This is a genomic window from Streptomyces sp. HUAS 15-9, from assembly GCF_025642155.1.
In the GTDB taxonomy this organism is placed as follows: Bacteria; Actinomycetota; Actinomycetes; order Streptomycetales; family Streptomycetaceae; genus Streptomyces.
This window is the reverse complement of sequence record NZ_CP106798.1, coordinates 5986842-6043040: the sequence shown is the minus strand read 5'-3', so window position 1 is coordinate 6043040 and position 56199 is coordinate 5986842. Positions and strand designations below refer to the sequence as shown.

54 protein-coding genes and 1 pseudogene (1 of these 55 cut by a window edge) are annotated in these 56199 nt (G+C 70.6%); 26 read left to right on the top strand and 29 right to left on the bottom strand.

Annotation, left to right across the window (positions count from 1 at the left end; all coding sequences use genetic code 11):
- Positions 1 to 1048, bottom strand: the 5' portion of a protein-coding gene (locus N8I87_RS28050) for an MFS transporter (RefSeq protein WP_263212838.1). 626 nt of this gene lie to the left of the window's left edge; 1048 of the gene's 1674 nt are visible here — the first part of the coding sequence; it begins with the start codon at positions 1046 to 1048; the stop codon falls past the left edge of the window.
- A 176-nt stretch (positions 1049 to 1224) separates the two neighbouring features.
- Here N8I87_RS28050 and N8I87_RS28045 point away from each other — a divergent pair, with 176 nt between their 5' ends.
- Entirely contained in the window at positions 1225 to 1863 is a 639-nt protein-coding gene (locus tag N8I87_RS28045; protein ID WP_263212836.1) for a TetR/AcrR family transcriptional regulator, read from the top strand.
- A gap of 186 nt (positions 1864 to 2049) precedes the next feature.
- Here the strand turns inward: N8I87_RS28045 and N8I87_RS28040 are convergent, their stop codons facing one another.
- The gene (locus N8I87_RS28040; RefSeq protein WP_317633499.1) at positions 2050 to 3441 is read right to left on the bottom strand and encodes a cation:dicarboxylate symporter family transporter; all 1392 of its coding nucleotides are present in this window, start codon (positions 3439 to 3441) and stop codon (positions 2050 to 2052) included.
- A 153-nt stretch (positions 3442 to 3594) separates the two neighbouring features.
- Here N8I87_RS28040 and N8I87_RS28035 point away from each other — a divergent pair, with 153 nt between their 5' ends.
- Both N8I87_RS28035 and N8I87_RS28030 read left to right on the top strand, forming a co-directional pair.
- Positions 3595 to 5259: a sensor histidine kinase gene (locus N8I87_RS28035; RefSeq protein ID WP_263212835.1), complete on the top strand. Its 1665-nt coding sequence runs from the start codon at positions 3595 to 3597 to the stop codon at positions 5257 to 5259.
- On the top strand, positions 5256 to 5942 hold the full coding sequence (locus N8I87_RS28030) for a response regulator (RefSeq protein ID WP_263212833.1): 687 nt from the start codon (positions 5256 to 5258) through the stop codon (positions 5940 to 5942). Before N8I87_RS28035 ends, N8I87_RS28030 begins: the two co-directional genes overlap by 4 nt.
- Positions 5943 to 5953: 11 nt before the next feature.
- Here the strand turns inward: N8I87_RS28030 and N8I87_RS28025 are convergent, their stop codons facing one another.
- Positions 5954 to 6520: a hypothetical protein gene (locus tag N8I87_RS28025; RefSeq protein ID WP_263212831.1), complete on the bottom strand. Its 567-nt coding sequence runs from the start codon at positions 6518 to 6520 to the stop codon at positions 5954 to 5956.
- A gap of 33 nt (positions 6521 to 6553) precedes the next feature.
- Between N8I87_RS28025 and N8I87_RS28020 the strand changes: the two genes are divergently transcribed.
- On the top strand, positions 6554 to 7402 hold the full coding sequence (locus N8I87_RS28020; protein WP_263212828.1) for a 5'-methylthioadenosine/S-adenosylhomocysteine nucleosidase family protein: 849 nt from the start codon (positions 6554 to 6556) through the stop codon (positions 7400 to 7402).
- A gap of 116 nt (positions 7403 to 7518) precedes the next feature.
- Positions 7519 to 8232 carry a helix-turn-helix domain-containing protein gene (locus N8I87_RS28015; protein WP_263212825.1) on the top strand — a complete coding sequence of 238 codons (714 nt, stop codon included), beginning with the start codon at positions 7519 to 7521 and terminating at the stop codon, positions 8230 to 8232.
- A gap of 22 nt (positions 8233 to 8254) precedes the next feature.
- Here the strand turns inward: N8I87_RS28015 and N8I87_RS28010 are convergent, their stop codons facing one another.
- On the bottom strand, positions 8255 to 9280 hold the full coding sequence (locus N8I87_RS28010; RefSeq protein ID WP_263212822.1) for an ATP-dependent 6-phosphofructokinase: 1026 nt from the start codon (positions 9278 to 9280) through the stop codon (positions 8255 to 8257).
- Between the two features lie 203 nt (positions 9281 to 9483).
- Between N8I87_RS28010 and pta the strand changes: the two genes are divergently transcribed.
- From pta to pyk, 3 genes are all read left to right on the top strand, one after another.
- Positions 9484 to 11574 carry a phosphate acetyltransferase gene (gene pta, locus N8I87_RS28005; protein ID WP_263212820.1) on the top strand — a complete coding sequence of 697 codons (2091 nt, stop codon included), beginning with the start codon at positions 9484 to 9486 and terminating at the stop codon, positions 11572 to 11574.
- Positions 11575 to 11627: 53 nt separating this feature from the next.
- Positions 11628 to 12833, top strand: a complete 1206-nt coding sequence (locus N8I87_RS28000) for an acetate kinase (RefSeq protein ID WP_263216709.1) — start codon at positions 11628 to 11630, stop codon at positions 12831 to 12833.
- A gap of 132 nt (positions 12834 to 12965) precedes the next feature.
- A complete protein-coding gene (pyk, locus tag N8I87_RS27995) occupies positions 12966 to 14393 on the top strand; it encodes a pyruvate kinase (RefSeq protein WP_263212818.1) in 1428 nt (475 codons plus the stop codon).
- 329 nt (positions 14394 to 14722) lie between these two features.
- On the opposite strand, the gene N8I87_RS27990 is transcribed toward pyk, so the two are convergent.
- The 4 genes from N8I87_RS27990 to N8I87_RS27975 all read right to left on the bottom strand — a co-directional run bounded on the left by N8I87_RS27990 (position 14723) and on the right by N8I87_RS27975 (position 19025).
- Positions 14723 to 16045 (bottom strand): hypothetical protein, encoded by a 1323-nt coding sequence (locus tag N8I87_RS27990; RefSeq protein WP_263212816.1) that lies wholly within the window; start codon positions 16043 to 16045, stop codon positions 14723 to 14725.
- Entirely contained in the window at positions 16035 to 16622 is a 588-nt protein-coding gene (locus tag N8I87_RS27985) for a DUF6114 domain-containing protein (RefSeq protein ID WP_263212814.1), read from the bottom strand. The genes N8I87_RS27990 and N8I87_RS27985 overlap by 11 nt, the downstream gene beginning before the upstream one ends.
- 118 nt (positions 16623 to 16740) lie before the next feature.
- On the bottom strand, positions 16741 to 17394 hold the full coding sequence (locus N8I87_RS27980) for a DUF6230 family protein (protein WP_263212812.1): 654 nt from the start codon (positions 17392 to 17394) through the stop codon (positions 16741 to 16743).
- A 659-nt stretch (positions 17395 to 18053) separates the two neighbouring features.
- Positions 18054 to 19025: a tetratricopeptide repeat protein gene (locus tag N8I87_RS27975; RefSeq protein WP_263212810.1), complete on the bottom strand. Its 972-nt coding sequence runs from the start codon at positions 19023 to 19025 to the stop codon at positions 18054 to 18056.
- 221 nt (positions 19026 to 19246) lie between these two features.
- Between N8I87_RS27975 and N8I87_RS27970 the strand changes: the two genes are divergently transcribed.
- Complete coding sequence (locus N8I87_RS27970; RefSeq protein ID WP_263212807.1) at positions 19247 to 19873, top strand: TetR/AcrR family transcriptional regulator; 627 nt, start codon at positions 19247 to 19249, stop codon at positions 19871 to 19873.
- A 122-nt stretch (positions 19874 to 19995) separates the two neighbouring features.
- Here the strand turns inward: N8I87_RS27970 and icmA are convergent, their stop codons facing one another.
- The 5 genes from icmA to N8I87_RS27945 all read right to left on the bottom strand — a co-directional run bounded on the left by icmA (position 19996) and on the right by N8I87_RS27945 (position 24444).
- Complete coding sequence (gene icmA, locus N8I87_RS27965; protein WP_263212804.1) at positions 19996 to 21696, bottom strand: coenzyme B12-dependent isobutyryl-CoA mutase large subunit; 1701 nt, start codon at positions 21694 to 21696, stop codon at positions 19996 to 19998.
- Positions 21697 to 21771: 75 nt separating this feature from the next.
- A complete protein-coding gene (locus N8I87_RS27960; RefSeq protein ID WP_263212802.1) occupies positions 21772 to 22110 on the bottom strand; it encodes a DUF3817 domain-containing protein in 339 nt (112 codons plus the stop codon).
- Positions 22111 to 22179: 69 nt separating this feature from the next.
- Positions 22180 to 22689 (bottom strand): MarR family winged helix-turn-helix transcriptional regulator, encoded by a 510-nt coding sequence (locus N8I87_RS27955; protein WP_263212800.1) that lies wholly within the window; start codon positions 22687 to 22689, stop codon positions 22180 to 22182.
- Between the two features lie 32 nt (positions 22690 to 22721).
- Positions 22722 to 23954, bottom strand: coding sequence for an MFS transporter (locus tag N8I87_RS27950; protein ID WP_263212798.1), 1233 nt, complete (start codon positions 23952 to 23954; stop codon positions 22722 to 22724).
- A gap of 67 nt (positions 23955 to 24021) precedes the next feature.
- Positions 24022 to 24444: a hypothetical protein gene (locus N8I87_RS27945; protein WP_263212795.1), complete on the bottom strand. Its 423-nt coding sequence runs from the start codon at positions 24442 to 24444 to the stop codon at positions 24022 to 24024.
- A 24-nt stretch (positions 24445 to 24468) separates the two neighbouring features.
- Here N8I87_RS27945 and N8I87_RS27940 point away from each other — a divergent pair, with 24 nt between their 5' ends.
- Positions 24469 to 25449 carry an ArsR/SmtB family transcription factor gene (locus N8I87_RS27940; RefSeq protein ID WP_263212793.1) on the top strand — a complete coding sequence of 327 codons (981 nt, stop codon included), beginning with the start codon at positions 24469 to 24471 and terminating at the stop codon, positions 25447 to 25449.
- A 19-nt stretch (positions 25450 to 25468) separates the two neighbouring features.
- Here the strand turns inward: N8I87_RS27940 and N8I87_RS27935 are convergent, their stop codons facing one another.
- The 5 genes from N8I87_RS27935 to N8I87_RS27915 all read right to left on the bottom strand — a co-directional run bounded on the left by N8I87_RS27935 (position 25469) and on the right by N8I87_RS27915 (position 28340).
- Positions 25469 to 26119, bottom strand: coding sequence for a TetR/AcrR family transcriptional regulator (locus N8I87_RS27935; RefSeq protein ID WP_263212791.1), 651 nt, complete (start codon positions 26117 to 26119; stop codon positions 25469 to 25471).
- Positions 26116 to 26796, bottom strand: coding sequence for a DUF4166 domain-containing protein (locus N8I87_RS27930; RefSeq protein ID WP_263212789.1), 681 nt, complete (start codon positions 26794 to 26796; stop codon positions 26116 to 26118). Before N8I87_RS27930 ends, N8I87_RS27935 begins: the two co-directional genes overlap by 4 nt.
- Positions 26793 to 27554 carry a hypothetical protein gene (locus N8I87_RS27925; protein WP_263212787.1) on the bottom strand — a complete coding sequence of 254 codons (762 nt, stop codon included), beginning with the start codon at positions 27552 to 27554 and terminating at the stop codon, positions 26793 to 26795. Before N8I87_RS27925 ends, N8I87_RS27930 begins: the two co-directional genes overlap by 4 nt.
- Before the next feature lie 151 nt (positions 27555 to 27705).
- On the bottom strand, positions 27706 to 27999 hold the full coding sequence (locus tag N8I87_RS27920) for an MTH1187 family thiamine-binding protein (RefSeq protein WP_263212784.1): 294 nt from the start codon (positions 27997 to 27999) through the stop codon (positions 27706 to 27708).
- The gene (locus N8I87_RS27915) at positions 27996 to 28340 is read right to left on the bottom strand and encodes a DUF3817 domain-containing protein (RefSeq protein WP_263212783.1); all 345 of its coding nucleotides are present in this window, start codon (positions 28338 to 28340) and stop codon (positions 27996 to 27998) included. Before N8I87_RS27915 ends, N8I87_RS27920 begins: the two co-directional genes overlap by 4 nt.
- Positions 28341 to 28507: 167 nt before the next feature.
- Between N8I87_RS27915 and N8I87_RS27910 the strand changes: the two genes are divergently transcribed.
- The 4 genes from N8I87_RS27910 to N8I87_RS27895 all read left to right on the top strand — a co-directional run bounded on the left by N8I87_RS27910 (position 28508) and on the right by N8I87_RS27895 (position 31164).
- Positions 28508 to 29140: an AIM24 family protein gene (locus N8I87_RS27910; RefSeq protein WP_263216708.1), complete on the top strand. Its 633-nt coding sequence runs from the start codon at positions 28508 to 28510 to the stop codon at positions 29138 to 29140.
- Position 29141: 1 nt separating this feature from the next.
- Positions 29142 to 29792 carry an AIM24 family protein gene (locus N8I87_RS27905; protein WP_263212781.1) on the top strand — a complete coding sequence of 217 codons (651 nt, stop codon included), beginning with the start codon at positions 29142 to 29144 and terminating at the stop codon, positions 29790 to 29792.
- 47 nt (positions 29793 to 29839) lie between these two features.
- A complete protein-coding gene (locus tag N8I87_RS27900; RefSeq protein WP_263212779.1) occupies positions 29840 to 30595 on the top strand; it encodes an AIM24 family protein in 756 nt (251 codons plus the stop codon).
- 92 nt (positions 30596 to 30687) lie between these two features.
- Positions 30688 to 31164 (top strand): MarR family winged helix-turn-helix transcriptional regulator, encoded by a 477-nt coding sequence (locus tag N8I87_RS27895; RefSeq protein WP_263212778.1) that lies wholly within the window; start codon positions 30688 to 30690, stop codon positions 31162 to 31164.
- Between the two features lie 40 nt (positions 31165 to 31204).
- Here the strand turns inward: N8I87_RS27895 and N8I87_RS27890 are convergent, their stop codons facing one another.
- The 4 genes and pseudogenes from N8I87_RS27890 to N8I87_RS27870 all read right to left on the bottom strand — a co-directional run bounded on the left by N8I87_RS27890 (position 31205) and on the right by N8I87_RS27870 (position 35506).
- Complete coding sequence (locus N8I87_RS27890) at positions 31205 to 32461, bottom strand: MFS transporter (protein ID WP_263212776.1); 1257 nt, start codon at positions 32459 to 32461, stop codon at positions 31205 to 31207.
- A 259-nt stretch (positions 32462 to 32720) separates the two neighbouring features.
- Positions 32721 to 33269 (bottom strand): annotated as a pseudogene (locus N8I87_RS27880) (hypothetical protein); the annotation flags it as partial.
- Positions 33270 to 33296: 27 nt separating this feature from the next.
- A complete protein-coding gene (gene meaB / locus N8I87_RS27875) occupies positions 33297 to 34253 on the bottom strand; it encodes a methylmalonyl Co-A mutase-associated GTPase MeaB (RefSeq protein WP_263212774.1) in 957 nt (318 codons plus the stop codon).
- Between the two features lie 50 nt (positions 34254 to 34303).
- Positions 34304 to 35506 carry an acetyl-CoA C-acetyltransferase gene (locus N8I87_RS27870; protein WP_263212772.1) on the bottom strand — a complete coding sequence of 401 codons (1203 nt, stop codon included), beginning with the start codon at positions 35504 to 35506 and terminating at the stop codon, positions 34304 to 34306.
- 149 nt (positions 35507 to 35655) lie between these two features.
- On the opposite strand from N8I87_RS27870, the gene mce reads away from it, so the two are divergent.
- The 7 genes from mce (at position 35656) to N8I87_RS27835 (ending at position 45312) form a co-directional block, all read left to right on the top strand.
- Complete coding sequence (gene mce, locus N8I87_RS27865; RefSeq protein ID WP_263212771.1) at positions 35656 to 36096, top strand: methylmalonyl-CoA epimerase; 441 nt, start codon at positions 35656 to 35658, stop codon at positions 36094 to 36096.
- Positions 36097 to 36307: 211 nt separating this feature from the next.
- Positions 36308 to 40156 carry a polarized growth protein Scy gene (gene scy / locus N8I87_RS27860; RefSeq protein WP_263212769.1) on the top strand — a complete coding sequence of 1283 codons (3849 nt, stop codon included), beginning with the start codon at positions 36308 to 36310 and terminating at the stop codon, positions 40154 to 40156.
- A 183-nt stretch (positions 40157 to 40339) separates the two neighbouring features.
- A complete protein-coding gene (locus N8I87_RS27855) occupies positions 40340 to 41275 on the top strand; it encodes a coiled-coil domain-containing protein (RefSeq protein ID WP_263212767.1) in 936 nt (311 codons plus the stop codon).
- Between the two features lie 83 nt (positions 41276 to 41358).
- Positions 41359 to 42312 (top strand): ABC transporter ATP-binding protein, encoded by a 954-nt coding sequence (locus tag N8I87_RS27850; RefSeq protein ID WP_263212765.1) that lies wholly within the window; start codon positions 41359 to 41361, stop codon positions 42310 to 42312.
- Positions 42313 to 42315: 3 nt separating this feature from the next.
- Positions 42316 to 43086 (top strand): ABC transporter permease, encoded by a 771-nt coding sequence (locus N8I87_RS27845; RefSeq protein ID WP_263212763.1) that lies wholly within the window; start codon positions 42316 to 42318, stop codon positions 43084 to 43086.
- Between the two features lie 103 nt (positions 43087 to 43189).
- Positions 43190 to 44437 (top strand): ABC transporter ATP-binding protein, encoded by a 1248-nt coding sequence (locus tag N8I87_RS27840; protein ID WP_263212761.1) that lies wholly within the window; start codon positions 43190 to 43192, stop codon positions 44435 to 44437.
- The gene (locus tag N8I87_RS27835; protein WP_263212760.1) at positions 44434 to 45312 is read left to right on the top strand and encodes an ABC transporter permease subunit; all 879 of its coding nucleotides are present in this window, start codon (positions 44434 to 44436) and stop codon (positions 45310 to 45312) included. The genes N8I87_RS27840 and N8I87_RS27835 overlap by 4 nt, the downstream gene beginning before the upstream one ends.
- A 32-nt stretch (positions 45313 to 45344) precedes the next feature.
- Here N8I87_RS27835 and N8I87_RS27830 read toward each other — a convergent pair whose 3' ends face one another.
- Complete coding sequence (locus N8I87_RS27830; RefSeq protein ID WP_263212758.1) at positions 45345 to 45677, bottom strand: Rv1322 family protein; 333 nt, start codon at positions 45675 to 45677, stop codon at positions 45345 to 45347.
- Between the two features lie 226 nt (positions 45678 to 45903).
- Here N8I87_RS27830 and N8I87_RS27825 point away from each other — a divergent pair, with 226 nt between their 5' ends.
- Positions 45904 to 46932 (top strand): LLM class flavin-dependent oxidoreductase, encoded by a 1029-nt coding sequence (locus N8I87_RS27825; RefSeq protein ID WP_263212757.1) that lies wholly within the window; start codon positions 45904 to 45906, stop codon positions 46930 to 46932.
- A gap of 130 nt (positions 46933 to 47062) precedes the next feature.
- Here N8I87_RS27825 and N8I87_RS27820 read toward each other — a convergent pair whose 3' ends face one another.
- Positions 47063 to 47455, bottom strand: coding sequence for an SCO5389 family protein (locus N8I87_RS27820; protein WP_263212756.1), 393 nt, complete (start codon positions 47453 to 47455; stop codon positions 47063 to 47065).
- 298 nt (positions 47456 to 47753) lie between these two features.
- Between N8I87_RS27820 and nucS the strand changes: the two genes are divergently transcribed.
- Complete coding sequence (nucS, locus tag N8I87_RS27815; protein WP_263212755.1) at positions 47754 to 48425, top strand: endonuclease NucS; 672 nt, start codon at positions 47754 to 47756, stop codon at positions 48423 to 48425.
- Between the two features lie 94 nt (positions 48426 to 48519).
- Here the strand turns inward: nucS and N8I87_RS27810 are convergent, their stop codons facing one another.
- From N8I87_RS27810 to N8I87_RS27795, 4 genes are all read right to left on the bottom strand, one after another.
- The gene (locus tag N8I87_RS27810; RefSeq protein ID WP_263212754.1) at positions 48520 to 51003 is read right to left on the bottom strand and encodes an ATP-binding protein; all 2484 of its coding nucleotides are present in this window, start codon (positions 51001 to 51003) and stop codon (positions 48520 to 48522) included.
- Between the two features lie 267 nt (positions 51004 to 51270).
- Positions 51271 to 51594 (bottom strand): STAS domain-containing protein, encoded by a 324-nt coding sequence (locus N8I87_RS27805; RefSeq protein WP_263212752.1) that lies wholly within the window; start codon positions 51592 to 51594, stop codon positions 51271 to 51273.
- 200 nt (positions 51595 to 51794) lie between these two features.
- Positions 51795 to 52643 carry a 3-hydroxyacyl-CoA dehydrogenase family protein gene (locus tag N8I87_RS27800; RefSeq protein ID WP_263212751.1) on the bottom strand — a complete coding sequence of 283 codons (849 nt, stop codon included), beginning with the start codon at positions 52641 to 52643 and terminating at the stop codon, positions 51795 to 51797.
- 124 nt (positions 52644 to 52767) lie between these two features.
- Entirely contained in the window at positions 52768 to 53409 is a 642-nt protein-coding gene (locus N8I87_RS27795) for a TetR/AcrR family transcriptional regulator (RefSeq protein ID WP_263212748.1), read from the bottom strand.
- Between the two features lie 92 nt (positions 53410 to 53501).
- Between N8I87_RS27795 and N8I87_RS27790 the strand changes: the two genes are divergently transcribed.
- Genes N8I87_RS27790 through N8I87_RS27780 form a run of 3 tightly spaced genes read left to right on the top strand, consistent with a single transcriptional unit; the run spans position 53502 to position 55633 of the window.
- On the top strand, positions 53502 to 54287 hold the full coding sequence (locus tag N8I87_RS27790) for an ABC transporter ATP-binding protein (RefSeq protein WP_263212745.1): 786 nt from the start codon (positions 53502 to 53504) through the stop codon (positions 54285 to 54287).
- A 10-nt stretch (positions 54288 to 54297) separates the two neighbouring features.
- Entirely contained in the window at positions 54298 to 55047 is a 750-nt protein-coding gene (locus N8I87_RS27785; protein WP_263212742.1) for an ABC transporter permease, read from the top strand.
- Positions 55048 to 55060: 13 nt separating this feature from the next.
- A complete protein-coding gene (locus tag N8I87_RS27780) occupies positions 55061 to 55633 on the top strand; it encodes a cob(I)yrinic acid a,c-diamide adenosyltransferase (RefSeq protein WP_263212740.1) in 573 nt (190 codons plus the stop codon).
- Here N8I87_RS27780 and N8I87_RS27775 read toward each other — a convergent pair.
- A complete protein-coding gene (locus N8I87_RS27775) occupies positions 55630 to 56175 on the bottom strand; it encodes a hypothetical protein (RefSeq protein ID WP_263212738.1) in 546 nt (181 codons plus the stop codon). The genes N8I87_RS27780 and N8I87_RS27775 overlap by 4 nt on opposite strands.
- Positions 56176 to 56199: the final 24 nt, after the last annotated feature.

The window sequence follows — 56199 nt, the reverse complement described above, 5'->3', positions numbered from 1 at the left end:
TCGTGCCGCCGACCATGCCCGCGGTGACCGTCCACTTCATGCCGACGCGCGGGGTGAGCCAGCCGGTCAGCGCCGAGCCGACGAAGACGGCGCCCGCGAGCGGGAGCATGCGCAGACCGGTGCCGAGCGCGTCGTAGCCGAGCACGAACTGGAGGTGCTGGGTGAGGTAGTAAAAGGCGCCGAAGACGGCCAGGAAGAAGAGGGCGACCGCGAGATTGGAGCCCGCGAACCGGCGATCGGCGAAGCGGCGCACGTCCAGCACCGGACGCGGGTGGCGCAGTTCCCACACGACGAAGGCCACCAGGCCGACACCCGCGGCGACCGCGGCGCTCACGGCCTTCACGCCCCAGCCGAAGTGCGGCCCCTCGATGATCATGTAGACCAGCGAGCCGACCCACAGCACCGACAGCAGCCCGCCGACGTAGTCGATCCGGTCGTGGTGACCGGCCTTGGACGGCGGCACGAGGACGAGGGCACCGACGATCGCGACCGCGGCGATGGGCACGTTGATCAGGAAGGTCGACGACCAGCCGTGGTCGCGCAGCAGTGCGCCCGCGACGACCGGACCGGCCGCGATGGCGAGTCCCGCGGTCGCCGTCCACAGGGTGATGGCCTTGGCCCGCTCGGCGCGCGGGAAGGTCGCGGCGAGCAGGGAGAGCGTGGCGGGCATGATCAGCGCGGCGCCGACGCCCATCACGGCACGGGCCGCGATGACGGCGGTGGAACTGTCGGCGAGGTAACCGGAGACGGCCCCGCCCCCGAAGACCACGAGCCCGAGGATCAGCGCGCCGCGCCGGCTGTACTTGTCGCCGATCGCGCCGAGCAGCAGCATCAGCGCGGCGTACGGGACCGTGTAGCCGTCGATCACCCACTGCAGGTCGGCGCTGGACAGACCGAGGTCCTCGGTCATGTCGGGGGCCGCGACCGTGAGGGCGGTGTTGGCCATCACGATGATCAGCAGGCTCAGGCAGAGCACCAGCAGGGCCCACCAGCGCCGGGTATAGGGGCGGTCCGTCCTTTCGACCGGTTCGTTCATGACGAGTCGCATGAGCAGGGGTCGCCTTCCTCACAGATCCACACGGGACAGATGCACACGACCGGACTTGCACAGTGGCGTGCAATTGCACAACGATGTGCAATGTACGGCTACTGCACAGCGTTGTGCAAATGGAGGAGGTGAAGCCCTTGCGGACGGACCGTGAGGCCCTCCGCGGGGCAGGCAGAATGGCAGCCATGACCACGGGTAACAGCTCTCGCGCCGACGCCAACCGGCGCCGCATCCTCGACGTCGCCCTCGCCGAGCTGCTGCGCGACCCCGACGCCTCCATGGACCAGATCGCGCGCGCCGCGGGGGTCGTACGGCGGACGGTGTACGGGCACTTCCCCAGCCGCGAGGCCTTGATCGGCACACTGGTCGACGGGGCGGTGGAGGCGCTGGCGGCCGCGCACGCGGCGGGACGCGAGGGGGTCGACGACCCGGCGGAGGCCGTGGCCCGGTCGGTGCTCGCGGTCTGGGAGATCGCCGACCGCTACCGGCTGCTGGTCGCGCTGGCCCAGCGTACGGTCACCGTGCAGGGCATCCGCGAGCGCCTCACGCCGGTCCGCGAAGCCTGTGCCGAGGTGCTGCGGCAGGGCCTGGAGCAGGGGACGTTCAGCTCGCCGCTGCCGGCTCCGGCGCTGGCGTACGTGCATGAACAGATGCTGTTCGCGGTGATGGAGGCGGTGAACGACGACCTGCTGGCGGCACAGGAGGCGGGCCGCTCCGCCGCGGTCGCCGTACTGGCCGCGTCGGGCGTGCCCGCCTCCCTGGCCACCGCGCTGGTGGCGAAGCTGAGCGAGCAGACGCCGGGGTGGGTGAGTTGACGCCGTAGTGGGCGAGTTGACGCCGGAAACAGAAGCCGGGCGGCTGAGCTTCGGGGGGAGACTCAGCCGCCCGGGGCGGTGGACCGGGCGCCCGGCCCGGGTTCAGGCAGGGCCGGGCGCCCGGCGGTCGGAAGGGACGTCGGAAGGGACGTCGGGCATCGGAAGGGGCGTCGGAAGAGGGCCCGTTCAGGCCTTCGCGAGTTCCTTCTCGCCGTCCTCGGTCGGCTCGGTCGGCTCGGGGGCCGCGGTGGCCTCGTTCTCGTCCAGCAGGGTCGTCTCGTCGAACGGCAGCTCGCGGGCGAGCACCTGCTTGACGCGGTCCTTGTCGATCTCCTTGGTCCAGGTGCCGATCAGCACCGTCGCGACGGAGTTGCCCGCGAAGTTCGTCAGGGCCCGGGCCTCGCTCATGAAGCGGTCGATGCCGACGATCAGGCCGACGCCGTCGACGAGCGCGGGCTTGTGCGACTGCAGACCACCGGCAAGGGTCGCGAGCCCCGCGCCGCTGACGCCCGCCGCGCCCTTGGAGGCGAGGAGCAGGAAGAGCAGCAGCGGGATCTGCGTGCCGATCGACATCGGCGTACCGAGCGCGTCGGCGATGTAGAGCGACGCCATGGTCATGTAGATCATGGTGCCGTCGAGGTTGAAGGAGTAGCCGGTCGGCACGGTGATGCCGACGACGGCCTTGCTGACGCCCAGGTGCTCCATCTTCGCGATGAGCCGAGGCAGCGCGGACTCGGAGGAGGAGGTGGACAGGATCAGCAGGAACTCCCGGCCCAGGTACTTGAACAGCGAGAAGATGTTCAGCCCGGAGACGGCGCGCAGAAGCGCGGCGAGCACGATGAAGACGAACAGGAAGCAGGTCACGTAGAAGCCGAGCATCAGCACGGCGAGGCTCTTGAGCGCATCCAGGCCGGCGGAGCCGACCACGGCCGCGATGGCGCCGAAGGCACCGATCGGGGCGGCCCACATCACCATGGCGAGGATGCGGAACACGAGCCGCTGGATGTGCTCGATGCCACGCAGCACCGGCCGGCCGACCGGCCCCATGGCCTGCAGCGCGAACCCGGTGAGCAGCGCCACGAGCAGGGTCTGCAGGACCTGTCCCTCGGTGAAGGCGGAGACGAAGGTCACCGGGATGATCGACAGCACGAACTCGACGGGCGGCAGCGCGTCCGCGGACACCTGGTCGTGCCCGGTCGCCTTGAGCGCGTCGGTCAGGTGCAGCCCGTCGCCCGGGTGCAGGACGTTGCCGACGACGAGCCCGATGCTCAGCGCGACCAGCGACATGACGAGGAAGTAGCCGAGGGCGATACCGCCGACGGCGCCGACCTTGGCGGCCTTGCGGACGGACCCGATCCCGAGCACGATCGTGCAGAAGATGATCGGCGAGATCATCATCTTGATGAGGTTCACAAAGCCCGTACCGAGGGGCTTGAGCTCGACCCCGAGGTCGGGCCAGATGAGCCCCACGGCGATGCCGAGCGCGACCGCCGCGATGACGGCGATGTACAGATAGTGGGTGCGGTCCCGCTTCACGGCGGGTACGGCTGGTGCCGTATCGGGGGTACTGGCGGCCACGGCTGCCCTCCTTGACGTCTTCGTCGGCAACACACCGGCGTGCGGCTCACGTCCGGGGGTTATGGGGAATGCCGTGACTATCTCCCGCCCTGTGAGGGCGGTCACCCTTCCGTTCATTTAGTTCACGCTTAACCGCGGATGCACACTGACGACATGCGCTTCCCGTCCGTCCCCCGTCCCCGCAGCCTGGCCGGCCAGCTCTTCGCCATGCAGGCCGTGCTGATAGCGGTGCTCGTGGCCGGGTACGCGCTGTTCACCTACGTCAGCGACCAGCGACAGGCCGAGGACGCGGCGGCCCGGCACGCCACGGCCGTGGCCCGCTCGATCGCGGACTCCCCCTCGGTCCGCTCGGCCATCCACACCGCCGACCCCACCCTCCGGCTGCAGCCGTATGCCCTCCAGGTGATGCGGGACGCGGACGTCGACTTCGTGACGATCATGAACCCGTCCGGCATCCGCTGGACGCACCCCGACGAGAAGCAGATCGGCAGGCACTTCCTCGGCCGTATCGGCCCCGCCCAGCACGGCCGCACCTTCACCGAGACGTACACCGGCACCCTCGGCCCCTCCGTCCGGGCGGTCACGCCCGTGGAGGAGAACGGCCGCGTCATCGGCCTGGTCAGCGCCGGCATCAAGGTCGAGGCGATCAGCAAGCGGGTGCGGGGCCAGGTCACGGCGCTGCTCGCGGTGGCCGGCGGCGCCCTGCTGCTGGGCGCGGTCGGTACGTACGTCGTCAACGCCCGGCTGCGCCGCCACACCCACGGCATGAACGCGACCGAGCTCAGCCAGGTGCACGACTACCACGAGGCCACGCTGCACGCGGTGCGCGAGGGGCTGTTGATGCTCGACGGCCAGTACCGGGTGGCGCTGATCAACGACGGCGGCCGGGAGCTGCTGGGCGTGCCGACAGAGAAGGACGTGATCGGCACGTCGGTGGCGCGACTCGGGCTGCCGGCCCCGCTGACGGGTGCGCTGCTGGCCTCCGAACCCCGGGTGGACGAGGTGCATCTGACGGCGGACCGGGTGCTGGTGGTGAACACCTCACCGGTGTCGGGCGGCGAGCGCCGCGGCACGGTCGTGACCCTCCGGGACGTGACCGAACTCCAGTCCCTGATGGGCGAGCTGGACTCCGAACGCGGTTTCACACAGGCGCTGCGCTCCCAGGCGCACGAGGCGGCGAACCGGCTGCACACGGTCGTCTCCCTGATCGAACTGGGCCGCGCTCAGGAGGCGGTCGACTTCGCCACGGCGGAACTGGAACTGGCGCAGGCGCTGACGGACCAGGTGGTGGCGGCGGTGAGCGAGCCGGTCCTGGCCGCCCTGCTGCTCGGCAAGACGGCGCAGGCGAACGAGCGGGGCGTGGAACTGGTCCTCTCCGAGGACAGCCGACTGGACGACGGGGTGCTCCCGCCCGGCCTCCCGGCCCGCGATCTGGTCACCATCCTCGGCAACCTGATCGACAACGCGGTGGACGCGGCGCAGGGCAGCGTCGGGGCGCGGGTGACGGTGACGGCGTACACGGAAGGCGGGGTGGGCGGGGAGAGCGAGACGAGCGGGGAACTCGTCCTGCGGGTGGCGGACACCGGCACCGGTGTGGATCCGGCCCATGCGGAACTGGTATTCCAGCGGGGGTTCACCACCAAGCCGGCGGGACCGGGCGGGCGCGGGCTCGGTCTGGCCCTGGTCCGGCAGGCCGTGCACCGTCAGCAGGGGACGCTGACGGTGGCGGAGGCCGACGGTGGTGGAGCGGAGTTCGAGGTGCGGTTGCCGTTGCACACGCCGGCCGGGCCGTCCCCGGTGTCTGGAGGCGACGTATGACGAACGAGCAGTCCATCCGCGTCCTGGTGGTGGAGGACGACCCGGTGGCGGCGGACGCGCATGTGACGTACGTCGGCCGGGTGCCGGGGTTCGTCGCCGTGGGCAAGGCGCACACGGGGGCGGAGGCACGGCGTCTCCTGGACCGTACGCCGGTGGACCTGCTCCTTCTCGATCTGCATCTGCCCGATGTGCACGGTCTGCAGTTCGCGCGCTCCCTGCGGGCGGCCGGGCATCACGCCGATGTCATCGCGGTGACGTCGGCACGGGATCTGACCGTGGTCCGGGAGGGGGTCTCGCTCGGAGTCGTGCAGTACGTCCTGAAGCCGTTCACCTTCGCGACGTTGCGGGACCGGCTGGTGCGGTACGCCGAGTTCCGTGCGGCGGTGGGCGAGGCGAGCGGCCAGGACGAGGTGGACCGGGCGCTGGCCTCGCTCCGGGCACCCGGTCCCGCGGCACTGCCGAAGGGGTTGAGCGGGCCGACGCTGGAGCGGGTCACGGTGACCCTGAGGGACAGCGCGGAGGGACTCACGGCCGCCGGCGTCGCCGAGGTGGTCGGCATCTCCCGCATCACGGCCCGCCGCTATCTGGAGCACCTGGTGGACGCGGGGCGGGCGGCGCGCAGTCCGCAGTACGGGACCGTGGGGCGGCCGGAGTTGCAGTACCGGTGGGTCAGGGGGCAGTGAGCGGCCACCCGTCACCCGGAGGTGTTCGCCCCGGCGTACGACACGACCTGTGCGCCGAGACCGACCACGGCCAGGGCTTCCATGACGGACACCACGAGAAGGCCGCCGCTGCCCTGCCCGCCGGTCCAGTAGACGGTGAGCCCGGCGAGCGGCACCAGGCAGAAGGCGAGCAGGTCGATGACGCACTGCACGGCTTTGCGTGACCTGCGGCGCCGGTCGCCACGATGGACGCGCTCCCAGAGGAAGACCTCCTCGGCCTCTCCCGGCTCTCCGGTTCCTTCCGTCCGGGCGAGCCGCGCGAGCCGGGGTCCCAGGTCCTCGCGTACGTACCGGCCGATCGCCGAGATCTTCTGGTCGTTGACGAGATAGGTCCAGCCGAGGACCACACAGACCGGCGGGAGCGCGAGCAGCATGGCGGGCTGTCCGGCCTGCGCCGACGCGGCGACGACGGCGGCGACGACGGTGAGCGTGACGTAGAGGAGGTTGTCCCGGAACCCGATCCTCGTCTTCTGCTCGTCCTTGACGGTCTGGTACTCGATGAGCAGCAACTGCCCCACGGTGACGTGTCGTTCCGGCACTACGCCCCCTTCCCCCGGCAGTACCTTAAGAGGGTGCCGGAGACGCAGTCCACCGTTCTGGTCCTGACCGCACTCGCGCTGGAGTACTCCGCCGTCCGCGCCCATGTCGAGGACCGGCAGGATCTCGTCCACCCCGGCAACGGCACCTGGCTCGAACGCGGGCGGCTGCCCGGCACGCCCTGGCATGTGGCGATCGGCGAGCTGGGCGAGGGCGCCAGGGCCACCGCCGCGCTCACCGCGTCGCTCATCGACTGGCTCCGTCCGCGGGCGGTCCTCTTCGTCGGTGTCGCGGGCAGCCTCAAGGACGACATCGGCATCGGCGACGTCGTCGTCGGGACCAAGGTGTACGGCATCCACGGTGGCAAGCAGACCGCCGAGGGCCTGCTGATCCGCCCGGAGGCCTGGTACGGCTCCAACGCACTGGTGCAGGCCGCGCGTTCGGCCGTACGGGACATGGCGGACGTACGGACCCACTTCAAGCCGATCGCCACCGGGGACGTCGTCCTGGCCGACGCCGGCTCCGAGATCGCCCGCCAGGTCCGCGAGCACTACAACGACGCGGCCGCGATCGAGATGGAGGGGGCGGGCGCGGCCCACGCGGCGCATCTGAGCGGGCAAGTGGACGCCCTGGTCGTCCGGGGCATCAGCGACCGCGCCGACGCGCTCAAGTCCGAGGCGGACGCCGGGGGTTCACAGGAGAGGGCGGCCGCGCAGGCGGCGTCGGTGGCGATGGCGGTGCTGCGCAAGCACCGGCCCGGAGGCGGCGATGTGTCCGCGCGCTCCGAGGAGGAGCCCCGAGCCGTCCACGGGGGCGACCACATCGACTTCCGTGGCGGGACCTTCTACGGACCCGTGATCGGGAAGCGAGTCGACCGGCGGTAGGCACGTGTCGGATCCGCCGTCCGTCCCCAGCACCCGGAACCAGACATTCCTACAATCCGTGATTGTGGCCGAACAGACCGTAGTCATCACCGGCGAGCACCCGTACGTTGTCCGCTGTGCACCGACCGCCAGCCCCACGGAACCAGCCAGGTCCCCCCTTCAACGCCCCCGCCGCCCGCAAACTCCGTGCCGCTCTCGGCATGGGACCCGAGCAGGTCGCCTACGGAATGCGTGCCTCGTACGGGTTGCCCTACGTCACCGCTGACCTGGTCGTCACCTGGGAGCGGGGCCTCGTCACCCCCAGCAGTCCTGAACTCGCCGCTCTCGCGGGGGTGTTGTGGTGCTCGCCGGGTGAACTGATCGGGCGGCCGCGCAGTCTGCGCGAGCACCGCACGGCCCGTGGGCTGGCGGCGGAGGACGTCGCTCTCGCCGTCAGGCTGGAACTCCTCGCCTATCTGCGGATGGAGGAGCACAACGAGTGGCGCGGCACCGAGCGGCAGTCCGCCGCCCTCGCCGCGCTGCTCGCGTTGTCCCTGCCCGACTTCGTGACCGTCAGCGGCCACGACGCGAAGCTGGCGGAATTGCTGCGCGGTGCGGTCACCACGCGCTGGCGGGCCTATGTGCGCCCGGTGGGCCGTATGGTGCCGCTGGACCGCCGGCTCCTGGAGGGCACCCTCCAGGAGCTGCACCGGGACTACCAGGGGCAGATGGTGGCCACGCTGAGCTGGGGCGGCACCGGTGCCGCGGACGACTCGAGCGGCAACGGCCGTGACTTCCTCGACCGGATCGTGGACCACTTCTGGTCACGGGTCGAGGCCAGTACGGCCTGACAGCAGGACGGCCGGGGCGGTCCTAGAAGACCGACTCCGTCTCGTCCATCCGGTCCTTCGGGACCGTCTTCAGCTCGGTGACCGCCTCCGCGAGCGGCACCATCACGATGTCGGTGCCGCGCAGCGCGGTCATCCGGCCGAAGTCGGCGCGGTGCGCGGCCTCCACCGCGTGCCAGCCGAAGCGGGTGGCGAGGATGCGGTCGTACGCGGTCGGGGTGCCGCCGCGCTGGACGTGGCCGAGGATGACGGGCTTGGCCTCCTTGCCGAGGCGCCGCTCCAGCTCGTACGCCAGTGCCGTGCCGATGCCCTGGAAACGCTCGTGACCGAACTGGTCGATCTCGCCCTTGCTGTAGTCCATGGTGCCCTCGGCGGGGTGGGCGCCCTCGGCGACGCAGACGACGGCGAACTTCTTGCCGCGGGCGAACCGCTCCTCGACCATCTTGACCAGGTCGGCGGGGTCGAAGGGGCGCTCGGGCAGGCAGATGCCGTGGGCGCCGCCGGCCATGCCGGACTCCAGGGCGATCCAGCCCGCGTGACGGCCCATGACCTCGACGACCATCACGCGCTGGTGGGACTCGGCGGTGGTCTTGAGGCGGTCCATGGCCTCCGTGGCCACGCCGACCGCGGTGTCGAAGCCGAAGGTGCGGTCCGTGGAGGAGATGTCGTTGTCGATCGTCTTCGGCACGCCCACGACCGGCAGCCCGGCGTCGGAGAGCATCCGGGCGGCGGTCAGCGTGCCCTCGCCGCCGATCGGGATCAGGGCGTCGATGCCGAACTCGCCGACCATGTCGGTGGCCCGCTCACAGGCCTCGCGCAGCCGGTCGCGCTCCAGGCGGGAGGAGCCGAGGATGGTGCCGCCGCGCGCCAGGATGCCGCTGACCGCGTCCAGGTCGAGGGTGCGGTAGTGACCGTCGAGCAGTCCCCGGTAGCCGTCCTCGAAGCCGATGACCTCGTCGCCGTACTGCGCCACCGCCCGGTGCACGACAGACCGGATCACTGCGTTCAGGCCGGGGCAGTCGCCGCCTGCGGTGAGAACTCCGATGCGCATCGTGCTGTGTCTCCTGGTCGCTGTTGGTACCGGTGATGGTCGCTGTTGATACCGGTGAGCAAGTCTGATTGTTTCACGTCCGCCAGGGGGCCGATGACCTGACGGGCGCCTTATCTAGCGCCAGGGGTATTGTCAAGAGGGATCTGCTCACCTTGGTGGGCGATTTTTATGCGGAGATGTGACAGACGAAACGGAGTGCCCACGTGACGCGCAGCGTGTACGTGACGGGGATCGACCGCGGCGACGGCCGCCAGGTCGTAGAGCTGGGAGTCATGGAGCTGCTGACCCGGCAGGTCGACCGGGTGGGGGTGTTCCGGCCGCTCGTCCACCACAGCCCCGATCGCCTGTTCGAGCTGCTACGTGCCCGGTACCGGCTCTCCCAGGACCCGGCGACGGTCTACGGCATGGAGTACCACAAGGCGTCCGCGCTGCAGGCCGAGCAGGGGACGGACGAGCTGGTGTCCACTCTCGTCGACCGGTTCCACCTGGTCGCGCGGGACTACGACGTCGTCCTGGTCCTCGGCACCGACTTCGCCGACACCCAGCTCCCGGACGAGCTGTCCCTGAACGCCCGGCTCGCCAATGAGTTCGGCGCGTCCGTGATCCCGGTCGTGGGCGGCCGCCGGCAGACCGCCGAGTCCGTGCGCGCCGAGACGCGCAACGCGTTCCGGGCGTACGACAGTCTCGGCTGCGACGTCCTCGCCATGGTCGCCAACCGGGTGGCCCGCGAGGACCGCGACGAGATCGCCGAGCGGCTCACCAACCGGCTGCCGGTCCCCTGCTACGTGCTGCCCGACGAGCCCGCGCTGTCCGCGCCGACGGTCTCCCAGATCACCCAGATCCTGGGCGGCACGGTGCTGCTCGGGGACGACTCGGGGCTGGCCCGGGACGCGCTCGGCTTCGTCTTCGGCGGCGCCATGCTGCCGAACCTGCTCAGCGCCCTGACCCCCGGCTGCCTGGTGGTGACCCCGGGCGACCGCGCCGACCTGGTGATCGGCTCGCTCGCCGCGCACAGCGCCGGCACCCCGCCGATAGCCGGCCTGCTGCTCACCCTGAACGAGCGGCCCTCCGAGGAGATCCTCACCCTCGCCTCCCGGCTCGCCCCGGGCACCCCGGTCGTCTCGGTGCCCGGCACCAGCTTCCCCACCGCCGAGCAGCTGTTCTCCCTGGAGGGCAAGCTGAGCGCGGTCACCCCGCGCAAGGCGGAGACCGCGCTCGGCCTGTTCGAGCGGTACGTCGACACCGGCGATCTGCTCAAGCGGGTCTCCGCGCCGAGCAGCGACCGGGTCACCCCGATGATGTTCGAGCACAAGCTGCTCGAACAGGCCCGCTCCGACAAGCGCCGTGTCGTCCTCCCGGAGGGCACCGAGGAGCGTGTGCTGCACGCCGCCGAGGTGCTGCTGCGCCGGGGCGTGTGCGATCTGACCCTGCTCGGTACCGTCGACCAGATCCGCAAGAAGGCCGCCGACCTCGGTATCGACCTCGGCGACGCCCAGCTCATCGACCCCGCCGCCTCCGAGCTGCGCGACGCCTTCGCCCAGACGTACGCCGGGCTGCGGGCCCACCGGGGCGTGACGGTGGAGCTGGCCTACGACGTCGTCTCCGACGTGAACTACTTCGGCACCCTGATGGTCCAGGAGGGTCTCGCCGACGGCATGGTCTCCGGCTCCGTGCACTCCACGGCGGCCACCATCCGGCCCGCCTTCGAGATCATCAAGACCACCCCGGAGTCGTCGATCGTCTCCTCCGTGTTCTTCATGTGCCTGGCCGAGAAGGTGCTGGTCTACGGCGACTGCGCGGTCAACCCGGACCCGAACGCCGAGCAACTGGCCGACATCGCCATCCAGTCGGCCGCCACCGCGCAGCAGTTCGGCGTGGAGCCGCGGATCGCGATGCTGTCGTACTCCACGGGTACGTCCGGTTCGGGCGCCGACGTCGACAAGGTGCGCGAGGCGACCGAGCTGGCGCGCTCGCGGCGGCCCGACCTGAAGATCGAGGGGCCGATCCAGTACGACGCGGCCGTGGAGCCGTCGGTCGCGGCGACCAAGCTGCCGGGCTCCGAGGTCGCCGGACAGGCCAGCGTGCTGATCTTCCCCGACCTCAACACCGGCAACAACACGTACAAGGCCGTGCAGCGCTCGGCCGGCGCGATCGCCGTCGGCCCGGTCCTGCAGGGTCTGCGCAAGCCGGTCAACGACCTGTCCCGGGGCGCCCTCGTCCAGGACATCGTCAACACCGTCGCCATCACGGCCATCCAGGCCCAGAACCCGAGCGAGAAGGCAACCGCCCAGTGACCGCCCACCCGTCACCCACCACCGCCCTGTCCGACGAGCTTCGCTCGGCCCCCCTGGTTTCCCGCGTCCTCGTCCTCAACTCAGGCTCCTCGTCGGTGAAGTACCAGCTGCTGGACATGCGTGACAGCAGCCGGCTGGCGGCTGGTCTCGTCGAGCGCATCGGCGAGCAGACCTCCCGGCTGAAGCACACCTGTCTCACCTCGGGCGCCACCCGTGAGGAGAACGGCCCGATCGCCGACCACCACGCCGCCCTCAAGGCCGTGGCCGAGGAACTGGCCAAGGACGATCTCGGTCTGGACTCGCCGGAACTGGCCGCGATCGGGCACCGCGTGGTGCACGGCGGCATGTTCTTCACCGAGCCGACCGTCATCGACGACGCCGTACTGACCGAGATCGAGCGGCTGATCCCGGTCGCGCCGCTGCACAACCCGGCCAACCTCACCGGCATCCGCACGGCGCTGGCGCTGCGCCCCGACCTGCCCCAGGTCGCGGTCTTCGACACGGCGTTCCACACGACCATGCCGGAGTCCGCGGCGCGCTACGCGATCGACCCGAAGCTCGCGGACCGGCACCGCATCCGGCGCTACGGCTTCCACGGGACCTCGCACGCCTACGTCTCCCGGGCGACCGCCGAGCTGCTCGGGAAGGCGCCGGAGGAGGTCAATGTCATCGTGCTGCACCTGGGCAACGGGGCGTCCGCCTCGGCGGTGCGCGGCGGCCGGTGCGTGGACACCTCGATGGGGCTCACCCCGCTGGAGGGGCTTGTGATGGGGACGCGCTCCGGCGACCTGGATCCGGCCGTCATCTTCCATTTGCAGCGAGTTGGCGGAATGTCCATGGACGAGATCGACACTCTTCTCAACAAGAGAAGCGGTCTGTTCGGGCTGTGCGGTGACAACGACATGCGGGAGATCCGCCGTCGGATCGACGAGGGCGACGAACAGGCGCGTCTCGCCTTCGACATCTACATTCACCGCTTGAAGAAGTACATAGGCGCCTATTACGCGGTGCTCGGACGGGTGGACGCGGTCGCCTTCACAGCCGGAGTCGGGGAAAACGCGAGTCCCGTGCGAGAGGCTGCCCTGGCGGGCCTGGAGGAGCTGGGCCTGGCGGTGGACGGCGAGCTGAACGCCGTACGCGCCGACCGGCCTCGGCTGATCTCGCCCGAGAACGCGAGGGTGGCCGTCGCCGTGGTGCCCACCGACGAGGAACTGGAGATCGCCACACAGACCTACGCACTGGTCGGAATGAACAGCTGAGTGAACAGCTGAGCATTTAGGTGAACAGCTGAGCAATTACACGGCGGTAACACGAGTGAGCGCACGTCCGCCCATTTGTATCTTCCACCAGACGGAATATTCCGTAGCGAAACAAACCGATAGGATCGCTCCATGCGCCGTTCGAAAATCGTCTGTACTCTCGGCCCCGCGGTCGACTCCCACGAGATGCTCGTCTCCATGATCGAGGCCGGCATGAATGTGGCTCGGTTCAACTTCAGCCACGGCACCCACTCCGAGCACCAGGCGCGGTACGACCGCGTCCGGGCCGCCTCGAAGGAGACCGGCCGCGCCATCGGCGTCCTCGCCGATCTGCAGGGCCCCAAGATCCGTCTGGAGACCTTCGCCGAGGGTCCGGTCGAACTGGAGCGTGGTGACGAGTTCGTCATCACGACCGAGGACGTCCCGGGCGACAAGCAGATCTGCGGGACGACGTACAAGGGCCTGACGGGTGATGTCGCACGGGGCGACCAGATCCTGATCAACGACGGCAACGTCGAGCTGAAGGTGGTGGACGTCGAGGGTCCGCGGGTGCGGACGATCGTCATCGAGGGCGGTGTCGTCTCCGACCACAAGGGCATCAACCTGCCCGGCGCGGCCGTCAACGTGCCCGCACTGAGCGAGAAGGACATCGAGGACCTGCGGTTCGCGCTGCGGATGGGCTGCGACCTGGTCGCCCTGTCCTTCGTCCGTGACGCCAAGGACGTGAACGACGTCCACCGGATCATGGACGAGGAGGGCCGTCGCGTCCCGGTCATCGCCAAGGTGGAGAAGCCGCAGGCGGTGGAGAACATGGAGGACGTCGTGATGGCGTTCGACGGCGTGATGGTCGCCCGCGGCGACCTGGCCGTCGAGTACCCGCTCGAGCGGGTCCCCATGGTGCAGAAGCGCCTGATCGAGCTGTGCCGGCGCAACGCCAAGCCGGTGATCGTGGCGACCCAGATGATGGAGTCGATGATCACCAACTCCCGCCCGACCCGCGCCGAGGCCTCCGACGTGGCCAACGCGATCCTGGACGGCGCCGACGCGGTCATGCTGTCGGCCGAGTCGAGCGTGGGCGCGTACCCGGTCGAGACGGTCAAGACGATGTCGAAGATCGTCACCGCGGCCGAGGAGGAGCTTCTCTCCAAGGGCCTGCAGCCGCTCGTCCCCGGCAAGAAGCCCCGTACGCAGGGCGGTTCGGTCGCGCGTGCCGCGTGCGAGATCGCGGACTTCCTGGGCGGCAAGGGCCTGATCGCCTTCACGAAGTCCGGTGACACCGCCCGCCGGCTGTCCCGCTACCGCGCGGCCCAGCCGATCCTGGCCTTCACCACGGACGAGGGCACCCGCAACCAGCTGACGCTCAGCTGGGGCGTGGAGTCGCACATCGTGCCGTTCGTGAACAGCACCGACGAAATGGTCGACATGGTCGACCAGGAGCTGGCCAAGCTCAGCCGTTTCACCCCGGGCGACACGGTCATCATCACCGCCGGCTCGCCCCCCGGCGTCCCCGGCACCACCAACATGGTCCGCGTCCACCACGTCGGCGGCGACGGCAAGTAACGCCCCACTGAAGGACCTTGCACGACACTGAGGGCGCCCCCTGCGACAGGGGGCGCCCTCAGCCCGTTTTCACACCGGCTCAGCCGACGCTGCCCGACTCCACCGGAAAGTCGATCCCGCAGCACGGCGAACTCCTCGGGCGATGACACGGAACAACCGCCCCTCGCGGATGAAATCTGCCATGCGCGGATCCTCCCTCCTGTTCAGGCACCGGGTCGCCGTCGGCGTACTTGAACGGCTCCGGGCGCGCATCATGCCGTGGCCCGGCCCTCCACGATCGGAGGGCCGGGCCACGGCATTGCGGCTCCGGAACGGGCTTGAACGGCCACTCAGTCGGTCGTGTACACCTGCATCCCGGGCACGTGAAGGCTTCCGCCGAACTGAGCGGCCTGCGTCACCTTCACGTTGGTGAAGTAGATCAGGGGGATGTTGAGCGGCGGCGGGCTGTCCGGGCTGAATGTCACGGGGATCAGGCCGAACAGGTTGCCGGAGATGCTCTCCGTGTACATCACCGTGTCACCGTCACGGATCGTGGACGTCGAGCCGGAGGCCGCCTGCACGTGGTAGGTCTTGCCCGACTGCTTGTCCTTCACCGTCTGGTGCAGGTCCCCGATGTCGGTTCCGCCGGAGATGACGTACTTCAGCACCTTCTTCGTGGTGCCGTTGGCCGTCTTCACCTCGACGATGCCCTGGTAGTCGGCGCTCTTGAGCAGCAGCGAGCTGGCGTTGAGGTACCAGGGTTCGTCCGCCACCGGCACCTTGTTGTCGACACCGCTCGTGGCGTCGGTGGCGGCCGGGCAGTTGTCCGCGGACGTGGTGGAGCTCGCCGACGGGCTCGGACTGGCGGTGGCCGTCGCGGTCGCGTCAGCGGCGTTCTGGGCCGCCGTGGTCGCCGTGTCGGTGACCTTCTTGACGGTGTCGTCGACCGTCTTGGTGGCCGTGCCGGCCGTGTCCTTGACGGTGTCGGTGGCGGTGCTGCCGGACGCCTTGCTGTCGCTCGACGTGGACGCGGAGGCCGACGGCGTGGGGCTCGCGCTCGCGGTGGAGGTCGCGTCGCCGCTGCCCCCGGTGAAGACGTCCTTGATCGCGTCACCGATCGTGTCGAGCAGGTTCCCGCTGGTCGCGGACGGCGACGGGGTCGCGGTCGCCGTGTCGCCGCCAGAGGACGACGACGTGTCCGACGAACCCGACGAGGGCGTGGCGGACGGCTCGGGCGTGGCCTTGTCGGCGGTACCCGAATCCGACGACGAGGTCTTGCCCGAGGTCGGGTTCTGTGTGGTGGCCGACGCCGTGGGGGTCGGCGTGGCCGTGTCCTTGGTGCCCGTCGACTCGCTCGCGCTCGCCGAGGCGGTGGGCGTCGGCGTGGCCGAGGGGTCCTTGGACGCGTCCAAGGCCGTGACGCAGTCCTTGTACTCGTCGGCAGTCAGGCTCGACGACGACGGCGCCGGCGAGCTGGTGTCGGCGAGGGCCAGGCTCGATGTGAACCCCATGCCCACGAGCACCGCGGTCGGCATCGCCACCGTGGCTATCGCCTTGCCTGCCGGCATGTGGAACCTGGTGAACAGCGGCTTCTTGGGTGCCGCATGCCGCGGCCCGGTTCTCACACGGGACTCGTCCACATCAGTCCCGTGGGTCACCTCGTCAGCCGGCACTGTGCCTCCCGTTCGCCCCGTTCGCCGGGCTCGTTCCTGACAGGTCGTTCAACTCGCCCACGCCGCCCGTGTCCTTGCCGAGCGCGACCTCAGGGGTGGCCTCTGGGGCAACCCCCGGTGCGGCCTCGGGCGCGTCACCCTCGCCCGTGGTGGCCTCCTCGGCCAGCTCCGGCTGCGGAGGCACTCCCGGCGCCCACGCCACCGCCATCGCTCCGCCGACGAGGGCGAGCAGGAAGCCCAGGAGGAAACCGCCGAAGTTGGAGACGGGGAGAGACACCAGCCCCAGCAGGATCGCCGCGACACCCGCGAAGGTGCGCACGTGCTTCTGGAACCAGAGGCTGATGCCCAGTACGACGAGCAGCACGCCGATGATCAGGGAGCCGGCCCCGGCCGTGGTCGCCATCGCCAGCGTCAGATGTCCGACCTGGAGATTGAAGTACGGGAAGTAAATGATCGGAAGACCGCTGAGCAGGACAAACAGACCGGCCCAGAACGGACGAGTGCCCCGCCAGGCGCGGAACTGCAGCCTCCGGCGGGTGAACTGGCCGGGTACGACGGCAGGAATCTCGGCGCTCATGGAAAACAGCTCCCTGGTGCGGCGTTGCTGTGGTGGTGATGTGTGCCGCGCGTGAAGACGTGGCTGGAAGGTGGAACGGGCGGGGGCGCCATCGGCTCCCCCGCCCGTCAGCGAGTGCTTAGTAGCACTCGATTCCCGCGCCGCTGCCCCGGTGCAGCGACATGTGCAGACCGCTGAGCTTGAAGGTTCCGGCGGTGGTCGCCCACGCCGTCTGCTTCACGTTGCTCAGGTCCGCCGACTCCGCCTGCTGGGCGAAGCCGAACGGGTTGGCCTGCTCACCGTTGCCCTTCATGCCCGGACCCTTGCTGGCGTCCTTGGCGGCCACACCGATGTCGATGTTGTGGAAGGTGGCGTCGGCGTCGAGGGTGTCGACGTCGATGTACAGGCGCTCCGCCTGGACCTGCTTGGCCTCGTCGGTGCTGTCACCCGCCTCGAGGCGCAGCGTGACGTCACCGAGGATCGGGATGTCCGGGGTGACGACCGACTGGCACATCTTCTGGATCGTGGCCGTGTTGAAGGCCGAGACCGCGACGGGGTGAGCCGACTTGCCACCGGACAGGGTGTAGCCCTGGTCGATCGCCCCGTACTGCGCGAAGCCCTTGCCGTGGAGCTCCTGCGCCGTCACCTTGAACGACTGACCCGAAACGCTGAACGACGCGGCCAGAGCGCCCTGCGCGAGGGCGACACCTATACACGCCGTGGCGGCGACGCTGGGCACCATGACCACAGCGAACCGCTTCCATCTGGTCCCGCCACGCACCTGGGACTCCATATTTCCTCCTTCTCGGACGTACATCTCCTGGCCCTGACTAGCCACCAGTCGGGCGGCTCAGCCGGGCAGGGATGGGAGAAGTGCTACGTCCTCGGGAAGGGGAGCGCCCGTAGTCGGAGGCGCGAACCGCGCCCGAATCACCGGCGATCACCCCCGAGCGACAACCACTGGTCGCGCCTGACACGCATCACGCACAACCCTGCTGGACAGGCTTCGCCGTGAGGCGAAGACCCCCCTGTCCAAGAGCCGGCGCCACTGCCGCCGACTCTGCTCGGTGGGGACCCAGTTGAACCCGTGCACCCGACCGGCTGTCGGGGTGGGGAATGGACCGAGCGTGGCCGATCGTGGTGCATTCTCGCCGCCCGCACAAGGGGGTTCGTTACTCGCTAGTAACGGCCGGATAACCGAACAACGACCCGGCGGTCTCGGAAGGCCACCCTCAGTGGCACCCGGGGGCGGAGCAAACCTGTTCATTCTTGGACAGAACCAGACAGAACTACGCCCTGGATTTACTCCGAGTAACAGCGGCCGCGATTACCAAGATTTGGTAAAGCGCGGCCGCACTGACGACTCGTCGGTAAAACTTTCACTCCGGCATCACTCGACGTGACGTTTAGCAACTGGTCAGAAACCGGCCCGCCACCCCGCTCGGGAGCCGGTCAGAACAGCGCCCGGGCCAGCGCCCGGCGCGCCCCGATCACTCTCGGATCCTCGGCACCGACCAGCTCGAAGAGCTCCAGGAGCCGACGCCGTACGGCATCCCGCTCGTCACCCGCCGTACGCGCGACCGTCTCGATGAGCCGCCCGAAGGCGTCCTCCACATGCCCCCCGACCAGATCCAGATCGGCGGCGGCGATCTGCGCCTGCGCGTCCGCCGGCTTCTCGGCCGCGTCCTTGCGCACCTGCTGCGGTTCGCTGCCCTGCACCCGCTCCAGCAACTCGGCCTGCGCCAGACCCAGCTTGGCCTCGGAGTTGCCCGGGTCCTCGCTCAGCACGTTCTTGTACGCCTGGATCGCCCCGCCCAGGTCCCCCGCGTCCAGGGCCTGTACGGCGGCCTCCAGGACCGCGTCGTGCGGCCCTGCCGGTGCCGCGGGGGCCACCCGCGCACCCGGCTCGGCGTCGGGGTCGACGGTCAGGCCCGTCAGCCCGAAGCGCTGCTCGGCGACCTGCACCAGCTGGTCGAGGGTCTCCCGGATCTGCTGCTCGCCGGCCGCTCCCTGGAAGAGCGGCAGCGCCTGCCCCGCGACGACGGCGAAGACGGCCGGGATGCCCTGCACCCCGAACTGCTGCATCAGCATCTGGTTGGCGTCGACGTCGATCTTCGCGAGCAGAAAGCGCCCGTTGTACTCGACGGCGAGCCGCTCCAGGACGGGGCTCAGCTGCTTGCAGGGCTGACACCACTCGGCCCAGAAGTCGATGACGACCGGCACCTCTGCGGAGCGCTGCAGTACGTCGAGTTCGAAGGTGGCCTCTTCGACGTCGATGACGAGATCGGCCGGGGAGACGGCCCCCGCCCCGCCCTGCCGGGCGGACTCGGCGCGCGCCTGCTCCGCCTTGGCCTTGGCCTCCTGGGCCGCCTTCACCGCGGCGAGGTCGACGACGCCGCTCATGGACATGTTCCGTGGCTGCATGCGTCTATCCTCCCCCGTTCCCGCGCGTGAGTGAAAAACGATGTGAAAGCGCCGGGTCCCCACCCCACGCCACCGGGTCATCGTGCGTGTGCGCCGCCCGCGCACGTCCAGCGCGGGCTTTCGCTACGAGTCGTAGCGTAATCCCATCGGGGGTCCCGGCGACACCACGCACCGGTGATCTCCCTCACGACTCCACAAGAACGGCCGGTTATGGTCGTGGGATGCAGAGCCGTACTCCCGCCACCCGCGCCGGACGCCCGCGCAACGCCGCCGCGGACACCGCGATCCTGGCGGCGACCCGGCAGGCGCTGGTCGAGCTGGGCTGGTCGAAGCTCACCCTGGGAGACGTGGCCACGCGGGCCGGGGTCGCGAAGACGACGCTCTACCGGCGCTGGTCGGGCAAGAACGAGCTCGTGGTGGACGCGGTCGCCGAGCTCTTCGACGAACTCGTCCTTCCCGACCGGGGCTCCCTGGCGGCCGACATCGAGGGCGTGGTGCTCCAGTTCGCCGCGATCCTGGCCCGACCGGAGGCGAAAAGTGGCTTGATGGCGGTGGTCACGGAGTCGACCCGGGACGAGGCCCTGCGCGAGCGCATCCGCGACTCCATCGTGGACCGCCAGAAGTGCCTGGTCCTGGAGGGCCGCGCACGGGCCCAGAAACGCGGCGAGCTGCCCCCCGAGGCAGGCCCGGAGGACGCCGCCCGCACGGTGGACCTCATCTTCGACATGGTGGCGGGCGCGGTGGTGCACCGCACCCTCGTCAGCGCGGAGCCGGCGGACGAGGAGTGGGTGCACAGCTTCACCCGGGTACTCCTGCTGGGCCTGACAGGAGCGTCGCAGGACGTCTAGGGGCACATCGCGGATGCTGTGCCCCTGCCGGCCTTCCGACGTGCCGACGTCAGCGGATCACAACGGTGCGCGTCGCACACCAGTCGGTGTGCGGCGCGCGTTCGGTATGCGGCTCGGGTGGCTCAGAAGCCCGCGGGCTCCGTGTACACCCCCCACTCGTCCCGCAGCACCCCGCAGATCTCGCCCAGGGTCGCCTCGGCGCGTACGGCGTCCAGCATGGGCTCGATCATGTTGGAGCCGTCGCGTGCGGCGGCGAGCATCGCGTCGAGGGTCGTACGGACGCGGGCCTCGTCGCGCCCGCTCTTGCGCGCACCCAGCACCCGGACCTGCTCCCGCTCCACCTCGTGGCTGACCCGCAGGATCTCCAGGTCGCCGGTGACGGAGCCGGTGTTGACGTTGACGCCGACGACCCGCTTGTCGCCCTTCTCCAGGGACTGCTGGTAGCGGAACGCGGACTCCGCGATCTCGCCGGTGAACCAGCCGTCCTCGATCCCGCGCAGGATGCCGGAGGTGATCGGACCGATCGGGTGCCGCCCGTCGGGGTGGGCGCGCAGCCCGCGCTCCTTGATCTGGTCGAAGATCTTCTCCGCGTCGGCCTCGATCCGGTCCGTCAACTGCTCGACGTACCAAGAACCGCCCAGCGGATCGGCCACGTTGGCGACCCCGGTCTCCTCCATCAGCACCTGCTGCGTGCGCAGGGCGATCTCGGCGGCCTGCTCGCTCGGCAGCGCGAGGGTCTCGTCCAGGGCGTTGGTGTGCAGCGAGTTGGTCCCGCCGAGCACCGCCGCGAGCGCCTCCACGGCAGTGCGCACCACGTTGTTGTACGGCTGCTGGGCGGTCAGCGAGACACCGGCGGTCTGGGTGTGGAAGCGCAGCCACTGGGCCTTGTCGCTCTTCGCGCCGTACACGTCCCGCATCCAGCGGGCCCAGATCCTGCGCGCCGCGCGGAACTTGGCGATCTCCTCGAAGAAATCCACGTGGGCGTCGAAGAAGAAGGACAGGCCGGGGGCGAAGACATCCACGTCCAGGCCGCGGGACAGGCCGAGTTCGACGTATCCGAAGCCGTCCGCGAGCGTGTACGCCAGCTCCTGCGCGGCCGTCGCCCCGGCCTCGCGGATGTGGTAACCGGAGACCGACAGCGGCTTGTAGGCGGGGATGCCGGCGGCGCAGTGCTCCATCAGGTCGCCGATCAGCCGCAGATGGGGCTCGGGCTGGAAGAGCCACTCCTTCTGGGCGATGTACTCCTTGAAGATGTCCGTCTGCAGCGTGCCGTTGAGGACGGACGGGTCGACGCCCTGGCGCTCGGCCGCGACCAGGTACATGCAGAAGACGGGGACCGCGGGTCCGCTGATCGTCATGGACGTCGTGACATCCCCCAGCGGGATGTCCTTGAACAGGACCTCCATGTCCGCCGCCGAGTCGATCGCCACGCCGCAGTGCCCGACCTCACCCAGCGAGCGCGGGTCGTCGGAGTCGCGTCCCATGAGCGTGGGCATGTCGAACGCCACGGACAGACCGCCGCCGCCGGCGGCCAGGATCATCTTGTACCGCTCATTGGTCTGCTCGGCGTTCCCGAACCCGGCGAACTGGCGGATCGTCCAGGTGCGGCCGCGATAGCCGGTCGGATACAGCCCGCGGGTGAAGGGGTACTCCCCGGGCCAGCCGATCCGCTCGAAGCCCTCGTAGGTGTCCCCCGGCCGGGGTCCGTAGACCGGCTCCACGGGGTCACCGGAGAGCGTGGTGAAGTCAGCGTCGCGCTTGCGCGCTGCGTCGTACCGGGCCTGCCAGCGGGTGCGGCCCTCATCGATGGCGTCAGCGTCCATACCATCGAATTTACTAGGACGTCCTAGTAAATGTCGATGGCAAACCGCCACGCGATACTCGCGCGGCGGTGGAGCCTATGCCTTGGCGACGGCCGGGACCTGATCGGCGGCCTTGGCCTCCAGCTCGCGGCTGACCTTCCGCTCGACGAAGAAAGCGGCGGTCGGGACGGTGCCCGCGAGGAGCACCCACAGCTGCTTGCCGACCGGCCACTTCGCCTTGGAGCCCAGGTCGAAGGCGAAGACGAGGTACACGACGTACAGCCAGCCGTGGGCGATGGCCACGACCCGGGTGAAGTCCGCCGCGCCGTCCATGTCCAGCCCGTACTTGGCGATCATGCTCAGGCACAGCAGCACGAGCAGTACACCGGTGACATAGGCGAGGACGCGGTAGCGGGTCAGCACGCTTTTCTTCATGCCGATGAGCGTAACCGCCCGTTCCGGGAGATCTTGTCCCGGGTCACCGCACGTCGACGCCGTACCGGGTCACTGCTCGTCGAAGTCGTGTGCCGCGACCCGCAGCGGCCGCAGCATCGCGAAGATCTCCCCGCACTCCTCCGCGTCGTACGCCCCGAGCCCGAAGTCCATCGCCATCAGGTCCCGGGTGGCCGCCTCGACCACCTCGCGGCCCTTGTCCGTGATGACGGCGAGCGTGCCGCGCCCGTCGTTGGGGTTGGGCCGCTTGGCCACCAGACCCGACCTCACCAGCCGGTCCACGGTGTTCGTCACGGAGGTGGGATGCACCATGAGCCGCTCACCGATCTTCGACATCGGCAGCTCGCCGGCCTTGGAGAAGGTGAGCAGCACCAGCGCCTCGTAACGCGCGAAGGTCAGTCCGTACGGCTTCACCACCGCGTCGACCTCGCCGAGCAGGATCTGGTGCGCACGCATGATCGAGGTGATCGCGGCCATCGACGGCACGTTTCCCCAGCGCTGCTTCCAGAGGTCGTCGGCACGGGCGATGGGGTCGAAGGGAAGACTGAGAGGCTTCGGCACGGCACCGACCCTACCGGCCGGTCATTTCGGGTTCAGCTCTGTCTCGGCTTTCGGTCGCCCGGAGCTTCCGTACGCCGGACCACGACCGCCAGCACGCAGCAGGCCACCGTGCCCAGCACCCCGACACCCGCGACGGTCGCGGTCACGCCGACGGCCTCCGCCGCCGCACCCGCCAGGGCCATGCCCACACCCTGGATCGTCATCAGCCCCGCGCTGAGCACGGTCATGGCACGGCCGCGCAGCTCCTGCGGCACGTCCCGCACGAACCACTGGTCCAGGCCCAGGGTGTATGCGGATCCGGCGCCGGAGAGCAGCAGCAGGAGCAGGGCGGCCGGCAGGCCGGGGTGCAGGGCGTAGCCGAGGTAGGGCAGCAGCGTCAGGCAGACCAGCGGCAGCGCGATCCGCTCGCGGGTCACGGGCCGCAGCCGGGAGCCCACGAACACCTCACCCGCGACCGTCCCCACGGGCAGGGCGCACATCAGCAGGCCGAGGCCGGTGGAGCCGACGCCGAGCTCGTCGGCGTACGGCGCGGCCAGCGCCTCCGGGGCCACGGAGAACATGGGCGGCACCCAGGACAGGAGCAGCAGGACCAGGACCCGCCGGTCGGCGAACACCTGCCGGGCGCCCTGGGGATCCCCGGCCTGCCTGGCCCGTGCGGGGCGCCGCCGGGTGCCGAGGCGCAGCAGCGCGGCCGAGGCCAGGAAGGTGCCGACGGTGATCAGCAGCGCGTGCCGCGGTGCCACGACGGTGAGGAGCAGCCCGCCCAGGCCGTATCCGACCAGCAGAGAGCTCTGCGCGACGATCCGCAGCAGGGACCGGCCCAGCACGAACAGGTCGCCGTCGCCGAGGATGTCCGCGAGGGTCGCCATGCGTGTCCCCGCGAACACCGGGGAGACGACGGCGAGGCCGCAGCGCAGCGCGAGCAGGACGGCGATGTCCGCCCCCGGCAGCGCCATCAGCGCGACGCACCCCGCGCACACCAGGTCGCACACCACCAGCACCCGCCGGGCCGGGAAGCGGTCGGCGACGCCGGAGAGCAGGGTGCCGCCGACGAGATACGGCAGAAAGCCGAGCGCGAAGGCGAGCGCGCTCAGCAGTGGCGAGCCGGTGAGGTCGTACACGAGCACGGACAGCGCGATCTCGCTGACGATCACGCCGAGCATGGACAGCGTGTGGGCGGCGAAGACGGCCCGGAACTCGGGCACGGCGAAGACACGGGCATAGCCGGCGGGCTGCGCCACCGGTCTGTGTTGCACGGCTGACATGGACGGCAGCGTGCAGGCGCCGGGGGCCCGGCCCCTAGAGATTCGGTGTGGGCCGAATCTCAGAAGTTCAGCTCGCGGTCCGCACCTGCCAGGTCTCCTGGTCGGAGATGTAGAGCGAGACGCGCTGCTCGAACCAGGCGGAGGCCGCCGGCAGGTCGCGGATCAGCGCCGGGATCTCCGGCTCGAATCGCAGCACGGTCAGGGTCTTCCAGCCGTGCGGGATCTCGTCGAACATCCGGCCGAACTGCTGGGTCACCGCGACGACCGTGACCGCGACCCGGGCGACGTCGCTCTCGTCCGCTCGCCGGAAGCAGCAGTCGTAGCGTCGCCCCAGCGGTACGTCCGCATAGTTGTACGAAAGGAAGAGGGCTTCCTCGTTGCCGGACCGCTCGGGGAGCTGATGCCCGAGGGCGGCGAGGGCTCCGTCGTCGGCACGGCTCTCGACGAGGAGAATGCGTTCCACCGGCGGGGTGTCCTCTTCGGTTCTCATGTCGTCATTCTGGGGAGGTCCGCCGTGCCGTCGCGCCTGTATTTCGAGGACGCGGACTTTCTCAGGTGCCGGTTCGCGGTGTCGCCGCTGTGGGAGACGCAGGACGCGGTGCGTACGCTCAAGCGCCCGGACCGGCACGGGTACCACGCGCCCTGGCTGCGCCGGATCCGCCGGGCGGCCGCCGAGCTCGATCTGACCCCGCTGTGGCTGCTGATGCCGCGCCGCGGCCACTCCCCCGACTGGCTCGGCTCGCCCCCGCTCGGTCCGGCGGCCACCTTCGAGGAGGAGATCGCGGCCGTGCGCGCGGCCGATCCGGAGGCGGCCCGCGCGGACACGGCCCGGTCGCTCGCGGACACCCCCGGCGCGCTGGAGTCGCCGTACGGCCGGGCCTGGCTGGCCGACCCGGAGCGGATGGTGCGGGAGCTGGCCGTCGCGATGGAACAGGCCTGGCACGTCCTGGTCGAACCGGACTGGCCCCGGCTGCGCGCCCTGCTGGAGGCCGATGTCGCCTTCCACTCCCGGCGGCTGGCCGAGGTCGGCCTGGGCGGCCTGCTGCCAGAGCTCAGCCGGCGCTTCGGCTGGCACGCCGGGACGCTGACCGTCGAGTCGGCGGGCGAGTACGAGCGGCACCTCGGCGGGCAGGGCCTGGTGCTGATGCCGAGCGTGTTCAGCTGGCCCGACGTCGTCACCGGCTTCGAGCCGCCCTGGCAGCCCGCCCTGGTCTATCCGGCCCGCGGTATCGGCGGGCTGTGGTCCGAGCCCGCGGACCGCGCCCCGGACACACTGGTACGGCTCCTGGGCCGAGGCCGGGCCGCCGTGCTCACGGCGCTGGACGAACCGTCGACCACCACCGCCCTCGCCCACCGCCTCGGGCTCGCCTCGTCCTCGGTGTCCGCGCATCTGACGGTGCTCCGGGACTCGGGCCTGCTGACCTCGCGACGCTACGGGCACCAGGTGCTGTACGAGCGGACACCGCTGGGGATCATGCTGGCGTCGAGCGAGTAGGGCACCTTGCGAGGGGCCGTCAGCGGCGGCCGGCGCGGCGCAGGTGATGGCGGACCGCGCGCTGGCCGACGGGACCGAGTTCCTCCAGGGCGGCCACGAGGGCGCCGAGTTGCTCCAGGGCGTCGAGGGCGGCGTGGGCGCCGGCCTCGTCCACCCCCTCGTACAGCTCGATGCCGACGAACGAGGCGGCGAGGGCGCGGGCCAGCCCCGCCGGGTCGGTGAACTCGCCGAAGGGGGTGTCGGCGAGCACCCGCCTCAGCACCTGCTCGATCTCGGTGATCCACAGGTCGAGGCCCGCGGCGGTGGCCGGGCGCAGGCTCTCGTGGGTCTGGGCACCGGCGAGCAGCTGGCCGAGGAGGGCCACATGGCCCCCCGCCCGCTCCTGCTCGTGTATCTCACGGCCGACGGCGAGGAGTTCGGACAGGGAGGCGACGGCGGCAAGGCGGCCGCGGTAGCGGGCCACCGCCTTCTCGGCGCCGTAGCGGCAGGCGGCGGCGAGGAGTTCGTCCACGGATCCGAAGTGGTAGAAGACGAGCGCCTGGTTGACTCCGGCGGCCGCGGCGACCGTTCGGGCCGACGTCTTGGCGATGCCCTGTTCGGTGAGCGTCCGCAGCGCGCCCTCCAGGAGTTTGGTCTTGGTCTCCTGGGACTTCACCGTCTCCGGGCTCATGCGCGGGACTCCTCGCGCACCGGGCGCAGACCGGGTCGTACGCCACAGGTCCGGATGTCCGTGTAGGACGCCGTGAAGGAACCCTCGTAGCCGAAGAGCGGGCCGAAGTACTTGTTCACCACCCGTACGCGGATGCGGAAGCGGCCCGCCGCGTCGTCGTAGGACTCCCGCACCTCGGCCGTGGCGCCGATGAGTTCGGGCACCCGGACGTCTACCGCGCCCTCCCGGAAGCGGTGTTCGCCGGAGCGGATGAGCAAGGAGCCGTCGGGCTCGGCGCGGAAGTGCAGCTCGCTGGCGAGGTGCTGGTGGGTGCCGAGATAGTCGAGGATGCGGTCCCCCTTGGGGCTCAGCACCATCTGGGCGTCGAAGCGGCGGGAGCGTCCCGGCAGGTCGAAGGTGCGCACGAACGTCACCGTCTCACGCCCGAAGGTGTCCTCGTAGGGCACATTCTCGATCTTGAAAGAAATGTTCCTGCCCTCGCGCGGAACCAGGATGTTACGGGTGGTACCGAGGGCCAGGAACGGCTTCACGAAGGCCCCGCCGTGCCAGATGCGGTCCATCACGCCCCGGCCGGTGCAGGCCTCACCGCTCGCCAGGCCCACCGAGAAACGGCGTCGCAGCTGAGGGTGGAGGCGGTCGAAGCCGGCGCCCATGACCGTGCGGAACATCGAGCTCAAGACGGGTTCTCCAGGGTGCACAGCAGTCGGGGGGCGCGCACGCGCGAGGGCGGGGTGCGCCGACAGCGGCGGGCGGCCGGGGTGCCGGAGCGCGGTGCCATGAAGAGGGCCAGGGAGATCGCGACGAGGAGGAGGAGCGGGCACAGGAAGGCCACGGTGGGCGCGAGCGCCCCGAGCAGGCCGACGAGGGAGCTGAGGCCGAGTCCGGCGCAGCCGGCGGCGAGCACGAGCGCGCGGACCGTCAGTTCGGCGAGCCAGTTCAGCAGCGCCCGCTCGGGGGTGATCCCGCGCTCCAGCCACAGCCGCAGCCGGTCGAAGGACCACGCGGTCGCCCAGCCCATCAGCGGACGGAACAGCACCCGGTCGGCGAGCGCCCCGAAAGCGCCCCAGCGGGGGCGGTAGTCGTAGCCGGTGAGGAAGCGCACGCCGTCGGCCTCGGGGACGTAGCGCCAGTAGCCGCTGCCCTCGGCGATCAGCGATAGCGGGTGCGGGGAGGTGAAGCGCAGGGCGGAGGTGCGGGTGCCGTCGGGGCGCTCCTTCTCGCCGGCGGAGACTCCGGTGCCGGAGACGGTGAGGAACGGCAGGAGGCGCGTCGCGTACCGGAAGCGCTGCGGCTCGCCCTCCGCGCGCGGGAGGTAGTCGATCTCGGTGAAACGGAGGTCCCAGCGCTGGTGCAGGGCGGGGTCCTGGGTGCGGGCCCACAGGTCGTCGAGGTCGGCGCGGATCCGCGCCTCGATATAGAGCGCCTTGCTCCTCATTCGGTGTTCCCCCATGTCAGCCAGATTTTTGAGCGACCGCTCAAACCATCTGGCCAGGAAAATACACCTCTTTGAGCGGTCGCTCAAACACAGGGCGCGAGAAAACCCCGGCCCTGGGGACCGGGGGTTCTGCGCGGGGCCATCTGGCCGGCTAGCCGGCCAGATGGCGCTCGACCGTCTCCACCTTGGAGGTGAGACCGTCGGTCACACCGGGACGGATGTCGGCCTTGAGGACGACCGACACGCGCGGCGCGCGCTCCCCCACGACGGCGACGGCACGCTTCACCACGGCCATGACCTCGTCCCACTCCCCCTCGATGGAGGTGAACATCGCGTCGGTGCGGTTGGGCAGCCCCGACTCACGGACGACACGCACGGCGTCGGCGACGTACTCCCCCACGTCCTCGCCGACCCCCAGAGGCGTCACGGAGAAGGCGACGATCATGCGTTCACGATCCCTTCCTTGCGGGCGCGGGCGGCGATGACCGCGGACTCGGCCTCGCGGCGCAGCTTGCGCTCGGCGAAGAAGCCACCGGTGGGCAGCACGGACAGGACGAAGTAGAACGCCGCGGTCCTGCCGCTCCACTTGGTGCGGTTCCAGGCGTCGGCCCAGAAGATCACGTACAGGATGAACAGGACACCGTGGGCCGCGCCCATCACGGGCACCGCGTTGAAGTCCGTGGTCCGCTTCAGTACCGAGCAGAGCAGCAGGATGAGGAACGACACGGCCTCGGGGGCGGAGATCAGGCGGAGGCGGCGGAGGGCGGTGGCGGTCTTGATGTCCACGAATCACCTTCAGTGGGAGGGGGAGGTCTACGGTTCGTGCGGCGGCGGGTGGCGCGGTTTGTGAACGCAAGCACAAACGTTTGCCCATTGTGGCAAACGCCCCACCGGTCCCGGGGAGAGGGGTCTGTCCGTCATCGGCCGTCCGCCGCTACCGTCGCTGCGTGGCGATGTTCCGACTTCAAGGAAGCAAGGTACTCGCCGTCGACATGACCGGGGACGCCGTGAAGGCGAAGAACGGCTCGATGGTCGCGTACGACGGGCAGATGGCCTTCAAGAAGCTGAGCGGCGGCGGTGAGGGGCTCAGGGGGATGGTGACCCGGCGGCTCACCGGCGAGCAGATGACCGTGATGGAGGTGAAGGGACACGGGACCTGCTGGTTCGCGGACCGTGCGTCCGAGATCAACCTCGTGAATCTCCAGGGGGACAAGCTGTACGTGGAGTCGAGCAATCTGCTCGCGACCGACGCCGGGCTGCGCACCGGGACGACCTTCACCGGACTGCGGGGGGCCTCCCAGGGCAACGGGCTGTTCACGACCACCGTCGAGGGACACGGTCAGGCGGCCATCACCTCCGACGGACCGGCCGTCGTGCTGCGGGTCAGCTCCCAGTACCCGCTGATCGTCGACCCGGGGGCCTACATCGCCCACCAGGGGAACGTACGGCAGTCCTTCCAGTCCGGTGTGACGTTCCGCACGTTCTTCGGTGAGGGCGGCGGCGAGGCCTTCCAGATCCGGTTCGAGGGGGACGGACTGGTGTACGTGCAGCCGAGCGAGCGGAACACGATCGCGGGGGACGTGTGAGATGGCCCTTCGGGAGATCAATTCCAAGATGGTCGAGGCCACGGTGCTGCCCGGCCAGCGGTTGTTCAGTCAGCGCGGGGCCATGCTCGCCTACAAGGGCGACGTCTCCTTCACGCCCAACGTCCAGGGCGGCCAGGGCGGGATCATGTCGATGATCGGCCGCCGCGTCGCCGGCGAGGCCACCCCGCTGATGACCGTGGAGGGCAGCGGCACCGTCTTCTTCGGGCACGGCGGCCATCACGTCCAGGTCATCAACCTCTCCGGCGACACCCTCTACGTCGAGGCCGACCGGCTGCTCGCCTTCGAGGGCACGCTCCAGCAGGGGACTATGTTCATGGGCTCGCAGGGCGGGGTCATGGGGATGGTCCGGGGACAGGTGACGGGGCAGGGGCTGTTCACGACCACCCTCAAGGGGCACGGGGCCGTCGCCGTGATGGCGCACGGGGGCGTGTTCGAGATTCCCATCACTCCGCAGCGCCCGGTCCATGTCGATCCGCAGGCCTATGTCGCCCACCACGGCGACGTGCGCAACAAGCTGTCGACCGCGCTGGGCTGGCGCGACATGGTGGGGCGCGGCTCCGGCGAGGCGTTCCAGCTGGAGCTGAGCGGAAGCGGCACGGTGTACGTCCAGGCCTCGGAGGAGAAGCTGTGACCACGTATCCGGGGGGCGGGGCGGCCGGCCCCGTGATCCACGACCCCATGACGCTGCCCGTCGACGACAACGTCAACAAGTACACGTTCTGCGTGGAGCTCAAGAGCGGGCAGTGGTTCCTGCAGAAGGGGAAGATGATCGCCTACTACGGGGCGATCGAGTTCAACGGCGTCGGGCACGGTCGACTCGACCGACTTGTCCGTTCGGCGTTCCATTCGCCTCTGCACGCGAGCGACTGGGTGGTGGCGGAGGGCTCGGGCAAGATGCTCCTCGCCGACCGGGCCTTCGACGTGAATTCGTATGACTTGGACGACGGCAACCTGACCATTCGCTCGGGCAACCTGCTCGCTTTTCAGCCAAGTCTCGCGCTCAAACAGTCGATCGTGCCGGGTTTTCTGACCCTTATCGGAACCGGCAAGTTCGTGGCCGCATCTAACGGCCCGGTGGTGTTCATGGAACCTCCGATCCGGGTGGACCCTCAGGCACTGGTCGGGTGGGCCGACTGCCCCTCGCCGTGCCACCACTACGACCACGGTTACCTGACCGGCGTAATGGGCGGTCTACGTGCAATGACGGGCCTCGGCGGGGCCTCCGGGGAGGAGCATCAGTTCGAGTTCGTGGGGGCGGGCACCGTCCTGCTCCAGTCGACCGAAACCCTCATGGCCGAGCAGGCCACGGGAGCGGTTCCGCACGAGCCCGGCGTACCCGGTGGCAGCGGGGTACCCGGAGGTCACGGACAGGCTCCGGGCGCACCGCGCCTTCCCGGACAGCTGGGGGACCTCCAGCGTCGCTTCGGGCTGTGAGCGGTAGTCTGCGGAGTGTGACGTCGAACGCGTGCGCACTGTCACACCGCCCTCACTAGTTCATCTTTCAACTTCTTAGGTAGACTTCATTCATGGAGACCGACACGGCCACGCGCTGGCTGACCGATGCGGAGCAGTGCGCCTGGCGCACCCACCTGGAGGTCAACAGGCTGTTGACGTACCAGCTCGAAAAGGATCTGCAGCCGTTCGGCCTGACAATGAACGACTACGAGATCCTGGTGAATCTGTCCGAGTCGGAGGACGTACGGATGCGGATGAGCGATCTCGCGTCCGCCACCCTCCAGTCCAAGAGTCGCCTCTCGCACCAGATCACGCGCATGGAGAACGCGAACCTCGTGCGGCGCGAGAACTGCGAGTCCGACCGCCGCGGGCTCTACGCCGTGCTCACCGAGCACGGCATGGAGACGATGCAGAAGGTCTCACCGCATCATGTGGCGTCCGTGCGGAGGCATTTCATCGATCTGCTGTCGACGGACGCGCTGGCGGAGCTGGACAAGGCGCTGAAGCCGATCGCCGAGCATCTGCGGGGGCAGCGGGGGCGTCCCTGACGGCGGTCCGAGCGAGCGGCCTGGCGGCAGACGGGGCGGTTCAGGTCCCGTCTGCCGTCTGCTGCCCGGCGCTGAGGCCGGCCCGGGTGGGCGGGGCAGGGCGGCAGGCCGGTGCCGTCACCACGGCCACCGCGCCCGCCAGCACGAAGCACCCCCACAGGGGAACTCGGCCGAGCAGCAGGCCTGCCGTCATCGAGCCGGTCGAACTGCCCGCGTTCACGGCCGCGTTGACCCAGGCCCCCGCCCGGGTCCGGGTTGCCTCCTCGGCCGTCTCCTCCGCGAGGAGGTACGCCGTCGTCAGGGTCGGGGCGACGAAGGCGCCCGCGCAGCTCATGGCGGCGGCGAGGGTCCATGGCCCCGTGGCCAGACCCGCCAGGGAGAGGGTCACGCCCGCGCCCGCCATGAACCACGGCAGGCGTTCCCGCGCCGGGGCGCGCCAGGCGATCGCCCCGTTCAGCAGGCCGCCCGCCGCGCTGCCCACGGAGAGGGCGCCGATGATCCAGGGGACCACGGCGTCGTCGTACGACCGCTGCCGTGCGAAGGCCGTCACGAGCAGCTCCGCACCGCTCAGGGCTAGGCCGAGGCCCGCCGCCGCGGCCACCGGTTGAAGCAGTCCCGGTGGCAATCCGCGCCCCCGGCGTACGCCCCCCGGCTTCGGGCGCCGGGTGCCGCGCACCGCCGGTGACGTCACGAACGCACAGGTCCCGGTCACCATCAGCGCGGCGCTGAGCAGCAGCCCGACGGGCGGCGGGCCGAAGCGCAGCAGGACGCCGACCAGGGCCGGTCCGGAGACGAACAGCAGTTCCTCCGCGACACCGTCCAGGCTGTAGGCGCGCTGCAGGAGCCGCCGGTCACCGACGAGTTCGCCCCACACCGCGCGCATGGTGGGGCCGAGCGGGGGCGCGCAGGCGCCGGTGAGGGCCGTGACCGCGGCGAGCGTCACCGGGGATGCTCCGGGATGCCAGGTCAGAGCCGCCAGGGCGCAGAGCAGGGCGCTGTGGGCCATCGCCATGGGGAGCAGGGAGCGGCGCGGGCCGTGGCGGTCGACGAGGGCGGCCCGTACGGGCATCAGCAGGACCGCCGAGGCGCCGAAGACGGCCATCACGGCGCCGGAAGCGGCGTACGAGCCGGTCGCCCGGGTCACCGACAGCAGCACGGACAGCGCGACCGTGCCGTAGGAGAGACGGGCCGCCAGGGCGGCGGCGAAGGTGCGGCGCGCGTGCGGGACGCGCAGGACGGCGGCGTACGAGGGCCGTCGTGAGGTGGGGGCGGGGCATGGCGAAGCGGGCGCGGACATGCGTGCGGTTCCTCGGAAGGAGACGGAGCGGGGACACCTGATCGCCTCGACAACCGGTGGTCGTCGCGGCGCGGTGTGCGCTCTACGCCAAGGAGAGGAACATGCGGATCAAATTAGCAGCCGCGCCTCGGGGTTGGCGACCGCCAACGCTCCGTCAGACCTTCCACCAGTTCGCCCGCCCCGCGATACGGATCCAACTCCGCCGGCGCACCGGGTTGGCGGTCGCCATGCAGGTCACCGATGCGCTCACACAAAGCCGTCACCGCGATCGTCTCGACCTCGCGGAAGGCGCGGACCGGCCGACGCCCGGCCGCCCCTCCACCCGCGCCCGATGCTCCTCCAAGGCCTCCACACTGCGCTCCGCGAGCGCACCGAGGTGACGGTCGCCATGCAGCTCACCGATGCGCTCACACAGAGCCGTCACCGCGATCGTCTCGACCCCACGGGACGCGCAGGCCGGCCGACGCCCGGCCGCCCCTCCACCCGCGCCCGATGCTCCTCCAAGGCCTCCACACTGCGCTCCGCGAGCGCACCGAGGTGACGGTCGCCATGCAGCTCACCGATGCGCTCACACAAAGCCGTCACCGCGATCGTCTCGACCTCGCGGAAGGCGCGGACCGGCCGACGCCCGGCCGCCCCTCCACCCGCGCCCGATGCTCCTCCAAGGCCTCCACACTGCGCTCCGCGAGCGCACCGAGGTGACGGTCGCCACGCAGCTCACCGATGCGCTCACACAAAGCCGTCACCGCGATCGTCTCGACCCCACGGGACGCGCAGGCCGGCCGACGCCCGGTGCTTCTCCAAGGCCTCCACGCGCCCTCGCCGATGGCGACCGTCAGCGTTCCGTCAGGCCTTCCACCAGTTCGTCCGCCGCGCGGTACGGGTCCAGCTCACCCGCCACGATGCGCTCCGCCAGCGCACCCAGGTGGCGGTCGCCGTGCAGGTCGCCGATGCGCTCGCGGAGGGCCGTGACCGCGATCGTCTCGACCTCGCGGGAGGCGCGGGCCAGTCGGCGTTCGGTCAGGACGCCCCGCTCCTCCATCCACGCCCGGTGCTTCTCCAAGGCCTCCACGACCTCGTCGATGCCCTCGGCGCGGGCGGCGACCGTCTTGACGATCGGCGGGCGCCAGTCGCCGGGGCCGCGGGACTCGCCCAGACCGAGCATGTGGTTCAGTTCGCGGGCCGTGGCATCTGCGCCGTCGCGGTCGGCCTTGTTGACCACGTACACATCGCCGATCTCCAGGATTCCGGCCTTGGCCGCCTGGATGCCGTCGCCCATCCCAGGTGCGAGGAGGACGACGCAGGTGTCGGCCTGGGAGGCGATCTCCACCTCCGACTGGCCCACGCCGACCGTCTCGACCAGGATCACGTCGCAGCCCGCCGCGTCCAGGACGCGGATCGCCTGCGGCGCCGACCAGGCCAGGCCGCCCAGATGGCCGCGGGTGGCCATGGAGCGGATGTAGACGCCGGGGTCGGAGGCGTGCTCCGACATCCGGACGCGGTCTCCGAGCAGGGCTCCGCCCGAGAAGGGGGACGACGGGTCGACGGCCAGGACGCCGACCCGTTTGCCCTGTTTGCGGTACGCGGTCACCAGCGCTGAGGTGGACGTCGACTTGCCGACGCCCGGGGAGCCGGTGAGACCCACCACGTAGGCGTTGCCGGTCAGCGGCGCGAGCGTCGCCATGACCTCCCTGAGCTGCGGGGACGCCCCCTCCACCAGGGAGATCAGCCGGGCCACGGCCCGCGGCCGACCTTCCCTGGCCTGGGCCACCAGAGAGGAGACGTCCTGCATCACAGCTCCGTTCGCTTACGAGACGTACCGCTTGCTTGTCGTACGGGGACTCAGGCCTTGGGTACCCGGACGATCAGCGCGTCACCCTGACCGCCGCCGCCGCACAGCGCGGCCGCGCCGACCCCGCCGCCGCGGCGCTTCAGCTCCAGCGCCAGGTGCAGCACGAGACGGGCACCGGACATACCGATGGGGTGGCCGAGGGCGATGGCGCCGCCATTGACGTTCACCTTTTCGGTGGAAACGCCAAGGTCCTTCATTGACTGGACCGCGACCGCGGCGAACGCCTCGTTGATCTCGATGAGGTCCAGGTCGGAGACCTCCAGGCCGTCCTTCTTCAGGGCGTGCAGGATGGCGTTGGAGGGCTGGGACTGGAGCGAGTTGTCCGGCCCTGCCACGTTGCCGTGGGCGCCGATCTCCGCGATCCACTCCAGGCCGAGCTCCTGGGCCTTGGCCTTGCTCATCACGACCACGGCCGCCGCACCGTCCGAGATCTGCGAGGCGGTGCCGGCGGTGATCGTGCCGTCCCGGGTGAACGCCGGGCGCAGCTTGCCCAGGGACTCCGCGGTCGTGTCGCCGCGGATGCCCTCGTCCTTGCTGAAGACGACCGGCTCGCCCTTGCGCTGCGGGATCTCGATCGGGGTGATCTCGGCCTCGAAGATGCCGTTCTTCTGCGCGGCGGCGGCGCGCTGGTGGGACAGGGCGGCGATCTCGTCCTGCTCGGGCCGCTGGATGCCCAGGCGCGTGTTGTGCTTCTCGGTGGACTCGCCCATGGCGATTCCCTCGAAGGAGTCCGTCAGACCGTCGTACGCCATGCAGTCGAGCATCTCGATCGCCCCGTACTTGAAGCCCTCGCGGGACTTCGGCAGCAGGTGGGGCGCGTTGGTCATGGACTCCTGGCCGCCGGCGACCACGATGTCGAACTCACCGGCGCGGATCAGCTGGTCGGCCAGCGCGATCGCGTCGAGGCCGGACAGACACACCTTGTTGACGGTGAGCGCCGGGACGCTCATCGGGATGCCCGCCTTGACCGCGGCCTGGCGCGCCGGGATCTGCCCCGCCCCGGCCTGCAGCACCTGACCCATGATCACGTACTGGACCTGGTCGCCGCCGATTCCCGCACGGTCGAGGGCAGCCTTGATCGCGAAGCCGCCGAGGTCGGCCCCGCTGAATGACTTGAGCGAGCCGAGCAACCGCCCCATCGGGGTGCGGGCACCCGCGACGATGACGGAGGTCGTGCTGTTCGTTCCTGACATGAGGTGCGATCCCCTTCCAGCTGCACAAAGCTGAGGAGTGAACGAGGGTTTACTTCGAATGTACTGAGCGGTACTGGGCCCCGTCATCGGGCCGTCGGTGTGATCGCGCGCACGTTGCGTAACCACCTCCGGGGCGCTCCACTGAATCCATGCTGACGCGAATCGACCACATCGGGATCGCCTGTCATGACCTCGACGCCACCGTCGAGTTCTACCGGGCCACGTACGGCTTCGAGGTTTTCCACTCCGAGGTCAATGAGGAGCAGGGCGTGCGCGAGGCCATGCTCAAGATCAACGATACGTCCGACGGCGGGGCCTCGTACCTCCAGCTGCTCGAACCGACCCGTGAGGACTCCACGGTCGCGAAGTGGCTGGCGAAGAACGGCGAGGGCGTCCACCACATCGCCTTCGGTACGGAGGATGTCGACGCCGACGCCGCGGACATCCGTGACAAGGGCGTACGCGTTCTGTACGAGGAGCCACGGCGCGGTTCCATGGGGTCGCGGATCACCTTCCTGCATCCCAAGGACTGCCACGGTGTCCTGACAGAACTGGTCACTTCGGCGCCTGTTGAGTCACCTGAGCACTGACCCTCGTACATAGGGGCCGGTAGGGTTGGGGGCGGTCGTCGCCACCACGCGGGCGGCCGCATGCCGGGGTCCGGGTTTCGGGGGGCGAGCGTCGGGCAGCAGCGCCCGAGCTCAGCCGTTGATCTGACACCATTCCCCGGGGGCCCCGTTCGGCGGATGGACGGAGCTCGTTTGGACAGGCCTGCTACCAGGGGACGGATGGGACCGCGCAGTGCGGGGCTACGAGAGCCAGGAGCGAGAGCCGGCGGCTGACGTCGACCACCTCTCTCGGTTCGAGGCCGAGATGAAGCGGCTGAAGACCGAGCGGGAAAAGGCGATCCAGCACGCCGAGGACCTCGGCTACCAGGTCGAGGTGCTGCGCGCCAAGCTGCACGAGGCGCGGCGCACCATCATGTCCCGGCCCGCGTTCGACGGCGGTGACATCGGCTATCAGGCCGAGCAGCTGCTGCGGAACGCGCAGATGCAGGCCGACCAGCTGCGCATGGACGCCGAGCGGGAGCTGAGCCAGGCCCGCGCGCAGACCCAGCGCATCCTCCAGGAGCACGCCGAGCAGGCCGCCCGGCTGCAGGCCGAGCTGCACGCCGAGGCCGTGGCCCGCCGCCAGCAGCTGGACCAGGAGCTGGCCGAGCGCCGGCAGACCGTCGAGTCGCACGTCAACGAGAACGTGGCCTGGGCGGAGCAGCTACGGGCCCGTACGGAGTCCCAGGCCCGCCGGCTCCTCGACGAGTCCCGTGCGGAGGCCGAGCAGGCCATGGCGGCCGCGCGTGCCGAGGCCGAACGGCTGACCGACGAGGCCCGGCAGCGGCTGACGAGCGACGCCGAGGCGGCGCGCGCGGAAGCCGAGCAGCTGCTGCGCCGGGCCCGGACCGACGCCGAGCGCCTGCTGAACGCCGCGTCCACGCAGGCCCAGGAGGCCACCGACCACGCCGAGCAGCTGCGCAGCTCCACCGCGACGGAGTCGGACACCGCCCGCCGCCAGGCGACCGAGCTGAGCCGGGCCGCCGAGCAGCGCATCGCCGAGGCCGAGGCGGCGGTGCGCAAGGCGCAGTCCGAGGCCGAGAAGCTGGTCAACGAGGCCAAGGAGGCCGCCGCCAAGGCGCTGGCCAACGCGGAGTCGACCAACGAGCAGCGCACGCGCACCGCGAAGGAGCAGGTCGCCCGGCTGGTCAGCGAGGCCACGAAGGAGGCCGAGTCCACCAAGGCGGACGCCGAGCAGATCGTCGCGGACGCCCGCGCCGAGGCGGAGAAGGTCCTCGCCGAGGCCGGCGAGAAGGCCCGCAGCGTCACCGCCGAGGAGACCGCCTCCCAGCTGGGCAAGGCCGCGAAGACCGCGGAGGACGTCCTCAACAGGGCCTCGGAGGAGGCCCGGAAGACCACCAAGGCGGCCGGCGAGGAGGCCGAGCGGATCCGCCGTGAGGCGGAGACCGAGGCGGACCGGCTGCGGGCCGAGGCGCACGACCTCGCCGAGCAGCTCAAGGGCGCGGCGAAGGACGACACCAAGGAGTACCGCGCCAAGACGGTCGAGCTGCAGGAGGAGGCGCGCCGGCTGCGCGGCGAGGCCGAGCAGCTGCGTGCCGACGCGGTCGCCGAGGGCGAGAGCATCCGTGCCGAGGCCCGGCGCGAGGCCGTCCAGCAGATCGAGGAGGCGGCCAAGTCCGCCGAGGAGCTGCTGTCCAAGGCGAAGGCCGACGCGGACGAGCTGCGGCAGAGCGCCACGACGGACAGCGAGAAGGTCCGTACGGAGGCCATCGAGCGCGCCACCACGCTGCGCCGGCAGGCCGAGGAGACCCTGGAGCGCACCCGCAAGGAGGCCGAGCGGCACCGCGCGGAGATCGACGAGCAGGCCGAGGCGCTCAAGCAGGACGCCGAGCGGGCCGCACGCGAGCTGCGCGAGGAGACCGAGCGCGCCGTGGAGGCCCGGCGTCTGGAGGCCGCCGACGAGCTGACCCGGCTGCACACCGAGGCCGAGGACCGGCTCACCTCCGCCGAGCAGTCGCTGTCCGAGGCCCGCGACGAGGCCGCCCGCATCCGCCGGGAGGCCGCCGAGGAGTCCGAGCGGCTGCGCGCCGAGGCCGCCGAGCGCATCCGTACGCTCCAGCAGCAGGCGGAGGCCGAGGCCGAGCGGCTGCGCACCGAGGCGGCGGCCGACGCGTCCGCGTCCCGGGCGGAGGGCGAGAGCGTCGCCGTACGCCTGCGCTCGGAGGCCGCGGCCGAGGCCGAGCGGCTGAAGTCGGAGGCCCAGGACACCGCCGACCGGGTACGGGCGGAGGCGCAGGCCGCCGCCGAGCGCCTGGGCACCGAGGCGTCCGAGACGCTGGCCGCCGCGCAGGAGGAGGCCGTACGGCGCCGCCGCGAGGCCGAGGAGCTCCTCGGCTCCGCCCGCCAGGAGGCCGACCAGGAGCGCGAACGGGCCCGCGAGCAGAGCGAGGAACTGCTGGCCTCCGCACGCAACCGGGTGGAGGAGGCGCAGGCCGAGGCCGTCCGGCTGGTCGAGGAGGCCGACCGGCGCGCCACCGAGATGGTGTCGGCGGCCGAGCAGCACGCCCAGCAGGTGCGGGACTCCGTCATCGGCCTGCACGAGCAGGCGCAGGAGGAGATCACCGGCCTGCGCTCCGCCGCCGAGCACGCGGCGGACCGTACGCGCCGGGAGGCCGAGGAGGAGGCGGACCGCGTCCGCGCCGACGCCTACGCCGAGCGGGAGCGGGCCGGCGAGGACGCTACCCGCCTGCGGCGTGAGGCGAACGAGGAGTCGGAGGCGGCCAAGAGCCTCGCCGAGCGCACGATGGCGGAGGCGATCGCCGAGTCCGAGCGGCTGCGTTCGGACGCGGCCGCGCACGCCCAGCGGGTGCGGACGGAAGCGTCCGACACCATCGCCCAGGCGGACCAGGACGCGACCCGCACCCGCGCGGACGCCCGCGACGACGCCAACCGCATCCGCTCGGACGCGGCGACGCAGGCGGACACCCTCATCACCGAGGCGCGTTCCGAGGCGGAGCGGCTCCAGACGGAGACGATCGCGGAGGCCGACCGGGTCCGGGCGGAGGCCATCGCCAAGGCCGAGAAGCTGATCACGGACGCCACCGGGGACGCGGAGCGGCTGCGCGCCGAGGCCGCCCAGACGGTCGGCTCCGCGCAGCAGCACGCCGAGCGGGTCCGCGCCGAGTCCGAGCGGCTCAGGGCGGACGCGGAGGCGGCGGCCGAGCGGCTGGTCTCCTCCGCCCGCGAGGAGGCCGAGCGGACGCTGGACGAGGCCCGCAAGGACGCCAACAAGCGGCGCTCCGAGGCGGCCGAGCAGGTCGACACGCTCATCACGGAGACCACGGCCGAGGCCGACAAGCTACTCACCGAGGCGCAGCAGCAGGCGCTGCAGACCACCGCGGACGCCGAGTCGCAGGCGGACACCATGGTCGGCGCCGCCCGCAGCGAGGCGGAGCGCCTCGTCACCGAGGCGACGGTCGAGGGCAACGGCATGGTGGAGAAGGCCCGTACGGACGCGGACGAGCTGCTCGTCGGCGCCCGCCGGGACGCCACCGCCATAAGGGAGCGCGCGGAGGAGCTGCGCGACCGCATCACCAGCGAGATCGAGAAGCTGCACGAGCGGGCCCGCCGCGAGGCGTCCGAGACCATGAAGTCGACCGGCGATCGCTGCGACGCGCTCATCAAGTCCGCCGAGGAGCAGCACGCCAAGGCGCAGGCGAAGGCCAAGGAGATCGTCTCGGAGGCCAACTCCGAGGCGGGCAAGGTCCGGATCGCCGCGGTCAAGAAGGCCGAGACGCTGCTCAAGGAGGCCGAGCAGAAGAAGGCCGCGCTCGTGCGGGAGGCCGAGGAGCTCAAGGCCGAGGCGATCCGCGAGGCCAAGAAGACGGTCGAGGAGGGCAAGCGTGAGCTGGAGACCCTGGTGCGCCGCCGCGAGGACATCAACGCGGAGATCTCCCGTGTCCAGACCGTGCTCGAGGCGTTGACGTCATTCGAGGCGCCCGGCACGGGCAAGGACGGCGGCGTCAAGGCGGGGGCATCGATCGGAACGCCTCGTTCGGGTGGCAAGTCTTCGGATGACTAGCCGAACCCGTCGATTCCGTTGCCTTCTGGGGCCTTTGTCCGAGTCGTTGGCAAGCGGTGCGCGGGTTGACCACTCAAAAGAGGTGTCATTCTCCAGATCAAACACGTATCCGCTCGATGACACACCGCTTCGGCCCCTAGGATTCCACCTATCACCTCACCGGTCTCATTCGACAGGAACCCCATGAGCGACACTTCCCCCTACGGCTTCGAGCTAGTGCGGCGTGGGTACGACCGCGCTCAGGTGGACGAACGGATCTCCAAGCTCGTCTCCGACCGTGACAGCGCTCTCGCCCGCATCACCGCTCTGGAAAAGCGCATCGAGGAGCTCCACCTCGAGACACAGAACGCCCAGGCCCAGGTGACCGACGCAGAGCCGTCGTACGCCGGACTCGGTGCGCGGGTCGAGAAGATCCTCCGCCTCGCCGAGGAGGAGGCCAAGGATCTGCGCGACGAGGCCCGGCGCGCGGCCGAGCAGCACCGCGAGCTCGCCGAGTCGGCGGCCCAGCAGGTGCGCAACGACGCGGAGTCGTTCGCCGCGGAGCGCAAGGCCAAGGCCGAGGACGACGGCGTCCGGATCGTCGAGAAGGCCAAGAGCGACGCCTCGCAGCTGCGCTCCGACGCGCAGAAGGACGCGCAGTCGAAGCGCGAGGAGGCCGACGCCCTCTTCGAGGAGACCCGCGCCAAGGCCGCCCAGGCCGCGGCCGACTTCGAGACGAACCTCGCCAAGCGCCGCGAGCAGTCCGAGCGCGACCTGGCCTCCCGTCAGGCCAAGGCCGAGAAGCGTCTCGCCGAGATCGAGCACCGCGCCGAGCAGCTGCGTCTGGAGGCGGAGAAGCTGCGCACCGACGCCGAGCGCCGTGCCCGCCAGACGGTCGAGACGGCCCAGCGCCAGGCCGAGGACATCGTCGCCGACGCCAACGCCAAGGCCGACCGGATCCGCTCGGAATCCGAGCGCGAGCTGGCCGCTCTGACCAACCGCCGCGACTCCATCAACGCCCAGCTGACGAACGTCCGCGAGATGCTCGCCACGCTCACGGGCGCCGCGGTGGCCGCCGCCGGCTCCCCGGCCGAGGACGAGCCGATCTCCCGGGGTGTTCCGGCCCAGCAGTCCCGGTAACCCCAGGCGTACGCCGACACGACGGGACGAAGCCCTCTGCCGCTCCGGTGGCAGGGGGCTTCGTCGCGTCTTAGCGTGTCCGCATGATCGAGCTGGCGGGGCTGACCAAGCGGTACGGCGAGAAGGTCGCGGTCAACAATCTGACCTTCGCCGTGCGGCCGGGCATCGTCACGGGGTTTCTCGGGCCCAACGGCGCCGGGAAGTCCACCACCATGCGGATGATCCTCGGACTCGACCACCCCACCGCGGGCGACGTCCATATCGACGGCAAGCACTACGACCAGCTGAAGGACCCGCTGACGTACATCGGGGCGCTGCTCGAGGCGAAGGGGGTGCACGGCGGGCGGAGCGCGTTCAACCATCTGCTGTGCCTCGCGCAGAGCAACGGCATCCCGAGGAGCCGCGTGCACGAGGTGCTGGACACCGTGGGGCTCACGGCCGTGGCGCGGAAGAAGGCCAAGGGGTTCTCGCTGGGCATGGGACAGCGGCTCGGCATCGCGGCCGCACTGCTCGGTGATCCCCGGATCCTGATGTTCGACGAGCCGGTCAACGGGCTCGACCCCGAGGGCATCCACTGGATCCGCAACCTGATGAAATCGCTGGCCGCGCAGGGCCGGACCGTGTTCGTCTCCAGCCACCTGATGAGCGAGATGGCGCTGACCGCCGACCATCTCGTGGTCATCGGTCAGGGGCGGCTGCTCGCCGACACCTCCATGGCCGACTTCATCCGGCAGAACTCGCGGTCGTACGTCCGGATCCGCACCCCACAGCGCGAGCGGCTGCTCGACGCGCTGCACGAGGGCGGCATCACCGCCGTCGAGTCCGGCGGCGGCACGCTGGAGGTGGACGGCGGCAAGGCCGAGCAGATCGGTGAGCTGGCCGCGCGAGGCGGGATCGTGCTGCACGAGCTGAGCCCGCAGCAGGCCTCCCTGGAGGAGGCGTTCATGCGGCTGACGGCGGAGTCGGTGGAGTACCACGCACACGCGGACACCACCCCCGTCCAGCAGGACTGGGGCGCCGACTGGAAGGGAGCCTGAACCGTGGTGGTCGCACAGGTCGTCCGGTCCGAGTGGACGAAGATCCGGTCCGTCGCGTCCACCGTGTGGACGCTGTCCCTCGCCGTGGTCGTCACCGTCGCCCTCGGCATGCTGATCTCGGCGCTGTCGAGGAGCCAGTTCGACAAGATGCCCGTCCGCGAGCGGGTCTCCTTCGACCCCACCTTCATCAGCTTCGCGGGCATGACGCTCGGGCAGCTGGCGATGATCGTGTTCGGGGTGCTCGTCGTGTCGAACGAGTACAGCACCGGCATGATCCGCACCTCGCTGGCCGCCGTACCGCAGCGCGGCACCTTTCTGTTCAGCAAGATCGCGGTGGCCACCGGGCTCGCGCTGGCCGTCGGCATGGTCACCAGCTTCGCCGCCTTCTTCCTCGGGCAGGCGATGCTCGGCTCCCACCGGACGGAGATCGGCGACCCCGGGGTGCTGCGGGCGGTCCTCGGCGGCGGGTTCTACATGACCCTCATCGCGATGTTCTCGATGGGCGTCGCCTCGATGCTGCGCTCGCCGATGCTGTCGCTCGGCATCCTCATGCCGTTCTTCTTCCTGATCTCCAACATCCTCGGCAACGTGGACGCGACCAAGAAGATCGGCCGGTTCCTGCCGGACCAGGCCGGCAGCCGGATCATGCAGGTGGTCCCCCGGGTCGACGACGACACCCCTTACGGCCCCTGGGGCGGGCTCGGGATCATGGTGCTGTGGGTCGTCGCCGCGATCGCGGGCGGTTACGTTCTGCTGAAGAAGCGCGACGCCTGATGTTTTACCTGCCCTTGGGCGGAACCGTCAGCGCCCGGTTATCCTCCTAACCCTTACGGGGGCGTGTGCCCCGCTGTCCTGAACCTTTCGATGGGTGCGGAGCATGATCGAGGCTGTCGGCCTGACCAAGCGCTACGGCGACAAGACCGCCGTGTACAACCTTTCCTTCCAGGTGCGGCCCGGAGCCGTCACCGGCTTCCTCGGGCCGAACGGCTCGGGCAAGTCGACGACCATGCGGATGATCCTGGGACTGGACAACCCGACCGCGGGCACCGTGACGATCGGCGGCTACCCGTACCGCAAGCTGCCCAACGCCCCCCGCCAGGTCGGCGCACTGCTGGACGCCAAGGCCGTGCACGGCGGCCGGCACGCCCGCAACCACCTGCTGTGCCTGGCCCAGCTGTCGGGCATCCCGGCCCGGCGGGTGGACGAGGTGCTCGGGGTCGTCGGCCTGCAGGACGTGGCGAAGAAGCGGTCCAAGGGCTTCTCGCTCGGCATGGGGCAGCGGCTCGGCATCGCCGCGGCGCTGCTCGGCGACCCGCAGGTGCTGCTGTTCGACGAGCCGGTCAACGGCCTCGACCCCGAGGGCATCCTCTGGGTGCGCAATCTGATGAAGGCGCTGGCGGCGGAGGGACGGACCGTGTTCGTCTCCAGCCACCTGATGAGCGAGATGGCGCTGACCGCCGACCACCTCATCGTCATCGGACGCGGCCAGCTGCTCGCCGACATGAGCGTGAAGGACTTCATCTCGACGAACTCGGCCGACTTCGCGCGCGTCCGGACGCCCGACACCGAGCCCCAGCTGCGCGAGAAGCTGACCTCCGCGCTCACCGAGGCGGGCGGGCATGTGATGCCGGAGCAGGACGGGGCGCTGCGCGTCACGGGACTCCCGCTCCCCCGCATCAGCGACCTGGCGCACGAGTCCGACGTACGGCTGTGGGAGCTGTCGCCGCACCAGGCCTCCCTGGAGGAGGCGTACATGCGGATGACGCAGGGCGCCGTCGACTACCGCTCGACCGTCGACCAGAAGGCCGGACTCCAGCAGCCGCTGCCGCCCGGCGCCCAGCCCCCGATGCCGGTACCGGGCCAGGGCCAGCCGGGCTGGTACGCCCCGCCGCCGCCCCAGCAGGGCGGCGGGCCGGTGCCGGGCGCGGCACCCACGGGGCTGTACGGCGCTCCCGGCGCTCCCGTCGGGGCCCCGGGGGCCGGACAGCCGAACCCGTACGCGCAGCCCGCCGCGGCGGCGCCCCAGCAGCCGCCCACGGCCCCGGCCCCCGCCGCCGAATCGTCACCGCAGCCGGCCGCCGCTCCCGCCACCGCCGACCTGACCAAGCCCGAGGACGCCCGATGAGCACCCACCAGCCCCCGATGCCGCAGGCAGCCGCAGCCGCGCCGAACTGGCAGGCGGCGCCCGGCGGGCAGTACCCCGGTTACACCTCGCCGATCCCGGTGGTGCGCACCCACCTCGGGCATGCGCTGGCCTCCGAGTGGACGAAGATCAAGTCGGTGCGTTCGACGATGTGGACGCTCGGTGTGTTCGTGGTCCTCGTCGTCGGCATCGGCCTGCTCGCCGGTGCGGTGGTCAGCAACTCCACGTCGGACCTGTCGGGCGAGAACCCGCTGAGCCTCGGCTTCTTCGGGCTGCTCCTGGGCAGCATGTGCATCATCACGCTCGGCGTGCTGACCACGGCCTCGGAGTACGGGACGGGGATGATCCGTACGACGATGACCGCCTGCCCCAGCCGCGGGCGCGTGCTCGCGGCCAAGGCGATCGTGTTCTTCCTCGTCGCCTTCGTGGTCACGCTCGCGGCCGCGTCGTTCGTCGCCATGGTCCAGGCGTCGCTGCTGGAAGGAAACGGGGCGCGGACCCCGTCCGGCGGCGAATGGCTCAAGGGCACCGTCGGCATCAGCCTCTACATCGCCCTGCTCGGCCTGCTCTCGCTGGTCGTCGGCTCGATCATCCGGCACTCGGCGGGCGCCATCACCATCATGATCGGCGCCGTGCTCGCCCCGCTGGTGATCGCGCTGTTCATGTTCTCCGCGTCGCTGGAGAAGGTGCGCGAGGCCCTGTTCGAGTACTCGATCCCCAACCAGCTGAGCGTCTTCTACGCCAACTCCCTCAGCGAGAAGGGCCCGTCCGGCTGGGACCCGCTGTGGATCATCCTGGGCGTGACGGCCGTCGCGTTCGCCGGAGCGCTCGCGCTGCTGCAGAAGCGGGACGTGTAGGTCGTACGGAGCCGAATGGAGCCGTACGAAGCTCAGAATCTCGGCGCGTTCCTGGACCGCTGCACCCGCGTGGTGCGGCGGTCCTTCGCGTTCCAGCAGGCCTTGTGCCAGTGCCGACGGTCGTCGACGCCCGCATGGTCCGGCCAGGCCACGACGTGCGGGACGCCGGAGGGGATCACCTGGTCGCAGCCGGGGCAGCGGTATGTCTTGCCCCCCGCGCTCGCCCCGGCCACATGGCGCACGTACCACTCCTCCCCCTGCCAGCTCTCCGTGGACTGCCAGCCGCCGTAGCGGCCGCCGCGGTCCTCCTCGGCGCTCCGGCCGGACGAGCCGGCTCCCTTGGCTCGGTTGCGACGCGGGGACACGGGACACCTCTCGGGGCTATGCAGGAAGCACGGGCTGTGTCCAGCCTACGCGGCGCGGACAGGGGCACGCGTAGGGAACCAACCCGCACAAGTCCCTCTCCAGGGCGACCCGTTCTGCAGACAATCCGGAAATCTCTTCGCGAGGCCGTGTCCTCGGCACGTGTCGGACGGTTATGCCGGGTGGGGGAGCTCCGCGTCGGAGCGCCAAGGAAGCAGGAAAAGAACGATGCGCGTCGGAAGTTTTGTGCTGGCGGCCCAGTTCCCGGGCCAAGGCCAGGGGGAGGCCCTGCACCGGGCGGTCCGCTCGGCGGAGGTCGCCGAGGAGGCGGGGCTGGACACCGTCTGGCTGGGCGAACACCACTTCGTGCCGTACGGCACCTGTCCATCGGCGGTCACCATGGCCGCCCTGCTGCTGGGCCGCACCCACCGCATCCGGGTCGGCACGGCGGTCAGCGTACTGCCCACCGTCCACCCGGTCGCCCTCGGCGAGCAGGCCGCGCTGCTGCATGTGACGAGCGGCGGCCGCTTCACCCTCGGCCTGGGGCGCGGCGGGCCCTGGGTGGACCTGGAGGTGTTCGGCTCGGGCCTGGAGGCGTACGAGCACGGGTTCCCGGAATCACTCGATCTGCTGGTGCGCTGGCTGCGCGAACCGGCGGTCGCGGCCGCGGGGGAACGGTTCTCCTTCCGTGAGGTCCCCGTCGTACCCCGCCCGTCGGAGGCGCTGACGGACACCCCGGGTCCCGAGGTCGTCGTCGCCTGCACCTCGCCGGCGACCGTCCGCCTGGCGGCCGAGCGCGGGCTGCCGATGCTGCTCGGTATGCACATCGGGGACGAGGAGAAGGCCGAGATGGTCGCCCTGTGGCGGCGATACGCGCGCGCGGCGGGACGGCCCACGGACGAGATCCTCGGCGCGGCCCATGTCTCGGCGGGCGTCTGCCAGATCGCGGACCGGCGCACCGACGCGGCGGAGACGCTGCTGAAGGCGATGCCGGGCTGGCTGAGGCAGGGCCTGGAAGCCCATGTGACGGTGGACGGCCGCGAGCGCGCGATGCGCGACCCGCTGGCGTACACCGAACTGCTCTGCGGACTGCACCCGGTGGGCACCCCGCGACTGTGCGCCGACCGGCTCGCGGCGACCTCGGAGCGAACCGGGATCACCCGGTTCGCCCTGATGGTCGAGGGTTCGGGCGACCTGGCAGCGACGGAGGAGAACGTCCGGCGGCTCGGTGCGGAGGTACTCCCCGGCCTCCGCTGAACGAACCGTCCGTCGTACGGGTCAACACCCTTGCCACGCAGAGAGCTTGCCGCCCCTGTACCGATTGCACCTCCCGCGTGTGGAGCGGCAAGCAAGCGGCTCACTGCGTCAGCGGTCCCGGGGCTCCGCCTCAGCAGTCCCGGAGCTCCGGGGACTGGTTCAGCAGCTGACTGCGCACCGAGGTGAAGCGGGCCAGCGTCTCGTCGACCGAGGCGTCCAGCGGGAACACCGCCACCCGGTGGCAGTTCTGGAAGGCCAGCCGCACCCCGAAGTGCCGCTGCAGCGCCCCGCGTATGGCGTCACTCGCGAGTACGCGGAGCAGTTGGCCCCGTGCCTGCTCGTCCGGCGGGGGCGTCTGGTTGTCGGCGAACTGTCCGCCGTCCACCTTCAGCTGGGCCACCAGGGAGCTGATCATCTCCCATGCGTAGGGCAGGGAGGTCCGGACGCAGTCGACGAAGTCAGCTTCGTCGACCTCGCCTCGCTCGGCCTGTTCGAGTAGGGCCGGTGAGACGTCGAGCGACATGGGTTCTCCTCTCGCACCCCCGACGAGCAGGGGTTGCCGGACAGGTAAGAGAGTTCGCGATACCGAACACGCTGCGTACACATATCGCGACCTCCCGTTTACTACGGTAGGCAACGGACGGTGACCACACCAGCAGATTGCGTACTTGGCCCGGTCCCGTTGGGGGCACAATCGGCCAGGGATGAACAAGAGTTTCCAAAGCAAAAGGGGCGGCCCCGAGGGTCTCCGGCGAGGGATGAGGCGGGAGACAGGTGGGCGAATCGCGTGGGCGCCACGGTGTCGAGTAGCGTTGCCGACCATGCGTCTCGTCATTGCCCGGTGCTCCGTCGACTACGCCGGCCGGCTCACCGCCCACCTCCCCTCGGCCCCCCGCCTGATCCTGGTCAAGGCGGACGGCAGCGTCTCGATCCACGCGGACGACCGGGCCTACAAGCCCCTCAACTGGATGTCGCCGCCCTGCACGCTGAAGGAGGGGGCCGGCAACGAGGAAGGCGTCTGGACCGTCGTCAACAAGACGGGCGAGAAGCTGATCATCACCATGGAGGAAGTCCTCCACGACTCCTCGCACGAACTCGGCGTGGACCCCGGCCTGATCAAGGACGGCGTGGAAGCACACCTCCAGGAGCTGCTCGCCGACCGCATCGAGACCCTCGGCGACGGCTACACCCTGATCCGCCGCGAGTACATGACCGCCATCGGCCCGGTCGACATCCTGTGCCGGGACGCCGAGGGCCAGACCGTCGCGATCGAGATCAAGCGGCGCGGCGAGATCGACGGTGTGGAGCAACTCACCCGCTATCTCGAGCTGTTGAACCGCGATCCCCATCTCGCTCCGGTGCGCGGCATCTTCGCCGCCCAGGAGATCAAGCCCCAGGCCCGGGTCCTCGCGACCGACCGGGGCATCGGCTGCCAGGTCCTCGACTACGACGCGCTCAGGGGCATCGAGGACGACAAGCTGCGGCTGTTCTGAGGCGCCGGGAGCGGCTTCGGTACGTACGACGGTGAGGGCCGGGTCCCGGACGGGGACCCGGCCCTCATGTGCCGTGGGAGACCTGTGCGCGGACTCAGATCACCGCATGGGCCGAGCCGCTCGACGTGGCGGGGGAGCTGGGGGCGGGGCCGCTGGCCGAGTTGGAGGTCGTCGGGGTCGACGACGGGGTCGGCGTGGGCGTGGGCGTGGGCGAGGGGGTCGGGGTCGACGACGGGGAGTGCGGGGTCGACGGCCGCGGAGACGTCGGGCTCGGGGACGTCGGGCGCGGGCTGGACTTGGACGGCTTCGGCGAGGTGCCGCCGCTGCCGCCGCCCGACCCCTTCGTTCCGCTCGGCCGGTCCGAGGGCTCGGGGGTGTCCGACGGGGAACCCGGGTCCGTCGGGCGGCTGGTGGCCGTGCCCGTGTCGCCCTTGCCGCCGTCGTCCTGCGTCGGGTCCGCGCCGAGGCTGCCGTCGTCGGTGCCCTGACTGGCCGACGGGTTGACGCTCACGTTGTTCGCCGGGTCGTCGGCGCTGTCGTGCGACGTCATGCCGAGGGTGACCACCGTGCCGAGCACCGCGGCGAGCAGGGCGCCGGAACCGGCGGCGACAAGGTTGCGCCGGGCCACGCGCCGCAGGCCGCCACCCCGGGTCTTCGGCGCCGGGTCCGAGGACCGGTGGGTGACCAGCGTGTCGCCCGCGGGCGGCAGCGCCGGCAGATAGGCCGCGGGGACCCCGCCGGGCGGCGACGCCGACTCGTCGTGGCGTGCGTCGGGCACCTCCTCGCCCGCCATGGCCCCTACGCCGGGCACGTCGCCCGCGCGGTCGGCGACCAGGGCGAGGGCGCGACGGCCGGCGACGGTGCCGCGCTTGTCGGCGAGGGCGCCGCGCAGACCGTTGGAGGCCTCCAGTTCGGCGCGGGCCCGGTCAAGCTGTCCGCCGCAGAGCGCGAGTATGCCCAACTCATGGTGGAAGTAGGCCTGTTCGGAGACCTCACCGGTCTGCCGGGCGGCCTCGGAGCCGGAGCGCAATGCCCGGTCCCAGGCGTTCCAGTGCAGGCCCGCGGCGAAGGCCGGGGCGGCCGTGCGGGCCAGCTCCACGGCGGTGCCGCTCTCCGCGTCCTCGGCCGGGGGCGTCGTCGCGGGCACCACGGCGGCCAGCGCGGCGAGCAGGGCGTCGGCCTCGGCGCACACCCGCTCCGGGGTGACGGAGGGATGTCCGGCCCACCAGGCGTAGTGCCGGGCGGCGGTGAGAGCGGTGCCGTCGGCGTCGTCGACGTATCCGGCGGCCTCCAGCTGGGCCTGCACACCGGCAGCGAGGCGGTAGCGGGAGCCGACCGGGGAGACCAGTCCGCAGGCGGCCAGCTCGGCGAGCGCGGCATCCGCGTGGGTGTCGCCGACCAGGGCGGGCAGATGGGCCTGGTGGGGCACCTCGCCGCCCAGGGCGACGGCGAAGCGCAGGGTGGCGCGCGCGGAGGCGCTCAGCCGGGAGGCGAGCAGCGGTGCGGGCGCGGCGGCCTCACCGAGGGACGGCAGGGGCACCTCCGCCGCGTCGACGGGTTCCGCCTCGACGGGGGCGGTGGGGGTACCTCCCTGCTCGAGCGCAGCCGAGAGCTTGGGGGAGGGGAGCCGTACGTCCTCGAAGACGCCGACCTCGTCGACCGCGCCCGCGCTGGCCCGCAGTTGGTCGCGCTGCCGCAGCAGGGCCCCGGCCTGGACGAAGCGCAGGGGCAAACCCTCGGACTCGAACCAGAGGTCGCCGACCCAGTTGGACTCGTCCTCGGTGAGGACGCGGCCGACGGCATGCTCCATCAGGTCCACGCCCGCGGCGCGGTCCAGGCCGCTGAGGAAGACCTCCTCGATCGCGGAGTCGGCGGAGGGGGCGGACACGTCCGGGGTGGCGCCGATCAGGAAGGCGCACTCAGGGGTGGCGTCGATCAGCTGGTCGAGCCCGGCGCCGCCGAACTCGATGTCGTCGACGACGACGACCGCGCCGATCTCCCGGACCAGCTCCAGCAGTTCGTCCTGGGCCGGCCGGTACAGGGGCGCGTCGTAGACCGCGTGGAACAGGTCGTGGAGCAGGTCGCTCGTGGTGCGGTGGAACCCGGTGAGGCGGACCACGCCGTCGGGGGCGAGGTCCGAGCAGTCGTCGGCGACGAGGTCGAGGAGGGCGCTGCGGCCCGCTCCGGCCGGGCCGGTGAGCCGTACGGAGCGGCCGCGGGCGAGCAGCCGCACCAGGCGCTCGCGCTCTTCCTGGCGTTCGAGGAGCGGCAGCGCGGGCTGCGCGGGTCCCGGAGGCACGGGCGGCCGGGCGGCGCGCTCGGTCTCGGCGCGCTCGGCCGCGGTGCGCTTCGCGGGACGGGCGGGCCGCTCCGCGGGCGGGCAGAGCTCTATCTCGCTGCCGTCGACGGGATTGACGGTGAGCAGGAGATCGCCCGAGACGAGCTGCACCGTACGGGCGAGCGCGGGCGCGCTCTGGCCGAAGTCTGAAGTGAGGGATTCCCGGGGCGGGCGCTGGCGCGGCGTGCTGCCGTCACCGTCCTGGCCGTGCCCCTCGGGTCCCCGGTTGATCGGGTCCATAGGTTCCTAGCCCCCCAAAAGCGTCGTGTGCCCGTGTCCGGCCCCTCCCGGCCTGCTGCACACCGCGCTGTCGCTTCTGGTCCGGGCCCGCTCGAGGGTTGCATGGCTGCGGGCGACCGAACCTTAAACCTTGGCACAGTATCTCCGACAGGCCGGGGTACCGGGCCGTCCGAGACGTCACAGTCTCGTGAGGATTGCGCGCGACGTGCGGTTCGCCGAGGTCCGACCGGGTCTCGTCCGCACCCTGGAGCACACCCGGTCGAGGAGTTACACGCGGGGCAGCGACTCCACCCCGATGCCCCCCTCGATGGCCAGGATCCGGTGCAGCCGGGTGGCCACCAGCAGGCGCTGCATCTGCGGCGGTACACCGCGCAGCACCAGGCGGCGGCCGCAGCGGCCGGCCCGCCGGTGGGCACCCATGATCACCCCGAGTCCGGTGGCGTCCCAGGAGTCCAGTTCTGACAGGTCGAGCACGAGGTCGCCGACTCCGCCGTCGACGGCCGCATGCAGGACCGTACGGGCGTCCGCCGCGCTGCGGACGTCGAGGCGGCCCCCGACGACCAGCCCGGCGTGGTCGCCCCTGATGTGCATATGCGCTCCCTGAGAGTGCGGCGTCGTGCTCCAGGTAGTCCAAGACGATGCGTTGCATCGTCTGACTGCTTCAGCGGCGACGAGGTTGCCGTCTGTAAGCGAACCGATACCGAATTCACCCCCGCGGGTGATACCCGCGGGGACTGTGCGGTTTCAGCGGCGGTACGTAGGTGAGTTCCAGGGCGGCACGTACATGAGTTTCAGTACGTGTAGAAGCCCTGCCCGCTCTTGCGTCCGATGTCACCGGCGTCAACCATCCGGCGCATCAGCTCCGGCGGCGCGAACTTCTCGTCCTGGGACTCGGTGTAGATGTTGCTGGTGGCGTGCAGCAGGATGTCGACGCCGGTCAGGTCCGCCGTGGCGAGCGGGCCCATGGCGTGTCCGAAGCCCAGCTTGCAGGCGAGGTCGATGTCCTCGGCCGTCGCGACGCCCGACTCGTACAGCTTGGTCGCCTCGACGACGAGGGCCGAGATGAGGCGGGTGGTGACGAAGCCGGCGACGTCCCGGTTGACGACGATGCAGGTCTTGCCGACGGACTCGGCGAACTCCCGCGCGGTGGCGAGGGTTTCGTCGCTGGTCTTGTAGCCTCGGACGAGTTCGACGAGCTGCATCATCGGCACCGGCGAGAAGAAGTGCACACCGACGACCCGCTCGGGGCGCTCAGTGGCCGCCGCGATCTTGGTGATCGGGATCGCGGAGGTGTTGGAGGCGAGCACCGTCTCCGGGCGCACGATCTTGTCGAGCGCGCGGAAGATCTCGTGCTTGACCTCGAGCTTCTCGAAGACGGCCTCGACGACGACATCGGCGTCCGCGGCCGCGTCCAGGTCGGTGGTCGCGGTGATGCGGCCCAGGGCGGCGTCGGCGTCGTGCGCCTCCATCTTGCCCTTGCTCACGAACTTGTCGTACGAGGCCTTGATGCCGTCGGTGCCACGCTTGAGTGCCTCGTCGGTGACGTCACGCAGGACGACGTCCCAGCCCGCCTGCGCGGAGACCTGGGCAATGCCGGAACCCATGAGACCGGCCCCGATGACGGCGAGCTTCCGTGCCACTCCGACTCCCCTTACACGCTGTTTACGTACGACTCTTTCGCGGACGATAGCGCTCGTGAGGGGCCGTGTGACCAGTAAGTAATGCGCGTCACGTCTCAGCTGACGGACATCACACCGGGAGGGGTCATTCCAAGCCTCGGACGGCGTAGTTGAGCACCTTTTCACTCAACAGGTCCTCTATGTCATCAAGGAGGACCAGCATCTCTCGGGACACTTCACGCGGATCGCGACCTTTGATCATCTCGCACGCGATGGCGGACATGACGGCGCCGTGCGCCCAGTTGATCTGACCCGCCATCAGAGCGGGAAGCGGATCATCCTCGGCCGCACCGGTCTCCTCGCGCAGCACCGCCTCGAGATTGGCTTGGATCTCCTGCTGGATCGCCCACAGCCGGGAGCGCAGCGCGGGCGCCTCCTCGATCACCCGCATGAAGCGGGCGTAGCCGGGGATCAGCCCGACCCGGGGCGAGACCGCCTCGACCTCCTCGCGCAGTTCACGCAGCACCGCCACGGCGGCCGACTCCCCGCCGGCCCGGCCGCGCACCCAGCGGGCCGGCCGGCCGGTCATGCCGGAGGAGCGGTCGAAGAAGAGGTCCTCCTTGGCCGGGAAGTAGTTGTAGACCGTGTTGACGGAGACATCGGCCGCGTCGGCGATCTCCGCCATCGTCACCGCGTCGAATCCACGCTCGATGAACAGGCCCGTGGCGACATCCGAGATGTACTGCCTGGTCTGCCGCTTCTTCCGCTCCCGGAGCCCTTCTGCCATGTCCGAATCCTAGCCTCGCCGGGCCGCTTCACTGGGCAGAGTGAAAACTTAGAGTCATTGCAAAATTTCAGGGACTCTGTTTTTCTGTCGGCATGACAGCAGTCATCAGCGCGGCCGGACTGGCCCGCACCTTCCAGACGAAACGCGGCGCCGTCGAGGCCGTGCGCGGCATCGACCTCACCGTCCGCGAGGGCGAGATCCTCGGCTTCCTCGGCCCGAACGGCGCCGGCAAGACGACCACCCTGCGCATGCTCACCACCCTGCTGAAGCCGACCGGCGGCGCGGCGACCGTCGCCGGCCACGACCTGGCCACCGACCCGGCCGGGGTACGCCGCGCATGCGGCTACGTCGCCCAGTCCGGCGGCGTCGACGGGCAGATCGGCGTGCGGGAGGAACTGGTCACCCAGGGCCGCCTCTACCGCCTGACAAAGGTCCGGGCCGTCGAACGCGCCGCCGAACTGGCCCACGACCTGGACCTCACCGAGTTGCTCGACCGCAGGACATCCGCACTGTCGGGCGGTCAGCGACGACGCCTGGACATCGCGATGGCACTCACCCACCGCCCGAAGGTCCTGTTCCTCGACGAGCCCACGACCGGTCTCGATCCCGGCAGCCGCGCGGACCTCTGGGCCCTGATCCGCCGACTGCGCGACGCGCACGGCACAACGGTGTTCCTCACCACCCACTACCTGGACGAGGCCGACACCCTGGCCGACCGGCTGGTCGTCGTCGACCGGGGCGTGGTCGTGGCCCAGGGCACACCGAGCGCGCTGAAGCTGGAGTACGGCGGCTCGATCGACGCCTCGCTCCAGGACACGTTTCTCGCCATCACCGGCCGCGGGCCCTCCCCGGCCGACGCCACCCCCGTAGCCGTATAGGACCGCCAGGATGCTCCTCCACGACACCGCACTCATCTACGGCCGCTATCTGCGCCAGTCCCTGCGCTCCCGCTTCGCGCTGCTCTTCGGCGTGCTGATGCCGCTGCTGTATCTGTTCTTCTTCGGCCCGCTGCTCACCGGCCTCCCGCTCGGCGCACGGGGCAGTTCCTGGCAGGTCCTCGTCCCCGGGCTGCTGCTCCAACTCGGCCTGTTCGGCGCCGCCTTCGCAGGGTTCGCGATCATCATCGAGAAGGGGCAGGGGGTGGTGGAGCGCATGCGCGTCACTCCGGTCAGCCGGCTCGCCCTGCTGCTCGGCAGGGTACTGCGCGACGCCACGGTCTTCGTCTTCCAGGCGGTGCTGCTGGTGCTGGCCGCGGTGGCGATGGGACTGCGCGCGCCGCTGCCCGGCATCCTGATCGGCTTCGCGTTCGTCGCCCTGCTCACCGTCTCCCTCGGCTCGCTGTCGTACGCGATGGCGATGAAGGTCGGCACCCCGCAGGAGTTCGGCCCGCTGGTCAACGCGCTGACCATGCCGTCGATGCTCCTGTCGGGCCTGATGCTGCCGATGACCCTGGCACCGGGCTGGCTGGACGTGCTCTCCCACTTCGTCCCGTTCCGCTATCTCGTGGACGCGGTGCGGGATGCGTACGTCGGCTCCTACACGACGGCCCACATGTTCTACGGCGCCCTCGTCGCCGTCGCCTTCGCGACTGTGGCCGTGACGGTGGGCACACGCGTCTTCCGAACGGCCGGAGGGTAACTACGCTGGCCATATGGTCAACCTCACGCGTATCTACACCAGGACCGGCGACAAGGGCACCACCGCCCTCGGCGACATGAGCCGGGTCGCCAAGACCGATCTGCGGATCTCGGCCTACGCCGACACCAACGAGGCCAACGCGGTGATCGGGACGGCGATCGCGCTGGGCGGCCTGGCGGAGGAGATCGTCACAGTCCTCACCCGCGTGCAGAACGACCTGTTCGACGTGGGCGCCGACCTGTCGACGCCGGTGGTGGAGGACCCCAAGTTCCCGCCGCTCAGGGTCGAGCAGTTCTACATCGACAAGCTGGAGGCGGACTGCGACCGCTTCAACGAGGAGCTGACGAAGCTGCGCTCCTTCATCCTCCCCGCCGGCACCCCGGGCGCGGCCCTGCTCCACCAGGCCTGCACGGTCGTACGCCGTGCCGAGCGCTCGACATGGGCGGCCCTGGATGTCCACGGCGAGATCATGAACCCCCTGACCGCGACCTACCTCAACCGCCTCTCGGACCTGCTCTTCATCCTGGCCCGCACCGCCAACAAGGAGGTCGGGGACGTGCTGTGGGTGCCGGGCGGGGAACGTTAGGGGAGCTTGGCAGGCTCCCGCCCGGGGAACAGGGTGTAGGTCGCGGCGATGATCACGTTGATGCCGATCACCCACACCATCCTCAGCTGCCACGCCCGCAGCGAACCGGTCCCGGCGTCGTCACCGACGTACCAGACCGCGCCCTGGAGCAGGGCGATGGCCACCACGGACGCCAGGATCCAGCGGCCCGCGACCTTCCACTCGTGGACGGCGCGGGCCGTGCCGTACTTCGGCGGCCTCACCGGCGGCGGGCCACCGGCGAACCGGTGCGCGATCCGGGCGTCGGCCCACTTGATCGTGGAGTGCCCGAGGCCCACCGTGAAGCCGATGTAGACGGCCGCGAGGCCGTGCCGCCAGTCGGGCTCGGCACCGTTCTTGAGGTCGATCGCCGTGACGGCGAACAGCACGAGCTCCAGCAGCGGCTCGCACAGCAGCAGGGCCAGTCCGGTGCGCGGCATCCTCAGCGGATAGCGGAAGGCCAGTCCGGCCGCCAGCAGCACCCAGAAGGCCACCTCACAGGCCACGATCAACGCGACGATCACGTCTCGCTCCTCTCGGTCGCCCTT

Coding starts and splice junctions, on each gene's coding strand:
- N8I87_RS28045 (WP_263212836.1), top strand. CDS start 1,225: ATGGCAGCCATGACCACGGGTAACAGCTCTCGCGCCGACGCCAACCGG.
- N8I87_RS28035 (WP_263212835.1), top strand. CDS start 3,595: ATGCGCTTCCCGTCCGTCCCCCGTCCCCGCAGCCTGGCCGGCCAGCTC.
- N8I87_RS28030 (WP_263212833.1), top strand. CDS start 5,256: ATGACGAACGAGCAGTCCATCCGCGTCCTGGTGGTGGAGGACGACCCG.
- N8I87_RS28010 (WP_263212822.1), bottom strand. CDS start 9,280: ATGCGCATCGGAGTTCTCACCGCAGGCGGCGACTGCCCCGGCCTGAAC.
- pyk (WP_263212818.1), top strand. CDS start 12,966: ATGCGCCGTTCGAAAATCGTCTGTACTCTCGGCCCCGCGGTCGACTCC.
- N8I87_RS27985 (WP_263212814.1), bottom strand. CDS start 16,622: ATGAGCGCCGAGATTCCTGCCGTCGTACCCGGCCAGTTCACCCGCCGG.
- N8I87_RS27980 (WP_263212812.1), bottom strand. CDS start 17,394: ATGGAGTCCCAGGTGCGTGGCGGGACCAGATGGAAGCGGTTCGCTGTG.
- N8I87_RS27975 (WP_263212810.1), bottom strand. CDS start 19,025: ATGCAGCCACGGAACATGTCCATGAGCGGCGTCGTCGACCTCGCCGCG.
- N8I87_RS27970 (WP_263212807.1), top strand. CDS start 19,247: ATGCAGAGCCGTACTCCCGCCACCCGCGCCGGACGCCCGCGCAACGCC.
- icmA (WP_263212804.1), bottom strand. CDS start 21,696: ATGGACGCTGACGCCATCGATGAGGGCCGCACCCGCTGGCAGGCCCGG.
- N8I87_RS27960 (WP_263212802.1), bottom strand. CDS start 22,110: ATGAAGAAAAGCGTGCTGACCCGCTACCGCGTCCTCGCCTATGTCACC.
- N8I87_RS27950 (WP_263212798.1), bottom strand. CDS start 23,954: ATGTCAGCCGTGCAACACAGACCGGTGGCGCAGCCCGCCGGCTATGCC.
- N8I87_RS27945 (WP_263212795.1), bottom strand. CDS start 24,444: ATGAGAACCGAAGAGGACACCCCGCCGGTGGAACGCATTCTCCTCGTC.
- N8I87_RS27935 (WP_263212791.1), bottom strand. CDS start 26,119: ATGAGCCCGGAGACGGTGAAGTCCCAGGAGACCAAGACCAAACTCCTG.
- N8I87_RS27925 (WP_263212787.1), bottom strand. CDS start 27,554: ATGAGGAGCAAGGCGCTCTATATCGAGGCGCGGATCCGCGCCGACCTC.
- N8I87_RS27920 (WP_263212784.1), bottom strand. CDS start 27,999: ATGATCGTCGCCTTCTCCGTGACGCCTCTGGGGGTCGGCGAGGACGTG.
- N8I87_RS27910 (WP_263216708.1), top strand. CDS start 28,508: ATGTTCCGACTTCAAGGAAGCAAGGTACTCGCCGTCGACATGACCGGG.
- N8I87_RS27905 (WP_263212781.1), top strand. CDS start 29,142: ATGGCCCTTCGGGAGATCAATTCCAAGATGGTCGAGGCCACGGTGCTG.
- N8I87_RS27900 (WP_263212779.1), top strand. CDS start 29,840: ATGACGCTGCCCGTCGACGACAACGTCAACAAGTACACGTTCTGCGTG.
- N8I87_RS27895 (WP_263212778.1), top strand. CDS start 30,688: ATGGAGACCGACACGGCCACGCGCTGGCTGACCGATGCGGAGCAGTGC.
- N8I87_RS27890 (WP_263212776.1), bottom strand. CDS start 32,461: ATGTCCGCGCCCGCTTCGCCATGCCCCGCCCCCACCTCACGACGGCCC.
- meaB (WP_263212774.1), bottom strand. CDS start 34,253: ATGCAGGACGTCTCCTCTCTGGTGGCCCAGGCCAGGGAAGGTCGGCCG.
- N8I87_RS27870 (WP_263212772.1), bottom strand. CDS start 35,506: ATGTCAGGAACGAACAGCACGACCTCCGTCATCGTCGCGGGTGCCCGC.
- mce (WP_263212771.1), top strand. CDS start 35,656: ATGCTGACGCGAATCGACCACATCGGGATCGCCTGTCATGACCTCGAC.
- N8I87_RS27855 (WP_263212767.1), top strand. CDS start 40,340: ATGAGCGACACTTCCCCCTACGGCTTCGAGCTAGTGCGGCGTGGGTAC.
- N8I87_RS27850 (WP_263212765.1), top strand. CDS start 41,359: ATGATCGAGCTGGCGGGGCTGACCAAGCGGTACGGCGAGAAGGTCGCG.
- N8I87_RS27840 (WP_263212761.1), top strand. CDS start 43,190: ATGATCGAGGCTGTCGGCCTGACCAAGCGCTACGGCGACAAGACCGCC.
- N8I87_RS27835 (WP_263212760.1), top strand. CDS start 44,434: ATGAGCACCCACCAGCCCCCGATGCCGCAGGCAGCCGCAGCCGCGCCG.
- N8I87_RS27825 (WP_263212757.1), top strand. CDS start 45,904: ATGCGCGTCGGAAGTTTTGTGCTGGCGGCCCAGTTCCCGGGCCAAGGC.
- N8I87_RS27820 (WP_263212756.1), bottom strand. CDS start 47,455: ATGTCGCTCGACGTCTCACCGGCCCTACTCGAACAGGCCGAGCGAGGC.
- nucS (WP_263212755.1), top strand. CDS start 47,754: ATGCGTCTCGTCATTGCCCGGTGCTCCGTCGACTACGCCGGCCGGCTC.
- N8I87_RS27810 (WP_263212754.1), bottom strand. CDS start 51,003: ATGGACCCGATCAACCGGGGACCCGAGGGGCACGGCCAGGACGGTGAC.
- N8I87_RS27805 (WP_263212752.1), bottom strand. CDS start 51,594: ATGCACATCAGGGGCGACCACGCCGGGCTGGTCGTCGGGGGCCGCCTC.
- N8I87_RS27795 (WP_263212748.1), bottom strand. CDS start 53,409: ATGGCAGAAGGGCTCCGGGAGCGGAAGAAGCGGCAGACCAGGCAGTAC.
- N8I87_RS27790 (WP_263212745.1), top strand. CDS start 53,502: ATGACAGCAGTCATCAGCGCGGCCGGACTGGCCCGCACCTTCCAGACG.
- N8I87_RS27785 (WP_263212742.1), top strand. CDS start 54,298: ATGCTCCTCCACGACACCGCACTCATCTACGGCCGCTATCTGCGCCAG.
- N8I87_RS27780 (WP_263212740.1), top strand. CDS start 55,061: ATGGTCAACCTCACGCGTATCTACACCAGGACCGGCGACAAGGGCACC.